The following is a 57,671-nucleotide window of genomic DNA, read 5'->3' as shown; positions in this document are numbered from 1 at the left end:
GACATCGGAACGAAAAAGGGAGAAAAGGTAGATTATGTGATCAAACACAATGACAAGCCTATTTTTATTATAGAATGTAAGCATTGGAAAGAAAATGCTGATGCACACAATTCTCAGCTGCACCGGTATTATCATGTTTCAAAAACACGTTTTGGCGTGCTGACCAATGGAATTGTATACAACTTTTATACAGATTTGGAGAAACCTAATATTATGGATGAGAAGCCTTTTTTCACTATCAATATTGAGGATTTAAAAGACAGTTCAATCAAAATCCTTGAAAGTTTTACCAAAAAAGACTACAATCTTGAAAGTATTTTAGATTCTGCTGAAGCTTTAAAATACATAAAAGCAATCAGAAAGGAGTTTGAAAAAGAAATTGAAAACCCTTCCGATGAACTAGTAAAATTATTAGTCAGCAGGTTTTTTGAGAAGCCAATGACGGCCAACAGAATGGTGTCTTTTAAGGAATATACAAAGAAAGCCTTGACTACTTCTATTAATGAATCCATCAGTTTCAGGCTTAAATCTGCATTAAGTATCAACGAGCAAATAGAAAAACAGGAAGAAGGCGTAAAACCACCCCAATCCATCGATGAAAACAGCGATTCTAAAATTGTAACAACCGAAGAAGAACTGGAAGGATTTCAAATCATAAAAGCTATTTTAAGAGAAAAAATACCTTCTGTAAGAATTGCCTATAGAGATACATTATCCTATTTCGGAATTTTATTGGACGATAATAACAGAAAGCCAATCTGCAGATTACATTTTAATACGGCCAACAAATATTTGGAAATCTTTCATAATGGTAAAGAAGCCGGAGAAAAAATACTGCTCAATAATCTGGATGAAATATATAATTTCAAACAGGAGCTCCATAAAACTTTAGAAAACTACTAACAAAAGCTAATATCCATGAAAACGTTCATTTCTCTACTCATTCTATGCATTGGTACATTTACGGCTGTTTCTTTCAGTCTTTCTGATTCCGAAAGCACACATCATGGCGGAAGATGTACCGGTTCTGCATCTTGCAGTGCCTGTTCCAATTGTACAGGCTGCGCTCATTGTTCTTCCGGGGGAAGCTGCGGCGTATGCAGTGGCGGTTCTTATGGAAAGAAATCATCCTCAAAGAAAAAAAAATCTAAAGCATCATCAGATTTACATTACGCTAGAAAAAGCAGGTCTTATAATGCTCCGAAAATCCGGATTGATGAAATCAACATCAATACCAACAATCGATATTTTGCAGGGGTTGCCGTTACCAAAATCTATGAAAAGCCATTCCTAAACTCTAAAGTAATGGAAGCTGTTCCAAAAAACACAGAATTAAAACAGTTATCCAAACAGGGTTCATGGTATAAGGTACAGGTGAAAAAAAGCGGAAAAGTTGGGTATGTATATTACAAAGATGTAAAATAAATTAAAAACGAAACATCATGAATTTAAAGAAATTTTTAAACGAAGAACAAGACCCAAAAGCCGTTGAAAAGCTTTTAGAGAGAATCAATGATCTTATAACATCTCAGGAGTTTGTAGAATATATTGCAGTTCAAAAAAAGCCTGCTATCAATTTTTCTCCGGACTGTATAGCGCTTACCAACAGAAGAATTATTTTCTGCAGACCTAAAAACTTTGGACTCTCCATGGATTTCCAGGACTACAATTGGGTAGATATTGCAGATTGTCATATTAAAGAAGGAATTTTAGGCGCCACTTTTACAATGAAGACCGTAAGCAATTACACCAATATGATGGATTATCTTCCAAAAGCCCAGGCCAGAAAGCTTTATCAGTTTGCCCAGGAAATTGAAGAACAAATGAGAGGGGTGAGGAGAGAAAAAGACCTTGAGGTCAGAAGAGCATCAGCAGGCGGAGTCACAGTAAATAATGCCACTCCAATAATAGCACAACCTTTTCAAACTCCACAGCCTGTTACACAGCTTATAGAAGCTGAAGATCCTTTTGCTGTTTTACAAAAACTGAAAGGATTAATGGATAGCGGAATCATTTCTGTTGAAGAATTTGAAAGTAAAAAGAACGAAATTTTATCAAGAGTTTAACCATATGAAATCAAAATTTACTGCCGCAATGCTCTCTTTCTTTTTAGGCGGACTGGGCATTCATAGATTTTATTTAGGCCAAAATAAATTGGGATTATTTTATTTGCTATTCTGTTGGACATTCATTCCCGCATTCATTGCATTGATTGATTTTTTCATTTTCATTTTTATGTCTGAAGATAATTTCAATTATAAATATAATCTCAAGACCGGATTTTAAAATTTTATCCCATGAAACCTTTTCTTACCCTATGTGCGATCTGCTGTTTCGTAGCTATTTTCAGACTTCCTATAGAATATTATACTATTTTGAGAATTCTTATTTCCATGGGAGCTTTACTTGTTTTGTATAATGCAGTCCGTTTTAAGCAATATTATTTCAGTCTGATCTTCCTCTTCATCCTTATCCTTTTCAACCCTGTCTTCCCAATTTATCTCTATAGAAAAAGTGTATGGATTCCTGTGGATATCATAACCGGAATCCTCTTTCTTCTCATTGCTTTTGTTGAAAAACCGGAAGAAAAAAAGGAAGAAATCATAGAAAATCCGGAAGAAGCTACAACGTATCCTACACAACCGAGGGCGCATGCCCGAGATATTATTATTAATCCTAAAAAACCAAAAGAAAACTAATCCAACCATGGAAAATATTCAAATTACTGAAAATCTTAAAGCACACTTTTTAAGACTGTACCAGATGGCCATCTGTGATAATGATTTCAGTGCCCTGGAACTGAAAATGCTTTATAAATGCGCTGAAGAAAGGGGCATTTCACCTAAAAATCTGGACGAGATCCTTTTAAATCCCATCAATTTTAAATCGCTCGTTCCCCAGACGATTGAAGAAAAAGTAGACTATCTCTATGATCTCACAGTAATGATCTGGGCAGATGGAGTAGTTTCTCCAAACGAATATTCTGCAATGGAAAAATATGCTCTGATGTTTGGATTTCTGGAAGAAAACGTAAAAGAGATTGTCGATTATCTGATAAACGCTGTAAAAACCGGAAAAAATAAAACAGATATTTTATACGAATTAAAAAACTAACTGATCATGACGACCAATATTAAAAATTTATTCAAATTAAAATCAATTCCCATTGAAGCTCCAAAAGAAGAATCTCCCGAACAGGAAATTGATCCCAATACAGAATCTCCCGAGGAAAGCAGAAAACGAACGTATCATGAGTCCGGCTATAGGGACAGCTCCAGAAATAACGGAAATCATACAGCGCTTTTCATTTGCCTGGATGCCGTCTACTCAAAGTTCCAGAACGAGGAAAAAGAAATGGTGGAAAAGCAGCAAAAACTTAAAGAAGCTTACGTCAATGAACAAAAAAACCGAGAGACAGAGATCAAAGCATTGACCGTTTCACTGGAAACCAAAGAAGAACAGTTAAAAAATAAGAATATTGAAATTGAGAATCATCAGAATAAAATTGAAACCTTAAAAACAGAAATCAGCGATTTACCCAGAAATCCGGAAAAATATAATGTAAAAGCTACAAAAGGAGCTTCCACTAAATTCTGGATCGGTGCTCTTCTGCTTATTCCCATCAGTTTGTACCTGCTTACATTTTATATATCGACTTCTTATTCGGCATTTTTTAAAAGTTTTGATGCAAAAAGTACGGTGATTCAAAGTGTGTTAGATGCGCAGGCGTTCAGCAAAGCCTGGAATGAAGGAGTAATAGAAGGCGCCTTTGTCACCCTGATCCCATCTGTCTTCTTAGGGCTGGGTTTTTTGATCCATATGTTTGGAGAAAACAAAACCAGGCTCAACTATCTCAAACTGGGGCTTTTATTCATTGTCACTTTCATCTTTGATGCTATTTTAGCATACGAAATTGAGTCTAAATTATACGAGCTGAACAAAACCTTTGAATCTCCCCCATTCGATCTTACCATCGCTTTCACTAAAAACCAGTTTTGGGGAATCATTTTCGCAGGATTCATTGTGTACATTATCTGGGGGCTGGTTTTCGATTTTGTAATGAAGGAACACAGAGAGAAAGATAAAATTAAAAACGAACAGGAAATCAGACAGAAAAATGTGCTTTTCCTGCTGGAAAAAATTAATGTCCTTAAAAAAGAAATTGAAGAAGTTCTCGCAAATATCGGAACGACTAAAGAGCTCATTATAAAAACACGCGGAAGGATTGAAGAGCTTCAAAACATCATTGACGGAGTAATTATTCCGACCAAAGATTACAAACTCTATGCTTCGGAATATGTTCAGGGCTGGATCACATATATTGGTGAAAAAATAGCTGTTTCAAAAACAGAAAAGCAAACCATGATCGACAGCTGTATCGATACCTACAGCACCAATCTGGATGATGTAGGAGCCAGCTCTGACAATCAAAATTTAGTCTAGTTATCTGCATTATAACCTATTTACTATGAAAAAAATATTGTATTTATTACTCATTATATCTTTGGTTTCCTGTTGTAAGAAAGCTGAAGATCCCCCAGGTGACAAAGTTGATTCCAACGATATCAACGTTAGCATTCTGATCGATTTATCCGACCGGATCGACCCCAAAACAAATCCCAACCCCACAATGGAGTATTTCCAGAGGGATATAGAATACATTAAAGCGATCGAAAAAGGATTTCTGAATCATATCAAAACAAAAAGAATCATTACATATAATGATCAGATGCAGGTCTTCTTTAATCCCGAACCCTCCAATCCCAAAATCAATGACTTTACAAAAGAGCTTAAGATTTCTTTCGACCAAAACACCAATAAAGCCTATTTCAATACCGTTGAAAAAAAATATGCCACATTGCCTTCTAACATCTATCAGTCTGCCATTAAAGACGGCAATTATGTAGGATCTGATATTTGGGAATTTTTTAAAAATAAGGTCAATGATTATTGTATAAAAGAAGATCACAGGAATATCTTATTTATCTTAACAGACGGATACATGTATCATGAAAATTCCAAGTTTTCAGAAAAAACAAAGACTTCTTATTTAACCTCAAAACTTGTTAAATCCAACAATTTAACAACATCAAATTTTAAAACAGCTTTTGAGAAAAACAATTTTGGTTTCGTGAAAGCCAATGATAACTTAAATAACCTGGAAGTCATCGTGCTCGGGGTTAACCCTGAAAAAGGGAACCCATTTGAAGAAGCCGTTATCAAAGAATACTGGGAAAATTGGTTTAAAGAAATGAAAATCAAGAAATATCAGATAAAATCAGCTGATTTACCATCTAATTTGGAACCTATTATTGTAAAAGCCATCACAGGCAAAAATTAAAAAACACTCATCATATATCAAAAAAGCGAAGATCTCTCTTCGCTTTTTTATTTTCTTATCATTTCCGTATGCGGAATATCGTCTTCCAGGTATTTTTTCCCGGTATCTATAAATCCGAATTCTGAGTAAAATCTTAGTAGATAATCCTGTGCTGAGATCTTGATCTCTGAAGTATGGAAACGGTTTTCTATGGTTTCTACAGCATACCTGATCAGCTGTCGACCCAGATTTTTCCCTCTAGCATGTTCCGTTGTAAGAACCCTGCCGAATGATGTTTCATCAAACTTGATTCCTTTATCAAATACACGGCAATAAGCAAGAATCTGCCCTTCTTCCTTAGCCCAAATATGAATTCCGTTTTGGTCATAATTATCCAAATCAGGATAAGGACAGTTCTGTTCAATCACAAAAACATCAATACGGGCTTTTAAGATCGCATACAGTTCAGGAACTGTAAATTCATCGAAGGTTTTAATTCTCCAAATTATATTACTCATCAAAACTTACATTATTATTTTTCAAAAATTCGTTTGTTTTCTGAATGAAATTCAGGATTTCGTCCCCTCCGGTTTTCTTTTCCGCGGAAGTCACATACAGCTCAGGCAGATCTTCCCATGTTTTATGCAGTTCATTCTTATAGTTTTCTACATTTTGTATGGCTACATTAGGTTTCAGCTTATCTACTTTTGTGAAGACAATCGAAAAAGGAACCCCGCTTTCCCCACACCACTGGATAAATTCCAGATCAATCTTTTGCGGAGTATGTCTTGAATCTACCAGAACAAAAAGATTCACCAGATTTCTTCTATTTAAGATATAGTTGGTGATCAGCTTCTCAAAATCCTTTCTTATAGATTTTGAAACTTTTGCATAGCCATAGCCTGGCAAATCCGTCAGATACCAATCTTCATTCACTAAAAAATGATTGATCAGCTGGGTTTTCCCTGGAGTTCCGGAAGTCTTTGCCAAATCCTTATGATTCATTATTGCATTGATTAATGAAGATTTTCCAACATTAGACCTTCCGATAAAAGCATACTCAGGCATCGTAGGTTCAGGGCATTCCTGCCATTTTCCGCTACTCTTTACAAAATTTGCTGTTTTAATAACCATTTTTTGAATATTTTTTAGAAAAATAAACCATTAAGAAAAGCTCTTAATGGTTTATTTTTATTTGTTTTAAACTTTGTCTTTTAACCAGCTGTAGAGAATTTCATTGAATTCGTCCGGCTTCTCCATCATCGCTGCATGTCCGCATTCCTCGATCCAGAACAGATCTGAATTTGGGATAAACTTATGCATATCTTCAGCCACTTCAGGAGGCGTTACATTATCCTGTCTTCCCCAGATCAGACATGTTGGAGTCAGAATCTTAGGAAGGTCGTTCAGCATATTGTGTTTGATAGCACTTCTAGCAAGCATTACCGTTTTAATTCCTTTCATTCTGTCATTTACTACAGAAAAAACCTCGTCTACAAGATCTTCTGTGGCAATAGCCGGGTCATAGAAAACCTCTTCCGTTTTTTTCCTTATATAGGAACGGTCGTTTTTTCTTGGGAAACTGTCCCCGAAAGTTCTTTCGTACAATCCGGAACTTCCTGTCAATACAAGATTCTTTACCAGATCCGGTCTTGCCAGGGTCATAATCAATCCTACATGCCCTCCCATTGAGTTTCCTACAATCGTAACAGGTTCGGAAATATGACTTTCTATAAACTTGATAATATATTTGGCAAGAGTAGTAAGATTAGTATTGAGTACCGGCAGATCGTAGATAGGTAACTGGGGAACATATACCTTGAATCCCTTTTCAGAAAAAAAATCTACCATCTTATCGAAATTACTCAAACCACCCATTAAACCGTGCAACAGCACCAATGGATGTCCCTCTCCCGCCTCTACAAAAGTATATTTCTTTTCTTTTTTTGTACTAAATATCATAAAATGCCTTAATAAAGCTCTGCAAAAATACAAATTAAACCTCAAAAAAATTTTGATTACCCTAATTTAAAGTAAAAATAATATAATATCCTCCTTTTTCTTTATTTTTTTCAGAACCCCTTTATTATGGCTCAAATAACAACTTTTACAACGAACGATATATCAACCACTTATCTCTTTCAAATTGAATCTTTAATAAAACTTATTAACATTAAGTCAAAAAGTGGGAAAAAGTGGGAAATTTTGGAAATTATTATATAAATTTGTCCCAAATGAAAAGTTTCATTGGAACATATGAGTGTAAAATTGACGACAAAGGCCGGTTAAAAGTTCCCTCCTCCCTGATCAAACAGATGGAAAACTTCGACGATAAGGCGTTTGTAGTCAAACGATCTGTGTTCCAGCCGTGCCTAGAAGTTTATCCCATGAATGCATGGGACAAGCTAATGGGCAAAATTAATAAGCTAAACAGATTCATTAAAAAGAATGCTGATTTCATTCGAATGTTTACGGCAGGGGTAAAAACGGTAGAGCTGGACAATGCAGGAAGACTTCAGATCTCAAAAGATCTGGTTCATTTTGCAAACCTTCAGAAAGATACAGTAATTACCAGCGCAGGAGAGCTTTTTGAAATTTGGGATAAAGAAGCCTATGAAAAGGTGATCTCTACCAATGAAGCCGATTTTGCGAGCCTGGCCGAAGATGTAATGGGCTCTTTCGATGAAGAATAAACCACACTTGTTATAAGAAGCAAGGGAAAAACACAATTAAGTATGTACCACAACCCCGTTTTATTGAAGCAGAGTGTTGATGATTTGGTGACGAATCCTGACGGAATATACGTGGACTGCACTTTTGGAGGAGGAGGCCACTCAAGAGAGATTTTGAACAGACTTTCAGAAAAGGGAAAACTCTTCAGCTTCGACCAGGATTTAGATGCTCTTAAAAATACAATTGATGATCCCAGATTTACGCTGGTGAATCAGAATTTCAGGTTTTTGGAAAACTCCATGCTGATGTATGGTGTTTCCCAGGTAGACGGAGTATTGGCAGACCTCGGTGTTTCATCCCATCAGTTTGATGAGGCGGAAAGAGGTTTTTCTACAAGAAACAATGCCCCTCTGGATATGAGAATGAACGTTATGCAGAATCTTGACGCCAAAAGGGTGATCAATGAATATGAGGAGACAGAACTTGCCGATATTTTTTATCACTACGGCGAATTGAGAGAAGCAAGAAAGCTGGCAAGAGATATTGTTCATCACAGAAAAACAAAAACCATTACAACGACCGAAGATCTGAAAAAGCTTTTCAGCTACCTCCCGCCCCATAAGGTGAATAAGTTCTATGCTCAGCTTTTCCAGGCAATAAGAATAGAAGTTAACCAGGAACTTGAGGCGCTAAAAGAAATGCTTGTTCAGTCTCTGAACATTTTAAAACCCGGAGGAAGACTTGTTGTGATTTCTTACCATTCATTAGAAGACCGTCTGGTAAAAAGATTCCTGAAAAATGGAATGTTTGAAGGAGAACAGCAGAGAGATATCTACGGAAACTATAAAAAGGTCTTTGAATTGCTAAAGAGTAAAGCGATCATTCCCGATGATAAGGAGATTGAGGAAAACTCAAGAGCAAGAAGCGCAAAAATGAGAACCGGAATTAAGGTGTAAGGTGAATGAGCGATTATGAATTTGAATTTCATAAAATTGACCATTGACAAACAAAGTGAATTCACTGCAAAGCAAATTGAGATAAAAAGATTTTGGCAAAAAGAACAACAAACCGCCCTCAGAAAAAACTCACTTTTATAGATATTATAAAAGGAAATTTTCTGAACCGTGATGAGATCAAAACTCATTACAAGTATTTTTTACTGTTGTTCGTTCTCATGATGGCGATGATTTATAGCAATCACCTCGTCAACAAGAAGATCAAAATCGTCAATGCATTAAAAGAAGAAACAGAAGAATATAAATCGAGAAACGCTTACGCTCAGAGTAAGCTGATCAAAGTAAAAATGGAATCCCAACTGGGGAAGGAAGTAGCAAAAGATTCATTGATGACTTTGGAAAACCATCCTCATAAACTGCTAATAAAACTGGACAGTACAGATGCAAAAACAAAATGAATACGATAACAAACGTAAAAAAACGTTAAGGTGGGGCTACCTCTTCGCTGTGGGAGTTCTGTGCGTATTTGTGATGTTTCTTGCAAGGATTGTAATCTTGCAAAACACTAATGTTCAGGAAATTAAAGACGATTACATTAATAAAAACTATCGCGAAGCCACTCTCAAGGCTGCCCGCGGAAACCTCTTTGCTTCGGACGGATCTATTCTGGCTACCACCGTGATGCGCTATGACATCTATCTTGATTTCAAAACCATGAAAGATACGATCTATAGCAACAATATTGGTGCGTTAACGGATTCTTTAAGCAAAATGTTCGGAAAGCCCAGAGGAGAATTCAGAAAGAAGTTTGACGAACAGAAAAAGAAGAAAAACCAGTACTATACACTAGTTAAGGGCCTTGATTTTGACCAATACGACAGGATCAGAAACTTTCCGATCTTTAAAAAAGGTAAAAATAAAGGAGGCTTTATCGTAGACAGAAATTATAAGCGTGAGCTTGCCACTTCAGAGATAGGGTCCGGAACTATTGGTATGGATAATGGAGAAGTGAAAGCCGGACTGGAAGGTGCTTTTTCAAAATACCTTACAGGAACCGACGGAAAAAGATTAGAGCAAAGAATCAATTCATCACAATGGAAGCCAATTGATTACTGGAAAGTAAAAGAACCCGTAGATGGTGAAGATGTTTACACCACCTTAGACCTTAGAATTCAGGACATTGCACACTCTGCTTTACAGAAGCAACTGATCACTTATGAAGCTAAACACGGAACAGTGATTGTTATGGAAACACAAACCGGAAAGGTACGTGCTCTCGTGAACCTGAGAAGAACAGAGTCTGGAGAATACGAAGATTCCTACAACTATGCCTTAAAAGATAATATCGAGCCTGGCTCTACTTTTAAGACCATTTCTCTGTTGGCAGCGATGGATGATGGTTTCATTGATGAAAATACAACAGTAGATGTTGGTAACGGAGTTTGGACCTACGCAAAGCAGAGAATTTCTGACGGCCACGGTGGAGGAACTTACGACATCAGTGATGTTTTAGCAAAATCAAGCAATGTGGGGACTGCAAAATTAATTACAAAATATTATGCAGAAAAACCACAAATCTTCCTTGATCACCTGAAAAGATGGAAATTGTTCGATAAAATGGACATTGAGCTTCCAGGAATCACAAAACCAAAGATTCTGACTCCTGAACACAAGAGATGGAATGCAGCAACACTGGCTTCTATTTCTTATGGATACTCATCAAATATCAACCTGTTACAGCTAACAACCTTCTATAACGGGGTTGCTAACGGCGGTAAAATGCTTAAGCCTCTATTCATCGATAAAATCATGAAAGAAGGAAAAGTAGTGTACAGCGCAAAACCTGAAGTAATGGTCAACAAAATGGCATCAGAAAAAGCGATCAAAATGATGACCAGTGCATTGACGAAAGCTGTAGAAAAGGGAACAGGACGAAGCATCTTCACCCCGAACCTGAAAATGGCAGGAAAAACAGGAACCGCAAGATTTGAATACTGGCTTCCTGGCCCCATGAAGTACAGAGCTTCTTTTGCCGGCTTTTATCCCGCTGATAATCCAAAATATACATGTTATGTGATGATCAGTGAGCCTAATACGGCAATAGGCTTTTACGGAGGTGCCGTTTCAGCACCAGTATTTAAAGAAATTGCAGGAAAAACATTCCTGAAGACACCTCAGAATATTGAAAAAGAAATGCTTGTAGACAGAAAGGTAAACCTGAATAAAATGGTTGAACCTAATGTAAAAATAGCCGTAAACAACAAACAAATGCCAAGCGTAGTTGGACTGATAGGCAAAAACATCATTCCACAACTGGAAAATTTAGGATACAGAGTGGATTATAAAGGAGTTGGACGAATTAAAGAACAGTTCCCGCTGGAAGGCACCATAATCAGCAAAAACCAGAGAATTTATTTGTCTCTGCAGAATTAAAATAACAGAACCAAGTCCTAAAAGGACAATAATAAAAGACAGGAAAAATTCCTGTCAGATATAAAATGATAATAACAGAATTATTAAAAAGGATCCCAGTTTCAGAAATTCACGGCGACGACGCAAGGGAGGTTTCAGAATTGGTTTTCGATAGCAGAAAGGTTACGGAAGGCTCACTCTATATTGCAGTGAGAGGCACCGTTGCAGACGGACATTCATACATTGCATCATCTGTTGAAAAAGGTGCAAAAGCAGTTGTATGTGAAAAATTTCCGGAAACAATGGATGAAGACGTAACCTACATTAAGGTGAAAGATTCATCTAAAGCACTGGGACATCTGGCTTCCAACTTTTATGGAAACCCATCACAGAAACTAAAGCTAATCGGAGTTACCGGAACCAATGGAAAAACATCTGTGTCCACTCTTCTTTTTGATGTATTCAAAAACTTAGGCTATGATTCTGCCCTGCTTTCTACCGTAGAGATCAGAATCGGGGAAAAAATTATCCCGGCAACACACACGACTCCGGATGTTATTACCATTAATAGAATATTAGCCCAGGCTGTTGAGGAAGGCTGTGAATTTGCCTTCATGGAGGTAAGCTCTCACGGAATTGCCCAAAACAGAATTGAAGGCTTACATTTTAAAGTGGCAGGCTTTACCAACCTTACCCATGACCATTTGGATTATCATAAAACATTCGACGAATATCTTAAAATAAAGAAAAGATTTTTTGACGAACTCGAAGATACGGCCGTAGCCATCACGAATGTAGATGACAAAAACGGCATGGTAATGCTTCAGAACACAAAGGCACAGAAAAAATCTTATGCCCTGAAAACCATGGCGGACTACCATGGGAAATCTTTAGAAATTGATTTCAACGGCATGTTGCTGAACTTCAACGGAAAAGAATTCTGGACCACACTGACGGGAAAATTCAATATTTATAATCTTCTGCTGGTTTTCGGAATTGCTTCCGAACTTGGTTTTGAACAGGATGAAATTTTGCAGGCGATCAGTAAGCTCAAAAGAGTGTCAGGGAGATTTGAAACGTTCAAATCAGATGGTGGGATTTTCTTCATCGTAGATTATGCACACACACCGGATGCTTTAGAAAACATTCTGGACAGCATCAACGATATCAGAACGAAAAATGAAAGGCTGATCACCGTATTCGGATGTGGAGGCGACAGGGATCACTCCAAAAGGCCTGAAATGGGAAATATTGCCACCAGAAAATCAACGCTGGCAATTATCACTTCAGACAATCCGAGAACAGAAGATCCTGCCCAGATCATCAAAGAAATTGAAGCCGGTGTTGAATCCCAAAACTTCAGCAAATACACTTCAATTCCGGACAGAAAAGAAGCCATAAAAATGGCAATAAGGTTTGCAGAACCGAAAGATATTGTTTTAGTAGCCGGAAAAGGCCACGAAAACTACCAGGAAATTAATGGTGTAAAACATCATTTTGACGACAAAGAAACGATCAGCGAACTTTGGAAGTTAATGAGTAAATAAGCTGAAATTAATTGAAAGTTTATCAATTTCTTAGAAGTGAAAATTTAGAAAGAGAATTTGAATTCAGTAACCAAATAAAAAGAGCCGGATTTTCAATATCCAACAATATTGCAGAAGGCTCAGAATATAATAATAACAGACAATTTATTAAATATTTAAAAATTGCAAAAGGCAGTTGTGCCGAAGTTAGAAGTATGATGATCGTAAGTAAAAGATTAAAATTAGGAGATGAAAATAAGGCTGAAGAAATCACTAATCTTTCACGAGAAGTTTCTTCTAATATTTCCAACTTTATTAAGTATTTAAGTGAGAATATGGAGAAACCCCATCTTTAAATCTTTAAATAAATTAAATTTTTAAATTAAAAAAGAACATGCTATACTATCTATACGAATATCTAACCAGTCAGGGAATCCACATACCGGGATTGGGAATGCTGAAATACATTTCTTTCCGTGCAGGTATCGCCGTACTGTTTTCTCTCATCATTGCCTTGGTCTACGGAAAGAGGATCATTAACTATCTGAGGTCAAAACAGATGGGCGAGTTGGTGCGTGATCTTGGACTGGACGGACAAAAGCAGAAAGAAGGAACTCCTACCATGGGAGGACTGATCATTATTATTGCAACGATTATTCCTGTGCTGCTCTTTACCAGGATCACCAATGTCTATATAGTTCTGCTGCTTGTTTCTATGTTATGGATGGGAGCCATAGGTTTCGTAGATGATTATTTAAAAAAGATCAAGAAAAATAAAGACGGTCTGAGCGGAAAATTCAAAATTGTGGGCCAGGTTGGATTAGGGCTAATTGTCGGAATTACAATGTATTTCCATCCGGATATCACCGTTAAAAGAAAGTATGCAGATGCAAAGGTCGTGAACCGAAACAATGTAGAGCAGAACTTTATGCCTACAGAAAAGATCACTGTTTCTACTGTTCCGTTTGCTAAGAACAATGAATTTGATTACAGTGGAATTTTGTTTTGGATGAATGATAAAGATGCCCATGAGTGGGCATGGATTGTCTTTATCCCAATTGTTATTTTTATCGTGACTGCCGTGTCAAACGGAGCCAATATTACGGATGGAATTGACGGGCTTGCAGCAGGAACCAGTGCCATCATACTGCTTACCCTGGCGCTGTTCGCCTATCTTTCCGGGAATATTATTTTTGCAGACTATCTCAATATCATGTTCCTCCCCAATATGGGTGAAACCACGATTTTCGCGGTAGCCATGGTGGGTGCGGTAATTGGTTTCTTCTGGTACAACACCTATCCTGCCCAAGTATTCATGGGTGACACCGGCAGTTTGATGCTTGGTGGGGTGATTGCTGTTTTAGCGATCATTTTAAGAAAAGAACTCCTGATTCCGGTTTTATGCGGGATCTTCCTGATTGAAAACGTATCTGTCATGCTGCAGGTCATTGTTTTCAAATACAGAAAAAGAAAATACGGGTTGGAATACGCCCAAAACAATAGATTTTTTAGAATGTCACCATTGCACCACCATTATCAGAAAGGAGGTTTCCATGAGAGTAAGATCGTAAACAGAATGATCATCATCGGTGTAGTGCTGGCTATTGTATGCCTGATCACATTAAAAATGAGATAAATTTTAAAGTAAGAGTATTAAAAATAAAACCAAATTACATTAATACATTTTACATTTTACAAAAGAATAAATATGAAAATAGTTGTTTTAGGAGGTGGAGAGAGCGGATGCGGAGCTGCTTATTTAGCGAAAAAACAGGGTCTGGAGGTTTTTCTTTCAGACAAAGGCGCTATTAAGGATAACTATAAGCAGTTTTTAGCCGACAATGAAATTGAATTTGAAGAAGGAAACCACAACGAAGAAAGGATTTTAAATGCAGACTGGATCGTAAAAAGCCCGGGAATTCCCAAAAAGGCAGAGATCGTTCATAAAATTCATGAGAAAGGAATAAGACTTTCCTCTGAAATTGAATTTGCCTCAGAATTTACTGATGCAAAGATCATTGCTATTACAGGAAGCAACGGAAAAACAACAACAACTTCACTGATCTATTATATCCTGAAAAATGACGGACTGAATGTAGGACTGGGAGGAAACATAGGATACAGCTTTGCAAAACAGGTGGCCGATGAAGATCATGAATATTATGTTCTGGAAGTAAGCTCTTTCCAGCTGGATGACATTCAGAACTTCAGGCCGTATATCTCCTTATTGCTGAACCTTTCTCAGGATCATCTGGATCAATACAACTACAATTATGAAGAATATGCTTTAGCTAAATTCAGAATTGCAGAAAACCAGGAAAATGACAATTTCTTCATCTATAACAAGGATGATGAAATGAGTAAAAACATCCTTGAGAAGCTGGAAATAAAAGCGAAAATGATCCCTTTCTCTATAAAAGAAAAACTGTCTGAGGGTGGTTTCATTGAGGACGACCAGATCGTGGTAAAAATGGAGGACGAGTTTTCCATGAATATCGATAAGCTCTCTCTTCTTGGAAATCATAATGTAGCCAATAGCCTGGCTGCCTCTATTGCTGGTAAAATATTGAAAATCAACAATGAGAGCATCAGAAATTCATTAATGACCTTCCAGGCGGTAGAGCACAGGCTTGAATTCGTGACAGAAACCAACGGAGTAAAATACATCAATGACAGTAAGGCAACGAATGTAAACGCTACCTATTATGCTTTAGAAAGCATGAAAACCCCAACAGTCTGGATCGTGGGAGGATTAGATAAAGGAAATGACTACTCAGAAATTGAAGATCTCGTTAAAAGAAAAGTAAAAGCAATTGTCTGCTTAGGAATAGACAATACGAAGATTATAGAATTCTTTAAAGACAAAAAAGAATTCATCTATGATACTTCAAGCATGGAAGAAGCAGTGAAAATATCAAAATCCCTGGCAAAGAGCGGAGATACCGTTCTGCTTTCCCCGTGCTGCGCAAGTTTTGACCTGTTCAAAAGCTATGAAGACAGAGGAAAACAGTTTAAAGAGCAGGTATTAAAGTAAATGTAAAAAGTAGGAATGTATTTACGTATTAATGATCAAAGCTTACTGCAAAATCATGAATACATTTTACATCAATACATGAATACAAAAAATATGGACGAACAGAACACAGAAAGCAGAATTGAATTTCTAAAGGGCGATAAAGTACTTTGGATGGTCATCCTTGTGATCTCTATTTTCTCTATTTTCCCGGTATACTCTGCAAGTTCAAATCTGGAATATATCGTTAATAATGGGACTACTACAGGTCACGTTATCAAGCATATGTTCTTTGTGGTCTTAGGTCTTGTGATTATGAGAGTCGTGGGAATGGTAAAATATGAGTATATCGGGAAGCTCAGCAGTATTCTGCTCGGTTTAATGATTGTACTGCTCGTTATCACCATGTTTACAGGTCAAACCATTGACGGAGCCAGTGCTTCAAGATGGCTGAAAATCCCGGGAACACCCATCTCATTCCAGCCATCCTCATTTGCATTTTTAATGCTCGTTATATATCTCTGCAGATATCTGACCAAAAAAATAACACGGGAAAGACTTCCTATAGAGAACATTATGTACATCTTCGGGCCAATCCTGCTGGTATTTGTGCTGGTAGCAAAAGACAACGGTTCTACGGCATTGATGATCCTGATGGTTTCTGTAATCGTTCTAATCATAGGGCAGCTTCACTGGAAATATATTGCAGGTTTCATCTCTTCCTCATTTGTAGCTATTGTCCTGTTTCTGATTATTGCATTAAATACCAACCTCATCGGTGGAAACCGTGTGCATACATGGATGAGCCGTATCGAAACATTTACATCCAGCAAAGCAAAAACGGCCGATGTAGATGATGAAAGCGTAAAAGCTAAAAACTACCAGGTAATGCAGGCTAAAGCTGCTATTGTCCATGGTGGAATTACCGGAATGGGACCCGGAAAAAGCGCATTGAAACAAATGCTACCCCAGTCTGCTTCCGATTTTATTTTTGCTGTGATCGTAGAAGAATACGGACTGATCGGCGCCGCCTTCCTGATATGTCTTTATCTTATTATGATGATCAGGATTGTGATGATTGCCAGCAAAATGCCCGCGTTTTTTGGGTCACTGCTCGTGCTCAGTCTCGGGGTGATGATCTTCATACAGCTTTCTGTAAATATTGCTGTGGCGGTTAACCTGATCCCGGTAACAGGGCAGCCGTTGCCACTGATAAGTTATGGAGGAACCTCCATGCTGGTAACCTATCTCCAGCTTGGAATTATTTTAAATATAAGCTCAAGAATCCAGATCTATGATGAAGAAGGAATGGGCAAAAAACAGAGTGTAGCAGAAATTAATGATATCGCTTAACTCAAAACAAACGGTATCAATAAAAAAATAAAAATGAACAAGAAACTAAAAGTAGTATTATCCGGCGGCGGAACAGGAGGACATATCTTCCCGGCTATCGCGATTGCAGATGAGATCAAAAAAAGATTTCCTGATACAGAATTTTTGTTCATAGGTGCCAACGGAAAAATGGAAATGGAAAAAGTTCCGCAGGCAGGTTATAAAATTGAGGGAATTGATATCGCCGGAATCGACAGAGGAAATATATTATCAAATTTAGGTCTGCCTTTCAAAATTTTGAAAAGCTTGTCCAAATCAAAAAAGATTATTAAAAACTTTGCCCCGGATTTTGCAGTGGGAACAGGTGGTTTTGCAAGCGGGCCAGCTTTATACGAAGCCAGTAAACTGGGAATCCCAATCTTCATCCAGGAGCAGAATGCCCATGCCGGTGTCACCAATAAAATCTTAAGCAAGAAAGCTAAAGCTGTCTTTACGGCTTATCCTAAAGTGGAAGGCTTCCCTGCTGAAAAAATAAAATTCCTGGGCAACCCTATTCGTGAGAATATTATTTCAGGAATGCAGAAAACCGATAAGGCAAAAGAAAAAATGGGACTGAGTAAAGATAAACTTACCATACTTTCGGTAGGGGGCTCTTTAGGCTCCAGAACATTAAACAATGCATGGAAATCTCATTTAAATGAACTGGAAAAAAAAGATTATCAGCTGATCTGGCAGACAGGAAAGCTTGATTATAAAGATATTTTAGAAGAAACAAAAGATAGCGACAGCAGAAACATTCAGATCCTTGAATTCATCAAAGATATGGAGCTGGCCTATTCTGCAGCGGATATTATTGTTTCGAGAGCCGGGGCTATTGCCATTTCGGAACTGGCAGTAGCAAAGAAACCTGTTCTCTTAGTGCCTTTCCCTTTTGCAGCGGAAGACCATCAAACCAAAAATGCCATGAATCTGGTTGAAAAAAATGCAGCCAGAATGGTAAAAGATTCCGAAGTGCAGGAAAAATTCTGGAGTACCCTGGAAGAGATCTGCAGCAGCGAAAGTCTAAGAGATGAAATGTCTCAGAATATGGAATATTTTGCCAAGCCCAATGCCGCAAAAGAGATTGTAGATGAGATATTTAAAACGGTAAAGAGTACAATGTAAAAATACATTAATACAAAAAAGAATGAACATATTAGAAACATATCAAAACTATTACTTCGTAGGAATCGGAGGTATCGGAATGAGTGCTTTGGCCCGCTATTTCAATGCCTCAGGCAAAAATGTGATGGGCTATGACAAAACCAATACCAAGCTTACCACACAGCTGATGAACGAAGGAATTGATATTGTTTTTGAAGATCATACCGGTGAGAAAATAACCTCACTTCAAAAAGAAAATACCTTGGTGATCTATACTCCCGCCATCAAAACGCTGGGAATCTTAGATTATTTTAACCAGAATCAGTTTGAAGTCTTAAAGCGTGCGAAAGTTTTAGGTCTGATCACAGAAAATACAGATTGTATTGCCGTTGCCGGAACACATGGAAAAACAACAACCTCTACATTGGTTTCACACCTTTGTAAAGAGGCTGCTCTTCCGTTTTCATGCTTTTTAGGCGGTATTTCTGAGAATTTCAGATCCAACTTTCTATATAACGGTACACAATATTCCGTAGTGGAGGCAGATGAATATGACAGAAGCTTTCTGTCCCTTTCTCCGGACTGGGCAGTAGTAACTTCTACCGATGCAGACCATCTGGATATTTACGGCGATAAAAATATGATTGAAGAAGGTTTCAAACAGTTTGCGGCCCTCGTTCCGGATGACAAACAGCTATTCGTAAGAAAAGGACTGGATATTGGCCGGGATCACAGGACCTATGCCGTCAACGAACAAGCAGATTACTATTCGGACAACCTGCGTATGGATCATGATAAAATCTACTTTGATTTTCATACCCCTTCTGAAACAGTAAAAGATTTTGTATGGGAGATTCCGGGGATCCATAATGTGGAAAATGCAACAGCTGCCCTGGCTATTCTTCACAATTTAGGCGTAGATTTTGAAACCCTGAAAAAGGCTATTGCCAATTTTAAAGGAATTAAAAGAAGATATACCAAGCATATTTATCCTAACGGTAAGATTTACATTGATGATTATGCCCACCACCCGACAGAAATCAATGCGGTAATGGGTTCAGTCAGGACATTTTATCCGGATAAAAAACTATTGGTAGTCTTTCAGCCCCATCTGTTCAGTAGAACAAGAGATTTCGCTGATGGATTTGCAGAAAGCTTAAGCAAAGCGGACGAACTCATTCTTCTCGACATTTACCCTGCAAGAGAGCTTCAGGAGAACTTTGAAGGAATAACGTCTGACTGGCTGCTGGAAAAAGTGAATTTAGATAAAAAAGAAAAATCGGATCTATCCGGTGCTTTTCAAAAAATAAAGGAAAAAGATTTTGACATCCTCCTTACCGTAGGCGCAGGAAACATTGACACCCTGTATGACCCTATTGCAGAATGGATTTCAAAAATGTAAAAAGTAGTAATGTATTTACGTATTCATGATCAAGCTTGGCAAAATCATCAATACATTTTACATAATACATGAATACAATAAAATATGAAAAATAAATACAGAATATTAAAAATTGCTGTCACAGTGATCATCCTTGGATTACTGCTGAGTTTCTCATTGAAGAGATTCAGCGGCCAGAAGATTACGGACAATAAGATTTCTGTAAAAATGAATGAAAAAACACCCGTATACTTCATCGATGAAAAAGATATCCGGGAAATTGTAAAAAAAGAAAACCCTTCCGGAAAAGTAGGAGATTTAAATATTCCAGTACTTGAAAAGAAGATCAATTCACTTCCCGCCGTAGATAGTGCCAATGTCTATTTAAACCTGAACGGAAAACTGTACCTCGATATCAAACAGAGGGTTCCCGTATTCAGATTGAATAAAGACGGAAGAGACTTTTATGTCGATGAAAAAGGGACCGAATTCCCTATTTCCAAAACCTACTCGCATCCCTGCATGCTGGTAACAGGAAATGTGAAGCCAGATGAATATCAGAAGCTCGCCGAGCTGGTTGAGAAAATTGATAAAGATGATTTCAGTAAAAAATTCTTTATCGGAATTTCAAAAGACAAAGACGATTATAATCTTCTAACCAGCGACGGAAATTATAAAGTGGAAATAGGAGATCTTGATAATATTGAATTTAAAGTAAAAGGCTTAAAAACTTTTGTGGAAAAATATCTTGTATTCCAGGATCCCCAAAAGTACAGCATGGTTTCTGTAAAATACCAGAACCAGATTGTAACCACTTTAAATCCTTATTTCAAAGAAAACGACAGTATCCTTGAAGCAGGAAATAAAGAACTGGCAAAAGCTCCGGTTCTCGCAGCCGTAAAAAAACCGGATGCACTGCTCAGAACTGCTAAAACAAAAACGTCCCCAGCAAAGTCGAAGGAAAAAATAAAGCAAAAGACGACAACCAAGCCAAAGGAAACCAAAAAAACAGAGAAAAAGCCAGCGGCCAAAAAGCCTAAGGCAAAAGTAAAAATAGAATAAAAGTCCGAATGGGCAATTAGTATAAAACAGGAATAAAATCCAGTTTGAAAACAAGGAAAAAGTAGAAAAAAATCAAATCGACATAAAATGGAAAATCAAGAGTATTCAGTAGGTCTGGACATCGGGACAACGAAGATTGTCGCGATTGTCGGAAGGAGGAATGCACACGGGAAGATAGAAGTTCTCGGGGTTGGAAAGGCCAAAAGTCTTGGAGTTCATAAAGGTATTGTGAATAATATTTCACAGACCATTAATTCAATCAAGGCTGCCGTTTCTGAAGCACAATCCAGCGCAGGAGTCCCTATCCGAAAAGTGACAGTAGGCATTGCAGGAAAACACATCCGTTCCCTGCAGCATTCCGACTATATCATGCGTGAGCATCCGGATAAATTTATTACAGACGACGACATCGAAGCACTGAAAGATCAGGTAAAAAAGCTTGTTATGCTTCCTGGAGAAGAAATTATCCATGTTCTTCCACAGGAATATAAAGTGGATTCCGAAGGTGAAATCCAAGAGCCGGTAGGAATGCACGGAAAGCGTTTAGAAGCTAATTTCCATGTGGTAGTAGGACAGATGGGCAGCATCAGGAACATCGCAAGATGTGTAAGAGAGGCCGGTCTTGAAATGGAAGCCCTTACCCTGGAACCTCTGGCATCTTCAGAAGCTGTATTAACTAAAGAAGAAAAAGAAGCCGGTGTTGCTATTGTAGACATCGGAGGTGGTACCACAGATATTGCAATCTTCAAGGACAATATCATCCGTCATACCTGCGTAATTCCTTACGGGGGAGGAATCATTACGGAAGATATCAAAGAAGGCTGCTCCATTATAGAAAAACATGCAGAACAGCTGAAAGTAAAATTTGGTTCTGCTGTTCCGGAATTAGAAAAAGACAGTACATTTGTTACTATTCCAGGGCTTCATGGAAGACCGGATAAGGAAATTTCCCTTAAAACCCTGGCACAGATCATCAACGCCAGAGTAGAAGAAATCCTGGAAATGGTCAATACAGAATTAAAAGCTTACGGAGCATTTGAGCAAAAGAAAAAGCTGATCGCGGGGATTGTCCTTACGGGAGGTGGATCGAACTTAAAGCATCTTCGTCAGCTTGCCAATTATACAACAGGTTTTGATAGCAGAATCGGTTTTGCCAACGAATATATTGCCAACGATAAAAATCAGTACCTGAAAGGCCCGGAATTTGCTACATCAATCGGCTTACTGATGGAGAGTTTGAAGATTCGCGACAAAAAACAGGGTGCTGAAACAGAAGAACTCGTTGAAGAAGAAATGGCTAAAGCAGAAACAGCTGCAGCACAGACAGAAGCAGTTCAGCAGGCTCAGCCTACAGCGATAGTTCAGGAACAAGCCACTGTTAATGAGCAGCAGGAAAACAGAAGAGCGAAACTTACCTTCGGGCAGTCGCTTATGGAAAAAGTTAAAAAATTCTTTGAAGAAGTAGAGTAAAATATAAATGATAGAAGATCATTGATAATTGATAAATAAAAAAGCACACAGCTTATTGCCGGCGTCATTTATCATTCATCAATTGTCATTCGTCAATCATCAATTATAAAAAGCATAGTTATGGAAAATATAGGTACACAAGGATTTTCATTTGATTTGCCAAAAGGAAATTCATCCATCATAAAAGTAATCGGTGTAGGAGGAGGCGGAAACAACGCTCTGAAACACATGTACGAGAAAGGTATTTACGGAGTAGATTTCGTAGTCTGTAATACCGATGCCCAGACTTTAGACAATAACCCTGTTGCCAATAAAGTACAGCTGGGTACTACCATCACAGAAGGTCTTGGTGCCGGAGCAGATCCTGAAGTTGGAGAAAAATCTGCTATTGAAAGCATCGAAGAGATCAAAGCATCTATGGGACAGAATACCAAAATGGTGTTCATTACAGCCGGGATGGGCGGTGGTACAGGTACCGGAGCCGCTCCGGTTATTGCCAAGGTAGCCAAAGATATGGGAATTCTTACGGTAGGTATCGTTACTGTTCCTTTCAGCTTTGAAGGTAAAAGAAGACTTGAACAGGCTGAAATAGGTCTGGAAAAGCTAAGAAATAATGTTGACTCACTTATTGTGATCAATAATGATAAACTGAGACAGCAGTTCGGAAACCTTGGTTTCAAGCAGGGATTCTCAAAAGCCGATGAAGTTTTAACCAATGCCGCGAAAGGAATGGCAGAAGTTATTACCGGTTATTTCGATGTAAACATTGACTTTAGAGATGCTAAATCTGTCCTTCAGAACTCCGGCACAGCATTGATGTCTACCGGAATTGCTTCGGGAGAAAACAAAGCAGAAGAAGCTGTTAAAAAAGCGCTTGACTCTCCGTTGTTGAATGACAACAAGATCACAGGTGCTAAAAACGTTCTTCTATTGATCAGAAGCGGTGCGGAAGAAGTTACCATGGATGAGATCGGGGTAATTATGGACCACATCCAGAAAGAAGCCGGAAATACCGCTGATATTATCTTCGGGGTAGGTGCTGATGAGGAATTGGGAGATTCTGTAAGTGTTCTGGTCATTGCTACAGGTTTTTCAAATGACAGCAAAAGATTTGCAGGACCTACTGAGAAGATCAGAATCAGCCTTAACGACAGTTTAGAGGCTCCGAAAGCTTCTCCTTTTAAGACAAGGGAAGAAAGAGATGCTACTTCTGAAACAACACGCGATTTCGGAGGAAAACACACGTTCAGACTGGATGACGAAGACAATGATACTCCGCAGTTCGGTATGACTTCTTCTGAAAAAAAAATGATTATTAAAGAAGAAGAAATCAAGACAGATATAAAATTCTTTGATAAAGAGGAAGATACCCAGAATAGCTGGAGAAATGAGCAAGAGGCAGAAGAAGAGTCTTACAGCCTGTTCTCTCATGATGACGAAGAAGGAGAAGATCCAAATGATCTGGAAATCGAGTCTTTTAAATTTGATTTTGATGCCAGAAAGGATGAAACTCCATCTACTCCGGCAACCCGTGCTTTTTCAGATGAAAAGCCTATTGAATTCAGTTTCTTTGTAAACAATCAGCCTTCATCGAATGAGCCTAAAACAGACTTCGGACAGCCAAAAGCAGAGTTTACAGCTCCTGCCAGCGCAGTTGAAATTCCGGTTCAGACAGTTGAAACCATCTTCCAGGCAAGACAGGAAGAGCCAAAAGCTGAAACAAAACCGGCTGTTGAAGAAAAAATTGAAATTGAAACTCCAAAACCTGCAGAATCAGAATTCACTTTTGTGAATAAAGCGGTTGATCAGGAAAGGATTTCGGAGAGAAGAAACAAATTAAAAGAATTCAATTCCCGCTATCAAAGCTTTGACAGCACAAGCGAATTCGAATCTGTACCGGCTTTCAAAAGAAAGAATATCGCTATCGACGGAACCAATGCATCAGATCAGAATATCAACACATACCTTTCTGAAAACAACGGATCCATACAGGTGAGAGAAAACAGATTTTTAAATAAAGACGTTGACTAAATAATGTGACAATGTATCAATTTAACAGTGTAACAATTGCTTGTTCAAATTGGTACATTGATGCACTTTTACATTGATAAATTATATACCATGAGTTTAGAAAATACTATAAGTGAGGCTATTAAAACAGCTATGAGAGAAAAAGACAGAGTTGCTCTGGACTCTCTGAGAGCTGTAAAAGCTCAGATTTTACTTCTAAAAACAGAAGCCAGAGGCGCTGAAGTTTCTGAAGAACAGGAAATTGCTATTCTTCAGAGAATGATCAAACAGCGTAAAGATTCTTTTGAGCAGTTCGCAGCACAGGGAAGAAATGACCTTGCAGAAGTAGAAGATGCTCAGATGAAAGTCATTGAGAAGTTTCTGCCTAAGCAGCTTAGTCCGGAAGAATTGGAAGCAGAAATTAAAAATATTATTGCCCAAACCGGAGCTGAGTCTGCCAAAGACCTGGGAAAAGTGATGGGAGCTGCTTCAAAAGCATTAGCAGGAAAGTCTGACGGAAAAAGTATTTCCGAAATGGCCAAGAAGCTTCTTTCGTAAAACGGGATACGTTTCATGTTATTTGGGGCCATATTAACCCTGAACATGAAGCACGAACCCAAAAACAGGATATCCAACCTTTGCATATCGATTTGATTAAAGAATCCCGGAACGCTAGCGTTCCGGGATTCATTTTTATTCATAGTATTTAATTCAGTCTATTATCATTCAAAACCGAATAAGCCTTTACTTAACTACTGTAATTCAGGTGGTGTTAAATAATTTGAGTGCTCGAGGGAAAGCAGTAAATGTTTTTTTCATGGTCAGTTGTTTTAGAATCATTTCAAATTTAACAAATAATTACCGTTATTCATACTTTTATTTCATCTTTTTTTGAATATTATTATAATATTAATAGTGTATTAATTTTTTATGACTAAGGCATTGATAGTTTTTATGTATTGAACAAACGCAAAGAATTGTTTAACTTTGTACTGATAAAAAACAAAATATATGTATCCAACAGATTTGGTAATGCCTATGAAGGCAGAACTTACAGATAAAGGTTTCGAAGATTTAACATCTCCAGCGCAGGTAGAAGAGGCTTTAAAACAGCCAGGAACTACTCTATTGGTAATTAATTCAGTATGTGGGTGTGCAGCTGGTGCGGCAAGACCGGGAGTTGTATATTCTTTGACAGGAGATAAAAAGCCTGATCATTTAACAACTGTTTTTGCAGGATTTGATACAGAAGCTGTAGCAGAAGCAAGAAAGCACCTGGCTCCATTCCCTCCAAGCTCACCATGTGTAGCTCTTTTCAAAGATGGTGAATTGGTTCACATGCTGGAAAGACATCACATTGAAGGGAATCCTGCAGGGGCTATCGCAGCCAATCTTCAGGCAGCTTTTGATGAATATTGCTAAGAAATAATAATCTAAAATACCGAACCGTTACATAATTTGTAGCGGTTTTTTTATTTAACATCATAAAAATTCTCTAAAAATCCAAATATTATTATATTTGTTGGAATGGCAACAAAGGCACTTTTCAATACTGTCGTCAACTGGTTTATCCGCCAAAGGATAGATCAGATTCAGAATTTCATGGATCATCCCATTGAAACTCAGAAAGGTATACTCTTTTCGCAGCTCTTTCATGCAGAAGACACTGAATACGGAAAGACATATGGCTTTAATTCGATTTCAAGCTATCAGGACTTTAAAAACAAGGTTCCTATCGTTACTTATGAAGATTTTGAACCTTATATTGAGAAAGCAAGACAGGGACATAAGGATGTAAGCTGGCCGGGCTATATCAAACATTTTGCAAAATCATCAGGAACTACAAATGCAAAAAGTAAGTTTATCCCTATTTCCGCAGAAAGCCTTGAATACTGCCACATGAAAGCAGGAAAAGACATGGTTTCCATCTATGCCAATAATCATCCGGACAACCAGCTATTCACCAATAAGAACCTTCGTTTGGGCGGAAGTTCTGAGCTTCATGCAGATTTCAATACCAAATTCGGAGATCTTTCTGCTATTTTAATTGACAATCTTCCTTTTTGGGTGGAAATCACCACAACCCCAAGTAAAAAAGTTTCCCTGATGGCTGAATGGGAAAGTAAGCTTAAAGCCATTACCTCGGAAGTAAAAAACGAAGATGTGGGAAGTATCCTTGGAGTACCCAGCTGGATGATGGTGCTTCTTCAGAGGGTTTTAAAAGAGACGGGCAGCGGAAGCATTTCTGAGCTCTGGCCTAATTTAGAGGTCTTTTTCCACGGTGGAATCAGTTTTAAACCATATAGAGACCAGTACAGGCAGATCATCGGAAAAAAGATCAATTACTACGAAATTTACAATGCTTCCGAAGGTTTCTTCGGGATACAGGATAGATCTGACAGTGATGAAATGCTGCTGATGCTGGATTATGGTATTTTTTATGAGTTCATTCCGATGGACCAGTTTCATTTTTCAAATCCGAAAGTCGTAAGCCTGGAAGACGTTGAACTGGGAAAAAACTATGCTATGGTGATTACCACAAACGGGGGACTGTGGAGATATCTGATCGGGGATACCGTTGTATTTACCTCAATCAATCCTTTCAGAATAAAAATTACAGGAAGAACCAAGCATTATATCAACGCCTTCGGAGAAGAACTTATGATCACCAATGTGGAGTCTGCCCTTACCAAGGCCTGTGAAGCTACCGGCGCAAGCATTACCGATTTTACGGGAGCTCCTGTTTTCATGAAAGAAAATGAAAGTGGTGCCCATGAGTGGATTTTTGAATTCAGCCAGTATCCGGATGACCTGGAACGTTTTACCGATGCTTTTGATCATCATCTAAAAACAGTCAATTCGGATTATGAAGCCAAAAGATACAACAATCTGACCCTGAAAAGGCCAATTGTCCATATTGCAAAACCTCATCTCTTCTACCGCTGGCTGGAGTCTAAAGGAAAACTCGGTGGCCAGAATAAAGTTCCGAGACTGAGCAATGACAGGGAATATATAGATCCTTTACTGGAACTCAATAATAAGTAGGCTTTGCCGAAAGACAGGATATTGATCTCCAAATCAGTTTACTATTCTTTATCAAAACAAAGCATATCTCATAAACAAAAAACGCAGTCAAAATTTCGACTGCGTTTTCTGTATTTTAGTATTAATATCTTACTATTTCTTTAAATCCTCCTTCAGCTTTTTTGCTCCTTCTTCTACTTTGGCCGCTCCATCTGCTGCTGCATCTTTTACGTCCTGCCCAACTTCTTTAGCTCCTGCTTTGATATCTTTTCCTGCCTTATTAAGGTCTTCTTTAGCTTTTTGAGCAGCATCGTCTATTTTATTCCCAGCTGCATCAACTTTGGTCTTTACATCTTCTTTAGCCTTATCTATTTTAGCGGTATCTATAACAGAAGGCGCTTCTGAAACCGTAGTTGTAGTCGTTGTTACTGATCCGTCCGCGTTTTCAACCTGTTCTGTTTTAGTCGTTGATTTTGTGCATGATACAGCAAATACTGCCACTGCAGCTGCTGCTAAAATTTGTTTTTTCATATTGTATATTTTTTTAATGTATTTTATTGTGGCTTTGTTCCGCTGGTTGGCGGATTGTCAGTTGTTTTCTGCTTCTTATCTGCTTCCGTCTTTTTATTGTCGTCTTCCAGCTTTTTTTTGTTTTCTTTCTCAAGCTCTTCTTTCAGCTTCTGCTCTTCTTTCTGAAGTTTTTCAGCCTGTTTTATAGAGTCCTGATATTTCTGTGAAGACATTCTGATCTGGCGGACAATATCTATTGACGTCGCTCCTGCTGAAAATGAATCCACTGCTGCTGTATCATAGTGAATTTTCACGTCCTGCTCAGCAGCGAAACCCGGAGTTTCCTTCTTTGAACAGGCCATTAACAACAGTAATACCATAAAAACTGCAGACAGTAAATTTTTCATGGAACTAATTTAGCAGAAATTCTGCAATTACAGGATAGTGATCCGATAATTTTACAGCATGATCCACTTTATAGCTTAAAGGAATGATAGATTTTGAAGTGAATATATAATCGATCCTAAGCGGAACTTTATAATCATCAAAGCTGGTAGAAGCCCCATTTCCTACAGTCACAAAGGCATCCTGAAGATCTTTTCCCAAGTTATAGTATTCGTAGGAATTAGGCACCGAATTAAAATCACCAGCAAGGATTACCGGATAAGGAGAAAAATCAATTACTTTTCTGATCTTTTTGATCTGGTCTTCATGGGCCTTAAAGGTTGGTGTCATATGAGAAATAAAATTGGTAACTTTCCCTTTTACCGTTGCAAAACCATCAAATTTGAACATTGATTTGTGAAGCCTGAAAGGTTCCAGGTAAACAGTAACCACTCGTACTATTTTTCCGTTAATATCTACATCGGCATAGAAAGAGCTTCCTCTTGCTTTATCTTCAATCAGCTGTTCCTGTCTTAAGATTTTATGCTTCGTTTTCAGAATAACCGATGGATATTTTATCATATCACGTTGTATCGCTCTGTTGGTGTCTTTTTCCTGAATAAGAATGATATCAGCATTCTGATCTATAATGTACTTTTTGACCTTGTCCCAGCCGAAATCTCCGTATTTCACATTAAATGTAAGAACTTTAATATCTCTGATCGATTTTAAATTTTCTGTTTTTGGAGAGAAATTCACCCATCTTCTCACCGGATTATAAAAAAGAAGGGCACCCAATACAAAAGCAATAGCTATTTTCTTTCTTTTAAGAATCCAGACAAGGGTCAGCAGTATATAGATCAAAATCAGATACGGAAACCCTAAGGATAGAAAGTTAAGGCTACCTAAAAAGTTAGGCGGTATCCATGCATTACCTAATGTGCACAGGAGCAACACGGCAACAGCAATATGTATAAACAGTAGTAATTGACTCAGCTTCATGAAGTAACGGTATAGTAGGGTTTTTTCATCAAAAACCTTACCAAGGCTGTCACTTTAACTAATTTTATGATTATTAGTTGTTTATTAAAAATGTTCCCACTACCGGATAATGATCTGAAAGCTTTATAGTCCGGTCCACTTTATAGGTAACAGGCTGTAAGGTTTTCGAGGTAAAAATATAATCTATTCTTATTGGAAATTTATAGTCATGAAAGCTTGTTGCGCTTCCTTTTCCCGCTTTCAGGAAAGCATCTTCCAGTCCTTCGGATAAATGATAATATTCGTAAGAATTGGGAACGGAATTGAGATCTCCCATAACAATCACAGGATAGGGTGAATTTTCAATTCCTTCTTTGATCGAGCCTATCTGATCCTGATGTTTTTTAAAAACAGGAATAAGCCTTTTAACAATATTTTTTAGCTTTCTTTCATCTTCTTCTTTAACACCATCGATTTTAATCATCTTTTTTTCAAATTTAAATGGTTCTAAATAAATATTGATAAAACGGTATATTTTTCCTCTAATTTCTATATCTGCCTGGGAAGCATAAGCATTATTAGTTTCGTAATCACTCTTGATAAGTTCTTTGGAATCTATTATTTTATGTTTTGAAAAGATTTTAAGAATCCCATTTTTATTAATCACTTCCATATCTTTAACAGAAACTTTTTTACCGGCCTCCTGGAGCATAACGACATCTGCATTGGCATTATTCAGGTACTGTTCAATTTCAGAAGCTCCCATTAAGCCTGCTTTCACATTAAATGTAATGACTTTCAGATTTGCCGTTTCTTTTTTATCAGAAGAAAAATTCACCCATCTCTGTATGGGATACATAAAGATGAGCCCCGCCAGCAGAAATACAAAGGCTCTCTTTTTCCAGCTGAAAAGCCAGAAAATCGTAAATACTGCGTATATGGCAATAAGGATGGGAAAACCTAAGGAAAGCAGGTTGAACCACGGAAATATTTTAGGCGGAACATAGGCATTCAGAAAGGTACAAAGCAGCAGGAACAAAACGCCTACGTGCAGGATCAGTATAATAAGGCGGAAGACTTTCACAGATATTTCTAATTGAATCTATACAAATGTTTCTTCCAGATCCTTGCAAGAATCCAGCCAACTAGTGCTCCTCCAACGTGAGCAAGATGGGCAATACCACCTCCGTTTCCTGAAACTCCCAGATATATAGAAACCACAATCACGATAGGCATCAGATATTTTACCTTTATAGGAATAGGAATGAACATCATCATGATTTTTGAATCAGGATACAATGTAGCAAAAGCAGCCACCACTCCGAAAATAGCTCCGGAAGCACCCATCATTTTTGTTGTTAGACCAAGATATAAACTCAGCAATTTCTCATTATATATGTATGCTACAGGATTATAGTCAAATACTGAAAGATTGGCTTTTGTATAAACTTCCGAAACATTGACATTTATCCTCTCAAGTTCTGAAACAATTTGTTGAATTTCTACAAAATTCCAAATATTAAATAAGGCAAAAGCACCTAATCCACTAACAAAGTAAAGTATTAGATATTTCTTTTCTCCTAAAGCCTGCTCTAAGATAGGCCCGAAACTATAGAGTGTAAGCATATTGAAAATAATATGTATATATCCTCCATGCATAAACATATGGGTGATAATCTGCCATGACTTAAAGTTAGGAGAGAAAGGATAATATGCCGAAAGACTGATGTACAATTGAGGCATAACGAAAAATGTCAAAATAAATACAACAATATTGATAATGATAATATTCCTTGTGATGGGTGGTATATTGTTAAACATTTTTTAAAATTTGTTTTTAAAATCATTAAACGGAACTTCATAAAAGCATCTTTTGCCATCCGGTAAAAATTCCGGGAAGCCTAAGGCTGTAAAATCTTTGATCACCTGTTCCGCATCTTTTTTATAAATAAAATCAAACCTTGATTTCGAATGCATTTTATTCCACTGATTAAGATAGAACTGCATAAATTCTTCTTCAGTCTTATATTCCAGAATTTCAAAAAGGTTCTCCAGGAACTTCATGGCCTGGGTTTCTTTCAGACCTTCAGGAAGAGCATCTATCCTCAGCACGCTTTCATGTGCAATTTTCATGTCAAACCCAAGTTCAGGAAGAAATTTTTTGAAAGAATTGTATTTATTCTTTTCTATTTCGTTCATATGATACTCCAGAGAAAACAGAAGCGTATGGCTGTTTGGGTTTAGATTAGGCTTCTTCGCGCTTTTATTATTTTCAGAAACGATCAGCCGGTGCATTCTTCCAAGGTCCAGCATCAGGGTTACATCGCCTTTATTGAACAGCCAGTAGCCGTTCGGCAGCCTCATCAGGTCCTCGTCAAAATCTTCGTCTTCAAATAAATTGATCTTTGAGGGTTCCGCCGTAATATTCTGGTGATACATTTCCGTAAGGTTCTGGATTTCTTCGGGACGCACATTTCTTTCTTCAATAAAAGGATTGTAGTCTTTATCTACTATAATTTCCGGCATTTTGATCACTCCTCCGCTGCCATTTCCTTTGCTTGGAAAAGGCCTATTCATCATCGCGTCCATTTCCGGATCTTTATCAAAATCAAGGCTCGGAGAAACGTTATAAATTCCCAGGGATCTTTTAATGGTGGAACGGAGAAGGGCAAAAATCAGGTGTTCATCTTCAAATTTCACCTCGGTTTTCTGAGGGTGAATATTCACATCTATTTTTTCCGGATCCATTTCAAGATACAGGAAAAATGTAGGTACATAGCCCGGCAGAAGCAGTCCTTCGAAGGCTTCCTGAACCGCTTTATTAAAATATGGGCTTCTGAAATATCTTCCGTTCACGAAAAGAAACTGCTCACCTCTGGATTTTTTGGCACCTTCCGGTTTAGCAACGAATCCGTGAAGCTTACACCATATGATGTCTTCTTTAATAGGAATCAGCTGCGGCTGCAGTTTACGTCCGAAAACATCCACAATACGCTGCATCTGGCTTCCTTTTCTTAATCTGAATACCGCCTCATCATCATGAAACAGGGAAAATTCCAGGTTTTCATGGGCTAAGGCAACCCGCTGGAATTCATCAATAACATGTCTGAATTCAACATTATTATTTTTAAGGAACTTTCTTCTGGCCGGAACATTGTAAAACAGGTTCTTAACCAGGAAATTAGACCCGTCGGCAGTCTGTATCGGGTCCTGAAACTGAAAAACGCCGCCTTCAATGTAGATATTCGTACCGATTTTAGCGTCATTCTGCTTTGTTCTCAGTTCAACCTGGGAAACTGCAGCGATAGAAGCCAGCGCCTCGCCCCGAAATCCTTTTGTAACGATCTTGAAAATATCTTCTGTTCCTTTGATCTTTGACGTAGCATGTCTTTCAAATGCCATTCTTGCATCGGTCTCAGACATTCCTTTACCATCATCCACCACCTGGATCAGGTTTTTTCCGGCATCCCTGATAATCAATTCTATCTTGGATGCTCCTGCGTCAATAGCATTCTCCAAAAGTTCCTTCACAATGGACGCAGGTCTCTGCACCACTTCTCCTGCCGCAATTTGGTTAGCTACATGATCCGGTAAAAGCTGAATAATATCTGACATAAAACGTATAATCAACTTACAAAAATAGTCAATGGAAATGGGAATTAAAACATTAAAACGGTGAATTAAAATTTAATTATCAACATTTTAATCACATTTTGGGTCCTCTTTGGCTTTTAATCCCCAACAGAGAAAAAGAATCCTCTAAGGCTTGTATTTTTTAACGCAAAGTTTAAAGATGATTGTTTTAGCTTTAAAGAGACACAAAGAGGTCTGGCTACGTCACTGACTAAGCACAGGAATAAATATACGCTTAGTTGAATCAATTAAAGATTGATGCCTGCTTTCCTTGCTTATAACTAATGAAAACACCCTTTTCCGAGGGTAGAAAAGGGCGATTCACAGCTAGTTTACAAAAATTTGATATGTGTTTTATTTATTGTTCATTCGTCAAAGGCAAGCGTTCTTTTTTCTTTCTTTTTGGGAGTCCCGTGGACTTTGTCGTATAGATAAGCCAGTACAGTTGGCTTTTTATAAATTCTGCTGTACCGGTATTTGGTATTAAAGTGCCTTATATGAATCTTATAGGCATCATAGCCAATCACAACTAAAAGACAGATACTGATGACATAAAATACCCTGAATTCAAGATAATAATAGGTAAGCCCTGAGAATACAGCTCCCAAAACATAGGCTGCCATGATACTCATAAGTAGTTTTGCCCTTCCGATCAGCTCACCGTTTTTTCTGTATTTTTTCTGGGTAAACATGGAAAGCAGGATTCCAAGATCGGTGGTAGTACCTGTAAGATGGGTCGTTTTCACCGAGAAATTGGATATACTTGCTGTAAGCCCGTTCTGAAGCCCCGTGGCAAAAAGCATCAGCGCTACCAGATATTCAGTTTCTTCCAGAGTTTTCTGATAGTAAAACTGTCCATATATTCCTACAAACAGTAAACATATGATTTCCAGAACAATGGGCATGGAATGGGCAAAATATTTACTCTTTTTATTGAAGTTGATCACGATGAAGTTGGACAGAAAGCTTCCGAAGAAGAACAGGAAAATCCACGCTCCTACCACAGCCACCTGCGTCCAGTTTCCTTTACTTATCTCTGCCGCCAAGACGGCATAATGTCCTGTTACGTTCGATGTAAAAGAGAGAAATATTAACAGAGAGGCGATATTTATAGTCCCTGCAGTGAATGCAGTCAGCGTTCCCAATCTGATATTGTCTCCCAACGTTCGGCTGTTGCTATAATTTCTTAACATTTTTTGTTCTTTTATATTGTATCGTGTTTCTTTTTTCTTAGACCTCCACAAAGATCTCAGCCAGTCTTCCTCTTTCCGGAAGCCATTCAGCGATTTCCACCTTAATTTCCCGGACCTGAAGCGTTCTGCATTTTTTGATGTAAGACGTTATATCAAACTTCCCCCTGCCTTTACTCTTAATAGCTGGCGAATAGTAAGCTTCCTCAATATTTTCTGCTTTCACATAATTATTGAATGTTCTCTGAAAGCTTCCTGTGAAAATATCGCAGGTGATCTTATTAACTAAATGCGGATATTTATTTCTGATAATTCCATAGGCATCACAGAATTCCTGCGGCCTGATCTTATTAAAAATGGTGCTTTTTGTGTTGAACAGAAGGTCTCTGATAGAATCTCCGCCATCATATCCTGAAACCAAAAGAATATTATACTGATTCTGGTCTTCCGATGCTTCTTTCTCTTTCAGCACTTTTTTTAATATGTTCAGTGACTCAAGAGAGTAATCCGTTGCGATTAAGATTGTTTTGGTCATATCTTTTAATTTAGTTTGTTGTCATATTTTGATGATACAAAACTAAAGCGGCAAGATTAGAAGCTCTTTGGAACGGAATTAAAATGTGATTAAAGAGATTAAAATGAGATTAGAATATTGTTAACAGGCGTTAACATGGGAAAATTTGAGATTGAAGTGCTTAGTTTTTGAAGTAATGAAAATAAAAGGGATAGGTTTCTCAAGTAGATTTGAGAAATTGAGCAGATTTTGTTCTGTTTGTCTTTGTGGGGTTACTCCTTGGCCATTAAGCTCCTTCCAACCTCGTACTGTAGAAATTAGGAAAGCGCATCTGCACGGTCGTTCCCTGGTTTTCGTGAGAGCTTACGATCAGCTCGCCGTTGTGCATCCTTACAATATTTCTTGCAAGCGGAAGCCCTATTCCGTACCCTTCATAATTTTTGGTATTGGAAGCCCTGAAGAATGGGTCATAAATTTTATTCATCTCTACCTCCGGAATCCCGATTCCGAAATCTTTTACAATGATATAAACATCCGTATCCGTTGCGCCCAACGAGACTTTTACCTGCTGAAAATTAGAATATTTACAGCCATTATTGATAATATTGGCTACTGCAAGGTGGAGCAGCTGTTCGTTGCCCTGTACCTTTAGTTTTTTAGGATTATCAGGAAGCATACTGATATCCAGATAGATATTATTCCTTGAATCAATTTTCCTTAGTGTTTCAATGACATCCCAAAGCAGCTGATCGATTCTTACCTTATCAATTTTCTGGATTTTCCCGTCGAAACCGGTCTGAGCGATCATCAATAAGGCTTTGATCTTTTTATCAAGCTTTTCTGCTTCATCAAGGATAATCTCCAGGGTTTCTTTGTATTCCTCAGCTGTTCTGCCAATAGAAAGAGCAACATCCGCTTCTCCCATGATCGAGGTAAGGGGTGTTCTCAGTTCGTGGGAGACATTCCCGATCAGGTGGTTTTGGGTTTCAAATGAGGTTTCTATACGGTTCAACATTCCGTTGAAAGTATCTACCAGCTCATTAAGTTCCTTGTTGTCAGGTTGTGGTTCCAGCCTCAGATGAAGGTTTTCAGAGCTGATCTCTTTTACCTTACCCGTAATTTTTAAGATGGGTCTGAATAAAGTTTTAGACAGATAAAAAGAAAAGATCATACTGAAAAACAGGGACAGCACAATACAGGTGATCAGTGTTCTCTTTAAAAACCCAAGATAATAAATTACATAGTGATTCTTTGCAGAAGCAATCGCTATATAGTCTTTATCATCATATTTAAAGGTCTGCCCGATATAATAAAATTCTTTATCATTATAATTGGCCTCGCCTTTTCTAACAATACTTTTGAAAAAATAATCCGGAATATGGACTTCCTGTGAGATCTTTCTGAAATTGGAATCCGCTGGAACCGCAAAAACATAGTCTCTTTCCATGGGAAGCTCCTCATCATTGAGGCCGTTGAGAATATAGTTTTCTGGAAGATCAAGATGGTCCTTGCTTTTTTCGATCTGAACAATGGTCGTTGTACGGATCTTCAGCAGTTCATAAAACCTCTGGTGTGAAAAGTTGACAATCGAAAAATAAACCAACCCACTGAACAGCAGAATGATAGCAGTAAATACCAGCATTAAGAGCACCATTGTTTTGGTCTGATTTGTGACAACTTTATTAAACATCCATTAAGGCTTTTTCAGTACATACCCCATTCCTATCACGGTATGGATCAGCTTATTATCATCCTGACTATCCAGTTTTTTTCTTAAATAATTCACATAAACATCTACCACATTGGTTCCCAGCTCATAATTGACGCCCCATACCGCATCCAGAATTTCAGCTCTGGAAATTACTTTTTCGGGGTTATTCAGAAAATACAGCAGGAGTTTATATTCTGTAGAGGTCAACGAAATTTCCTCCCCGGCACGGGTCACTTTCTTTGTATAATCATTAACGATCAAATCTGAAAATTGAAACACATGCGCATTGTCAGGCTCCAGCTCGGCAGTTTCCTGAGGACTTATTCCATTGCTCCTTCTCAGCAGTGATTTTACCCGGGCTACCAGCTCAATAAATTTAAAGGGTTTTACAAGATAATCATCACCGCCACTTTCCAAACCCAAAACAATATTTTCTGAGGTTCCTAATGCCGTCAAAAACAGGATTGGAACCTGCTGGTTGGTTTTCCTGATCTCTTTACAGACATCCAGACCATTCATTTCCGGCAGCATAATGTCCAAAATTACCAGATCAAAATCGTTGCCCTGTACCAGCTGCACACCTGTACGCCCGTCAAAAGCCACGGAAACTTCGTATCCGTTTTCCTGAAGCCCTTTCTTTATAAAAGACACTACGCTGGTTTCGTCTTCGATGAGGATAATCTTTTTCATTGAAATAAGGAATTTCACAAAAATAGGGAAAAAGAGTGAATAGACAGAAAGACAAAGAGAGAAAGCGAAACCTTATAATAGAAGACGATTTTAGAGAACAAACGGCAAAGCTTTCATATTAATTTAGCCTGTTTGAACATTCAGCTCCAGCAACATCTGTGTATTACAGCGGTTATAAGCTGAATCAGAGACCGGCATATGTTTAAAACCAAGTTTTTCATACAATTTTATTGCAGGCACCAACATAGAGTTTGTTTCCAGGAAAATACTTTCTGCATTTAATTCTCTGGCTTTATCTATTAAAGCCTGTCCTACCCGATATCCTATTTTCTTTCCCTGGGCTTTAGGGCTTACAGCCATTTTTGAAAGCTCAAATCTAAGGGGCTCATCGGATATTTTCACCAAAGCACAGGTTCCTACAGCTTCATTATCCAACAGGGAAAAAACAATATATCCTCCTTTATTTATGATATGCTCTTCGGGATTATCCAGTAGTTTATAATCCCCTGCCTCCATCGTGAAAAATTTTTTAATCCATTCTTCATTTAACGCCTTGAAAGCTTCTTTATATTGAGGATCATAGTTTATAATTTTCACCTCACCGCTCATATTATTCATTATTATAGTGTTTAATTAAATTCTTTTTTTTACCATTTTTGCCAGCTTTTCAAGGTCACTTTCTACCCTGTCCGTCCACTCCAGGGCATAATTAAGACGCATGCAGTTCTGATACTGGTTATACTGAGAAAACATTCTTCCGGGTGCAAAGCTTATTTTCTGGCTCATCGCTTCGTCATATAGATCTTCAGTACATATCTTTTTATCCAGTTCCAGCCACAACATAAAACCTCCTTTGGGTTCTGAAATTTTGGTATTGTCAGGAAAATATTGGATCACTGATTTCTGAATCTGAAGATAATTCGCATAAAGCTTATTTCTGAACATTCTCAGATGGTGGTCATAGCGGCCATGCTCAAGAAAATCTGCAATCACATCCGGATACAGGGACGGACTGCATACGGTCTGTACCAACTTCTGCCGGATTACCTTTTCTTTAAACTTTCCCGGAGCAACCCATCCTACGCGGTAACCCGGAGCGAGCGTCTTAGAAACCGATCCTATCCACATGACAAGGCCTGCTTCATCATAAAATTTACATGGTTTTGGTCTTTCTGATCCAAAATACAGGTTTCCGTATATATCATCTTCGATCAGAGGAACATTATATTCCGTGATCATCCTTACCAGTTCCTTTTTATTTTCATCGGGCATCTGAAACCCTAGCGGATTATTAAAATTTGTCACAAAACAGCAAGCAGAAAGCGTAGGCAGCACTTTCTTCAAAGCATCCAGATCCACTCCACAAATAGGATGTGTAGGGATTTCCACTACCTTCAGCCCCAGCTGCTGGATCGCCTGAAGTACTCCAAAATAAACCGGGCTTTCCACTGCTACGGAATCTCCGGGCTTCGTCACTGCCATCAGACAGGTATATACTGCATTCATGGCTCCGGAAGTGATGACAAGATCATCCTCTGATATTTTTCCCTCCAGCACCAAAGCCCATTTGGCCGCTTCACGACGTAGATATTCGTTTCCCTGTACCGGTTCATAATCTGTTCCGCTGTCATTTTTTCTTTTGATCACATTGATCATGCATTTCTTAAGCTTCGCCAAAGGCAGAAAACTTTTCCCGGGAATCCCTAAAGCAAACTGGGTAACATCTGTACCATCAATGGTTCCGAATACTTTATCAATAAGATCTTCCGGTGTATTTTTCTTTTCTGCTATTTTCATCGGAGCCACCGAGGGCAGAGCCAGTTTTCTTTGGGAAGTCTGGCTCACAAAATAACCATATTTAGGACGGGACTCAACCAAAGAGCGACTTTCAAGCTCCATATAAGCCTGTTTTACAGTATTCAGGCTGACGTTATAGAGTTTTTGAGCGCTTCTTAGTGAAGGCAGCCTGTCCCCCAATTGCAATGTATCACTTTTGATCTGCTCGGTGACAGATTTTGCTATTTTAAGATAGAGAACGTCTTTTGACATAAAGCCTCGGTTTTAAGTAAATGTACAACTTTATTGAAGTTTTAACCTATATTCAGCCAGCTGACCATTCTATTGATACTGCTTTTCAGCTGTTCTGCATTCCGGAAATTTGCTGAATTGTTTTTATTAAAATAACGTTCAGCCTGAAGATTAAAATTCTTTTCTTCAGAGTCTGTAAGGTCGCCTTTCCCATAAATCTTAAATGTGGCCTCTCCTTTTCCGTTAATGATCAGGCTTGCAAAACCCAGAATCTCATTTCTTTTTTTAGCCAAAAGAAAGGGTACACCAAAGTCATGATTTAATCTGGACAAATTTTGTAACTGCAGAAAAATATATTTCAGAGACTGCATATCTGAAATATAGACGTCGGCATATTGAAGCTGCTGCTGGTTTCGAATGATCGTTTCCATAATACTCTGTTTTAGTATAACAAAATTATGGAGTATTCAGTTAAGGACACAGATACAGAAGTTACTATTATCTTGGATACAGATTGGATAAAATCTATTTAAAAATAGAGATGGAGACAAGGGCTAAATTTAAGCAACAGGACAATCAATAATTTTTAATCTAAGAGCGTATGCCTGATTCCTGCGAACCATCAGAAGTTATAAAACAAAAACTCCCTGTAAGCAATACAGGGAGTTTTTCGCATAGTGCGGATGAAGGGACTCGAACCCCCACGCCTCACGGCACCAGATCCTAAGTCTGGCGTGGCTACCAATTACACCACATCCGCCGGTTGTTTTTTTATTCTTTTATATAAAGAACTTGTTCCTTTTATAGCTACAAATATAAAACATTTTGCTTTAAATAAGAACGAAAGAAACATTAAAACACACAAACAATGAATAAATAAACTGATTTTGACAAACCTTTTAAAAATAAAAAAACTCTCCGTTGAGATCAACAGAGAGTTTAGTACCCCGGGCGGGACTTGAACCCGCACGTTCTTACGAACACAGGATTTTAAGTCCTGCGTGTCTACCAGTTCCACCACCAGGGCAGGTGTGGAGCGAAAAACGGGATTCGAACCCGCGACCCCAACCTTGGCAAGGTTGTGCTCTACCAGCTGAGCTATTTTCGCATAGTGCGGATGAAGGGACTCGAACCCCCACGCCTCACGGCACCAGATCCTAAGTCTGGCGTGGCTACCAATTACACCACATCCGCTGGTTTGTTTTGTTTATTTTAAAGAGCTTGCTTCGTTTTTGTGAGTGCAAATATAGGACTTTTTCCATTGTCTCCAAACTTTTCAGAAAAAAAAATTAAAATTCTCATATTTTTTTTCCGCCCCCCTGATTATTACATTTCATTTTCTTACTTTTACAACGTTAATAATTACAATATGGAATTACAAGGAACGGTAAAGAAACTTTTTGATGCTCAGACATTTGCAAGCGGTTTTCAAAAGAGAGAAATGGTTATTTTAACCCAAGAACAGTATCCACAGCCGATAAACATAGAATTTTTGTCTGACAAGATCAGTTTATTAGACAACCTTAAGGAGGGCGAAAATGTAAAAGTAGGAATCAACATCAGAGGGAGAGAATGGGTTTCTCCTCAAGGTGAAACTAAATATTTCAATTCTATCACAGGATGGAAAATTGAAAAAGTGATGGACAACGGATCTGAGCCTACTCAGGCCTCTCCTTCCCAATCTGCATCTCCGGTTTCCAATGAAAATCCTTTCGCTGGTGACGATGACGATGATTTACCTTTTTAATTTAAAAAAAAGATCAAAGATAAATCCTGCTTGCTCAAGTGGGATTTTTTTTCCAAAAAAATGGTCCGACTAGACGAAAACGAGATTTCATTTCCAGACCCTGAACTTTATGACGGACATGAAGGCCTGATTGCTTTCGGTGGTGATCTGTCTATAGAGCGTATTTGGTTCGCCTACCAGCTGGGAATCTTTCCGTGGTATAACCCCGGAGAAGAAATACTGTGGTGGAGCCCGGATCCAAGGTTTGTTCTGTATCCGGATGAGCTGAAAGTATCCAAATCGATGAGAAAGATCCTGAACAGGAATGTTTTTACATTTTCAGAGAACAAAAACTTCAGGGAAGTGATCCTAAATTGCCAGCAAGCCAGCAGAAAGGGACAGACGGGAACCTGGCTTTCGGATGAGCTGATGGAATCTTTCATCAAGCTTCACGACTATGGTCTGGCAAAAAGTATTGAAGTGTGGCAGAACGGGGAACTTGTCGGCGGGTTTTATGGCCTTCTTATCGGGAGTGTCTTCTGTGGAGAAAGCATGTTTGCCAAAGTAAGCAATGCCTCTAAGGCAGGCTTTATACACTTTGTAGAAAGTAATAAGGAAACCCTTGATCTTATTGACTGTCAGTCCCATACCGAGCACCTGGAAAGCTTAGGCGCCAAAATGATTCCTAAAAAAGAGTTTTTAAAAATCTTACACCAAAACAATGAACGCAGATAAAGAAAAATGGGTCCTTCTGATTGTATTAACAGTTATCTGGGGATCGTCTTTTATTCTGATCAAAAAATCGCTTGAGCATTTCAACCCTTATCAGGTTGGTGCACTGAGGGTTCTGATTGCAGGAATTATTTTAATGCCGATTGCTATCTCAAAATATAAACTGTTTCCAAAAAAACATCTGAAATGGCTTATTCTTGCTGCATTTACAGGAAATTTCATTCCTATGTTCCTCTTTCCGATCGCGGAAACGGAAGTGAGCAGCAGCATTGCAGGAATTATCAATTCTATGATGCCTATTTTCGTGATTATTGTGGGCGCACTGGTCTGGAAATTCGAAACAACCAAAAGGCAGATTGTGGGAACAATGATCAGCTTTGCCGGGGTCTGTTTGCTGGCTTTCGGAGGGGATGGAGAAGGCGGAAGTTTTAAACTCATTCCGATATTATTATTGTTATTGGCCACACTGTGCTATGCTTTAAGCACGACAACGGTGAAGTCCAAGCTTATGGATGTTTCTTCCACTATTTTATCGGCGTTTGTTTTCTCATTTGTTTTATTTTTCCCTTCTCTTATTGCTTTAACATTCACGGGGTTCTTTTCAACATTCAGTTTTAATGAAGACAATATGCTTGGACTTATGTTTGTAGGGTTATTATCCATCTTTGGAACCGGGCTGGCCATGACTTTAAACTACCGGCTACTGAAAGTATCTACACCATTATTTGCTTCAACAGTGACGCTGCTAATGCCGATCGTTGCTATTATCTGGGGCTTTTTAGATGGGGAAAAGCTAAGCTTTCTGCAGTTTGTGGGAGCAGGAATCATTATAGGCGGATTGATCTTTTTAAGATCTAAAACAGCTGTTATTAAAAAATAAATATTTCATTAATTGATATCAACTAAAAATCCTGCATTGTTGCAGGATTTTTTATTTATGATTGCTCATTTAAACCATTAAAATTTTAAGCTGTCAGGAGAATTAAGCAAGTCTTTGACCTTAAGCTTCTCTCTTCCAACTTCCTAAGAATTCTTCTTTTTCACCTTGGCTTTAACCTTCTTAACCTCATCTTTAATAAAAGGATATTTCTTCTGCATATCTGTGGCCAGAGACGAATCTATGCTTAAAGCTTTCTGAAGGGATTCTGCTCCTTTTTCCGGATTTCTCAGGTTGAAATAACAGTTGCTGAGCTGGTAATAAAGCTCTGCTCTGTCATGTACTTTAATCGCTTTGTCCAGAATAGTTACTGCTTCTTCATATTCACCAAGAAGCATCAAGACTTCTGAATAGGCATACCAGTTATAAAACCTTGAAGGTTCTGCATCTACCAATTTTTTAAGGCAGGCCAGACTTTCTTCAAATTTTCCTGAATCAATGAACAGAAATGCCAGTCTTTTCTGATAGTCAAGATTACTGTCGTTCAGTTGGGTTGCTTCTTTTGCAAAATGCAATGCTTCTTTCATACCTCCCATTTCTTCATACAGATAAGACTGCTCCATCATCGCAAGATAAAATTGTGGATCTTCTCGCAATGATTTCTGGAATGCATTGAGTGCCATTATGGACTGTTTCTGTGCTTTATAGCACAATCCTATCTTATAAAATGTAAATGCTTTGGTATATTCAAGTTCAAGCATTTCCTCATATACCTCTACTGCCTTCTGGTACTGTCCCAGGGCTTCGTAGCAGGCTGCTTTATTAGCATATACTCCTACAGAACTTGAATTGATGGCCAACAGATAATCATATCCTTTTATAGCTTCTTCATAATTCTTCCTGTTGAAGTAAAACTGCCCGTATTCGAACCATGCAGTTTCGGAATAGGCAAATTCATCTAGATATTCATTAAGAAAGGCAATAGCCTCCTCGCTCTTATTCAGGTCGCTGAAGCAGATCATACAGTTTTCGAGAGAGTACTCATCCGTAGGGTCTTCTTTCAGTGCTTTTCTGTAGTGTTTAAGAGCGTTAAAGGGATCTCCCAAGTTTACATATTCGTCCGCAATAAAGTTGTGAAGGAAGTTCTCTTCTTCCTGCAGTTCTAGGGCTTTTTTGCAGATGTCAATGGCTTTTCTGGGGTTTCCCAGGTTCGAATAATACTTCGCATAGCAGACCATAAAATCTGTGTTCTCCATGGAGGAACCTTTCAGTTCGTCAATGAGCTCTTTTGCGGTATTATAATCTTCCCATTCCAAAAGAATCTCAAGTCTTTTGATCTTGATATCCAATGAATTGGGATGAAGCTTAAGGCCATAATTAACAGCATTGTCTGCGTAGTTAAAATCTCCCAGCTCCAAATAATAAACAATAATGTCTTCTAGCTCTTCGGTATCGAAGTAGAATTCATCATTATTTTCCATCATTTCCTCGAACTTTTTTACAAGTTCATTTCCAAAATACTCTTCCAATAGTGTCGTCTTTGTCAGCCCGATGTCTGAATATACTTACAAACCTCGGCAAACTTTTTAATTAATAATAACCTCTGAAACTGAAATTCAAATGTTTATGCAAAGTTGCAACTTTTTTTTGAATTATTTTTTCATAAATTTCTATATTAAAGATAGTAAAAAAAGAAAACAGATAAAAGGATTGTGGATAAAAAACGGAAATTGTGGTTAAATAGTTATGATGATCCATTTTCAGACCTAATCTCAATATTCAAGACTGAATTTATTTCTGCTTTCGTTCCTTTCTTCGGAATATTTTTAAAAGAAATCCGACAAAACAAGAACGGAGCATTTCTGCTCCGTTCTTGTTTTTTATTTTAAATTAAGCTTTTAATTTTTGCGATGATATCATCTCCAAGCTTATCGGCTTCTTCCTGTGAGTGGGCCTCTGTATAAATTCTGATGATGGGTTCCGTATTAGACTTTCTCAGATGCACCCAGTTCTTTTCAAAATCAATCTTAACACCATCTACAGTGGAAACCTCTTCATTCTGATATTCCTTTTCCATTTTGGTTAAAATATCATCTACGTTGATTTCCGGAGTCAGCTCTATCTTCTTTTTGCCCATGAAATATTCCGGATATCCGACCCTTAACTGGGAAACTGTTTTGTCTTCTTTGGCGAGATGAGTTAAAAATAAGGCAGCACCCACTAGAGAGTCTCTTCCGTAATGAAGATCAGGATAGATAATTCCTCCGTTTCCCTCTCCGCCAATCACGGCATTTTTCTCTTTCATCAGGTTTACTACGTTCACTTCTCCTACAGCACTTGCAAAGTATTCTGAATCGTGGCTTCTGGCAACATCTCTCAAAGCGCGGCTTGAAGAAAGATTTGATATGGCAACTCCTTTTTTATGTTTCAATAGATAATCTGCTACGGCAACCAGGGTGTATTCTTCCCCAAACATTTCTCCTTTTTCGTCAATTAAAGCTAATCTGTCTACATCCGGATCTACAACGATTCCTAAATCTGCCTTTTCTTTTTTTACAAGCTCACAGATATCTCCCAGATGTTCTTTCAAGGGTTCAGGATTATGTGGAAACTGCCCGTTCGGTTCGCAATATAATTTAATTGTCTCACAGCCTAATTTGTCTAATAGCATTGGAATTGCAATTCCTCCTGTAGAATTTACAGCATCGAGAACGATTTTGAATTTTTTAGCTTTAATAGCCTCAACGTCCACCATCGGTAAATCTAAAATCTGCTGGATATGAATATCAAATGCATCGTCTCGTGTTTCGTATTTTCCCAGATCATCAACTTCTGCATAGTTGAAATCTTCACTTTCAGCGAGAGCAAGTACTTTTGCACCATCGTCTCCGCTGATGAATTCTCCTTTGCCGTTCAATAGCTTAAGAGCGTTCCATTGTTTTGGGTTGTGAGAAGCGGTAAGGATAATTCCTCCGTCTGCATTCAATTCAGGAACCATTATTTCCACCGTCGGTGTTGTAGAAAGTCCCAGATCTACTACATTAATTCCCAACCCCTGTAGGGTAGCCGTTACCAGTGAGGAAACCATTTCCCCGGAAATTCTGGCATCTCTTCCTATGACAAGTGTTAAATTTTTTTTATTTTGTGTATTCTGAAGCCATGTTCCAAATGCTGATGCAAATTTCACGACATCCAGAGGGGTTAAGTTATCATTTACTTTTCCGCCGATCGTTCCTCTGATCCCGGAAATAGATTTTATTAACGACATTCTTTTTTATTTTTTTAATTGGTTTCAGTAGCAAATATACTTAAAAGACCCAATAAGGCTATAGGATGGGAATCTTTTTCTGAACCTTATCATAATTCCTTTTGATAACCTTCGGTGGCGAAAAACGATAACCTATATAAAGCAGCCCGTATAAATTGTTATTTTGCACATTCTGGTTATTTTTTTCACTGTAGGCATAGGCATTGACATTAAATTTCCCTCCAAAAAGGAATCTGTCCGTATTATATCCTATATGAAGTCCCGTAGCAAATCTGAGTGTCAGATACTGTGTATTTTGCTTGTTTGATTTTGTCCCGTCATTTTGGATATCCCAGCTGCTGGAAAACATTCCGCCTAATCCCAGCGAGATATGGGGAGCAATATTCACTCTTTTTTTCGCACCCAGCACCCAATTGTAAAAGTAACCCATACTGCCACCAAAGCTGTATTGGGTTTCTTTACTTTTCTGTCCGTTTAAAATATCTCTGAATATGGAAAGATCATAATCTACAATGGGCACCCAGCTCCCACGGCTTTCTTTCTGCCATTCACCTTGAGTGTAAATACTTTTCAGGGAGAAATGATCCTTCAGCACATACGCTGTAGACCCTCCAAAACTTTGAACTCTCAGATCTGGAAACTGGATGTATGAATCTCTTCCTTCTTTCCAATCCGGGAAGAAGTCGCTCATATTTTCCATGTAAAATCCTTTAACATTTTTGTAATAAACGGTCTGAATAAACTTTTTTGGGAAAAACCTGAATCTCAAGTCTGCATAAGAGCTGCTTCCTTTGAGCTCATCATCATTATTACCTGGAAGGAAATTTGGTGTAAATGAAACCGTTGCACTTATAATCCTATAATCGATAGAAAAAGAGGCTCTTGTTTTGTTGTTAATTGAGAAGATGGTTTCTATAGGGTTATCCTCTGGGCCCGCTGTAAAAACATATTTTTCAATATTGGTGTCAAAATTTATGCGGACCATTACCTGATCTGCATAGGACTTGATTTTAGTGGTATCGAACTGGGCGTTTGCCCAAACGGTTACAAGAGAGAATAAAAAGACAGCTGCTGATTTCGGGCTCAAATTGAAAAGGTTTTAGTTTCAAAGAATGAAATTACTACAATTTTTTCAATTATAAGTTTAAAAACAGGGATTAGGAGCAACCGCAGTCTTTGTCGCAGTTGGTTCTTTTGGAACTGAATTTTTTCGGCGCAAAATTCTTTCTGAGTACTTTAAATAAAGAGTAACAGGCGAATGCAACGATCAGTATGATGATTACGTACTGAAAAATTAATGAAGTATCCATTATTTTAAAATCTGATAGGCTATCAACGACACAAAATATGCCAAACCGGTCATCATCACAACCTGAAAGCCGGTCCATTTCCAGCTTTTGGTTTCTCTGTAGACTACTGCAAGCGTAGAAACACACTGCATTGCGAATGCATAAAATAAAAGTACGGAAATTCCTGTTGCGAAGCTGAACACTTTTTCTCCGTTAGGTTTTACGTCTCTTCTCATTTTATCTATTACCTTCACTTCAGGAGCATCATCATCCAGGCTGTAGAGCGTAGACATTGTTCCTACAAAGACTTCTCTGGCCACAAAACTTGTTAAAATTCCTACACCCATTTTCCAGTCGTAGCCAAGGGGTTCGATAAGAGGTTCAATTCCTTTACCCATTTTGGCCAGATAGGAATGGTCCAGTTCTACATTGGTAGCCACAAATTGATTGGGATTCTGCTTAGGCCCGAAGTAGCTTAAAAACCAGACAATGATGCTCACAATAAAAATAATTTTTCCTGCTCCTGTAATGAAATCCCAAACCTTACCCAGAACCATTTTAAGATCGTATCCGAAAAGTGGTTTTTTATAGGTAGGAAGGTCCATTACAAGATAAGTTTTGTCTTTATTCTTGATAAATCTTTTCAAAACTGCCGCTGAAAACAAGGCTACAAGGAAGCCTAAAAGGTACATCCCCATCAATACCAGTGCTTTATATTTAATTCCAAGGACTGATCCTTCAGAAATAATCAGTCCGATAATGATGCTGTATACCGGAAGTCTTGCAGAGCAGGTCATGAAAGGTGTAACCAGTATGGTAAGCAGCCTTTCTTTTACGTTCTCAATATTTCTTGTAGAGATCACAGCAGGAATGGCGCAGGCGGTTCCCGATACCAGAGGAACGATACTTTTCCCATTCAGTCCGAAAGGACGCAGCAGCCTGTCCATGAGGAATACCACTCTCGCCATATATCCCGAATCTTCCAGTAAGTATAGAAAGTACAATAAAATACCAATCTGTGGGGCAAATACTACAATTCCTCCAATTCCTGGAATAATTCCACTCGAAATCAGTGAATTGACAGGTCCTTCCGGCAGGTGTTCTCCCGTAAAAGCAGCAAGCCATGAGAAGGAATCCTCGATCCAGTTCATGGGATATTCTGCAAGGAAGAAAACGCTTTGGAAAATAACCAACAGGATAAAAAGAAAAACAACATAGCCCCAGAATTTATGGACCAAGACTCTATCTAGTTTTTCTGTTAAAAGCTCTTTGAACTGAGCTTTTTTAGAGATTACATCTGCTAATATTTTATCTACACTTTGATATCTTCTTACGGTCTCCTGAACCTGAAGCCGTTTTGGAACCAGGCTTTTGGAATCGGGCTGGTTAAGAAGATCCTTTATAGATTCTATTCTTCCGAGATCAGCGCCTAATGAAAGGCTCATCCAGGCTTTATATTCATTGTCGAGACCTTTGTGGGCCGCTATCTTTTGAATAAAATCTTTATGTTCGTTTGGCGTTTCAAAGGAGATTTTATCTGCTTTTTTAAATCCATCTTTCAGGACAGCTTCTTTGATCTCTTCTATTCCAATCTGCTCTTTGGCGTTGGTCTGGATTATTTTAATGCCCAAAGCATCTGAAAACTTTTGAATATCGATGGTAATTCCTCTTCTTTTTGCCTGATCGATCTGGTTGACTACCAATATCATAGGTATACCAAGATCCTGTATCTGCTGGAAGAGAAGCAATCCTCTTTTTAAGCTCAATGCTTCAAGGATATAGATTACACCTTCATAGTTTTTCTGTTCATCAATAAGAAATTTGGAAAAAATAGCTTCATCTTCAGAGCTTGGATAGACACTGTATGAACCCGGAAGGTCGATCACCTCAACCTCTTCATTTTTATACGTGTAATTTCCTGAATGACTCGCAACGGTAACTCCTGCATAATTACCGGTCTTCTGTTTTTTGTTGCACAGGGCATTGAAAACCGTAGACTTTCCTACATTAGGATTCCCGACCAAAAGGACCTGTTTTTTCTTATTTTCCTGCATTAATTCAATTCTTCAACAATAATATAATCTCCCTCTTCTTCACGAAGAGCAATTCGGCTTTTTTCTTCTCCAAATTCTACATACATGGGACCATTGAACGGTGCCTGATACAATACCCTGAAAATAGTTTCCGGCAGAAGGCCCATTTCTATGATCTTGTTGGGCATTCTCAGATGATCATTATCATAACCCAAAATCTTCCCCATTTTATTTTTAGGGAATCCACTTAATTTATGTAAGTCAATCTCTTTCAAAGCCTGATTTTTTGTAAGGGCAAATATACGCTATTTAAATTTAATCTAAATAACGAAAGGGCATGAAAGAAATCAACCCAAATACATTACTGTATCTGGGTTGATTCAAAATATAATTTAGTTGATATGAATGCTTATTTTTTCTTTTTATCCTCCTGTGCTGCTGATATTTCTATCGGATTGTCATTGGCATTATAAAAGTCTTTGTACTGCTTCTCCTGTTTTTTTACCATATCGCCCACCGTACCATCCATTCCCGGAACTGTTTTAGACAGCATTTCCTGCGTCATCATTGGTCTTATAGATGCAAAAGGATCTTTTTTGAAATCGCTGAATGTTTTTTCAAATTTTTCTCTTGTTAATTCATTTACTTTTCCTCCTTTGGCCTGCATTAGATTCTCAATATAAGAGTATTCCGTATAGTCTTTCACTTTTTTGTTTCCTTGTAAAACCCAAGAATAATTTTTCTGATCATCTTCAATTTTAACGATTAAACCTGGCAGTCCAAAGAATTTGTAAGGCCCATCCTGAAACGGCAGATCTGTGCTGAACCAAGCTGTCCATTTTCTTCCTCCGAATTCAGTGGTTGCCTTTTGAGTGTTGTATTCTCCTATTTTCTGTTTATCATTAAGGATATTCCAGTTGAACTTTAAGTCTTCGCTATAGCCTATGTTGCTGGGTGTAAATCCATTTGCTATCTTGTCTACATACTGCACTTTCATACCTGGATATGATTTGTATATCCTGGCTGAAATTTTAGGGGTTTTAATGGTTTTTGACAAATCTTTCATGATTCCTGCTTTCTGCATGGCTTCTATTTCAACTTTCATGATAGAATCCTGAGCAATCACTGTATAATCCTGATAAATGGATCTGTTTTTGTCTGTAATATCCAAGATTGTAATTACTTTATCCATCTTGGCAGAGTCCTTCTTCGGCTTAAAAGTCAGTTCATAGAAGAAACGGTTTGCTGTCTCTTTTGATTCTTTCGAATCCTGTGCCGATGCCAGGGCAAAAAGAGCGATAAAGAATACAGAAAATAGATTTTTCATTGTAATAACATTTACTAATTAGTTATCAATTGCTGTAATATGTTACAGTTTTTTTCAAATTTTTATTTAGACAAGCGTACCTCTCCGATGACTAGCAACATACCGTACATACGGTTCATAACAATATTGTTAGAGTATCAGGGCCAAAAATTATGATTTCCTTAAAACACTTTCTCCCCCAAAAGCCTTACCTTTAAGTACTTAAAAACAAAATATTATGGATACTTTATCACAATTTAAAGATGAGCTGGAAACAGAGTACCAGACAACCCGGAAATTTTTCGAAGTTTATCCTGAAGGAAAAAACGATTATGCTCCTCATGAGAAAAGCATGAAAATGATGCCTCTTGCCACTCATATTTCTGAAATTTTCGGGTGGCCGGACGCAATGCTGAAAACTTCAGACTTGGATTTTGCAAAAGGAGATTTTCAGCCTAAGCATCTTTCTACCAAAGAAGATCTTCTGCAAACCCTGGATGAGAATTTCAAATCTGCGCAGGCTGCTCTTGATAATGCTAAAGAAGAAAACCTTAATGATACATGGGCACTAAAAAACAACGGCCACGAAGTAGCAAAATGGACTAAATATGGTTCCATCCGCCATTCTTTAAACCAAATCACACATCACAGGGCTCAATTGGGAGTGTATTACAGACTGAACGACATCCCTCTTCCTGGAAGCTACGGCCCTTCTGCGGATCATCAGAGCTTCTAGCAATCTGAACAAATATATCTTAAAACAAAAAAACCAATCTCGATGAAATTGGTTTTTTTATTTTTATTTGAAATTAAATTTTACGGTAAACATAACCTGGCTTGGACGGAGCTGATATCTTGTAAAAGTAATGTTTGTGGTATTGATATCATATGTTTCGAATACTTTTTTGTTGGCTATATTCATCCATTTAAGCTCAAAATCAATTTTCTTTTTTGCCCAGGTAAATTGATATGAAACGTCGTAGAATCCATTATGGTATTTTTGATCGGCCGCATTTGTATTTACCTGATCCCAGTTGAATCCAAGGGTATGGTTTTCTACCGGATAGAAGAACGCGCCAAGATTATGTGTGAAACCGGTTCTGGTAGCACTGGAATTTATCTTTCCTGTACTGGTTTGTTTTGTTCTGGAAATGCTTGCGTTATAATCTATGCTCATCCAGCTGAAATAAGTATTATTGAATTTAATTCCGTACGACTGGCTGTTGTTGTTGTTTGTAAAAGAATTATTATTCAGGAATGCATCAGATTTTGCCGTATTGTTGCTGTAGCTAAGGGAGGCATTTGTTTTAAACTTTGGAAAATATTTTCCTACTTCCACGCTGTAACCATTATTTAATACATGATTATCCTGTTCTATATATTGCATTACGGTATAACCTGCTCCGTTAATCAACGGGTTTGAAATCAGGTTTCTTTTAGCATCTGAAAATCTGTAATTGATATTGAAGAATAAATTATTTAATGGATTTCTATACTCCAGTCTTGTTCCTGCAGATTTATTATTATTCTGAGGTATCGGATTATTGATATCCATTGCATTAATTCCGCTTGGAGAGGTCATTAAGAATCCTGAATAAGCCGTATTTATTTCTCCAAAATTATTATTAATATTAGCATTTACCGAAGCTTTCCAAAAAGAGGCAAAAGTATACTGTGCAAAAACACTAGGTTCAAAAGTCACTTTGTTTACTTCTTTAGCGACATTTCTTAACGGATCTTCCGCTTTAATGTTATTAGAGTTTACAGGAAAATTGGCATACAACATCCATGAATCATTTTTATAATTTACTCCCAAGCTTCCGTAAGGCGTTGCTGTAGTATATGTAAGATCATTACTATAGGCTGCCGGAAGCGCTCCTGATGTTATAACATTTGATAAATCTGAAACTAAATCTGTTGTTTTAAAGTTAAATCCAACTTCCGGAGTAAACGTCCATCCTTTTTTAGAAAAACCAATATTGGCAGAATGATTTGCTTCAATCGTTTTAAGTCTCAGGTTTTGTTTCGCAAAATTCTTAGGTTCAGGAGTGAGTCCGGGAATGTCCAGATAAGAGGCAGGGGAAACTTTCAGTGTCTGGTTATCGGTCTGATAGCTTACAAAAGATAAAAGATTCACCATTTTTTCTTTCCATGGAATAATGGTACTCAGGGAGTTCTGAAAAGATGTTGTTGGAGACTCTATTGCTTCATCGCCATGTCTTTTCACTCCGTTTGCTACATCCGTTCTGTCAACAATTCCTCTGTCTGCATTCCAGTACTGAGAAAAACTTGTAGTATTTTTAAAGAATCCTTTTTTGGCATTTTTTGTAAATATTAATTCTCCTTTTGCTTTATCTGTGTAAAAATTATTAAGAATATTTACAATATTCGAGCTTCCCTCAAAGTAATCTGTCTGGCTATACGACTCTCTTTCAACCGCGTTATTGGTATAGTTGGCATTGGCTTTAAGCTCCCACTCTTTCTTTTTGTCTATATTAGTCAGATAATTTGCCGACAGGTAATGCACATTGTTCATCAAATATCTTTTTACCGGAAGGTTGGGTGTGCTTGCATTTTCTACATTCAGCCAGTCATTTTGAGAAGCATTAATTCTTCTTCCTTCGAACCTGTTTCCAAAAGCTAAGATATTCCCTTCATTTTCCACCTGCTCACCCATATTATTAGTTTTATAATTCACCACCCACTGGCTTTTCTGCCCAAAAAACATCGGGGTCAGTTTAACGTTCCACAACCACGGATCTCCAAAACCTGTCCCCACTTCTCCTCTTCCGGTCATGGTAACAGAGTTTTTTAACTTGATATTGATCGCAGCCTGATCAGAAGGAACCTTATCCTGTAGTATTTTTACCGGTTGGTGGTTTTCCAGGACTTCCACTTTCTGAACCGCATCCTTGGGAAGTGAGTTGTTGATCGTTCCATATCCTCCTTCCATCAGATCTTTTCCGTTAACATAAAATTTATTGATGGCATTTCCCTGATAAAGAATGCTTCCGTCTTTATTGACTTCGATTCCCGGAATCTTTCTCATTACATCAGCTAGTGTTCTGTCACTTTTACTGTCAAAAGCTTTTAGATCATAAGCGATGGTATCTCCTCTCGCAGTAATCATCTTGGTTTTTAGCTGGACTTCTTTTATTTCTGTAGCTTCAGACTGCATTTTGAAAGTCAGGGTCTGATCGCTGTTACTGATCTGTTTGGTCAGAGGCTTTTGGTTGAATGCTTTCACTTTCAGATCTACATTGGATTCCGCAGAGGTAAACGTTACTTTGTATTCTCCCTTGGAATTGGTGATCCCATATGCCAAAATAGCATCTTTACCCGGTTCTTCTATAGTAACGCTGGCACTGGGAATAGCGGATCCGTCTTCATCGGTAATTTTCCCTGACACTGTTTTCTGCGCAAATGTGAGCACGGTGAAAAAAAGCATCAGAAATAAAGAAATCTTTCCTTTCATAATTTATTATTTGCCTAATTAGTTTGTAGCCTGTGTTTTTTGTTACACTTTTATAAAGATGTATTTTAATGCTAAAGGTTAAATGTCTTAACACTATAAAATTAGTGATATTTTTTAAAACTCTATCTTTTCGTAAAATATTTGGCAATATGTAAATTCTGTTTCAAAAATCTGTTTGGTATGTAAAATATTCAAAATCTGTCTATAAGCTAAAATTTAAATCCTTGTTTATTTAAGAAAAATCTAATACTTTTCAATAAAAAAAATGTCTGAGAATAGGAAACTCCCGATAGAATCTATAAAAAAATTGTTTCTCAACCTTTTTTATTTAGTCTAAATAGTCAAAAATGATTTGAATCATAGATTAAAAAAAATTTAAACACTGATTCATATATATTTATTTAATAATTTTGTAACATAAAATTTATAGAATGGGAATTATTTTAAAGCCTATAGATGTTGTAGATGATATTACTCAGGAAGAGTTTACAGAAAAATATCTAAAGCCCAGAAGGCCCGTTGTCATTAAAAATATGGCAAGAAAATGGCCTGCTTATCAAAAGTGGACCATGGAATATGTGAAGGAAGCAGTAGGTGATGTGGAAGTTCCTCTTTATGATTCTAAAAAGGCCGATCCTGCCGCTCCCATCAATACACCCACTACAAAAATGAAGTTTGCAGATTATATAGACCTCATCCAAAAAGAGCCTACTGATCTGAGAATTTTCTTTTTTGATCCTATAAAGCATGCCAAAAAATTACTGGAAGATTATATTTCTCCGAAAGAACTAATGGGTGGTTTCCTTGATAAATATCCGTCTATGTTTTTTGGAGGAAAGGGTTCTGTAACGTTTCTTCATTTCGACATTGATATGGCGCATATTTTCCATACTCATTTCAACGGAAGAAAGCATGTGAAACTGTTTGAGTATAAATGGAAAGAAAGATTGTATCAGCTTCCTTATGCAACCTATGCGCTGGAAGACTATGATATAGACAATCCTGACTTTGAAAAATACCCTGCGCTGGACGGTGTAGAGGGAATTGAATGTTTCCTGGAACATGGTGATACCCTTTTTATGCCTACTGGATGGTGGCACTGGATGAAGTACCTGGACGGAAGTTTCTCTATCTCTTTGAGAGCATGGGATAAATCCTGGGCAGTAAAGGCTCATTCTTTATGGAACCTTACTGTACAACGTAAATTTGACGATATTATGAAGTCCAATTTCAAAAAGAAGTACATGGACTGGAAAGAAAAAGTAGCCGTTAAACGGGCAGAAATTGCTTTAAAAAGAGGCTTACCAAAATAAACGAAAAGACGCTTCAAATTGAAGCGTCTTTTTTATTGTTAAGTATTTACAAGAAGTTCTTCCATATTTCTTGTCACCTCATTACAGGAAAAACAGGCTTCTTTTCCATCTTGGGAAAACCATCTGCATTGTGACCTGATCGGGCAAAAAACAAGTTCTTTTTCTTTATGGAAATCCAAATTCTGAACTTTCGTGGATAGGGAGCATTTAGATCCTTCTTTGTCCCATTGTGCACAACCTTTTTCGACACATTTCCCGGTAAAACGGAATCTCTGTTCAAGACTGTTTTTATCTTCATTCTGTTTCAGAAAATCTTCTGTGACGGTGAGCGGGGTGATAAACTGTACCTTCCCGTCTTTGCTGACCACTCCGAAAAGCTGTGCCCCAACTTTTCCAACATAACTGGGACACATCTTTCTTGAAGTATTGGAATCAGCCTCCATAGCTTTTTATTTGGGACTGGATGTCTTTTACCTGGCTCTGGATATCAATTCCCGGCTTGAAAATAATGATTCCCCAAGGAAACCAGTCTTTTATTTTCATAGGTCTCAGCAGTCCTCTGAAATCTCTGTGAGCTCCGAAAGCCTGTGTATTATCAATCTTTGAAAGTTCAGAAAGAACGACATTCTGAATTCCTCTGTCAATGTTTTTCAACTGTTCATCCGAAAGATCTACCCCTTCCAGTGAAACGAAAAAATGCTTTTTAGTGGCCATAACTATAGTTTTTATTGGTTTTATAAAGCAAATTTCGACCGAATATGTACTAAAGTCATCAGGAAAAACACCCTTTATGCTAGCGTGAAAAACCTGTAAATTAAATACTGATTATCAATATTTTAAATCAAAATATAAAAATCTATAAGATTCTATAAATGGGATATTGTCTGAATGTTTTTTCTTCGAAGTAAGGAGAATTTTTGTAGATCCAGTCCAATTGAGCTGTTCCGTCTTCTGCAAATTTTTTATCAGATGATTTTTTAGCCTCAAAAGCATCTTTCAGCTTTTTATCTGTCTTTAATAGTTCTGAAGCGGTATCTTCAAAAATGTAGGCGGAATAATATTCTTTCTGCGCCAGGATTCCATCAAAAAAATTCCAGTTAAAAAATGAGTCTAAAGCCTCAGGCTCAAGTGTTTCAATGATATACTTTACTCCAGGCTGATCTGTTGAAATTAAAAAGTCTCCCGCCGAAAAAGCCAAGGTTCTTTTTACGGTTTCCACACTGGTGTCAAAATGAAGATAATGTCCTTCGTAAGGGTTTTTCACCGTTTTAAAGTCTTTGATTTTATAAGCTTCAACCATCGTAGTGCTGTCTTTTTTAAGAGCAGTCATAAGGATCTTATTTCTTTTCAGCTCTTCGATCACACGGTATTGAGATTGCGGAACTATATAATATTTCGGGATCCTGATATACCCGGTAGGAACTGCTGTAGTAAAGAGCTTTATCTTCTTTGTAAAAGGCTTGTTTCTGTCATAATACAACCTTGGCTTTCCGGAAATATCACTCGCCCTGTACTTTCCGTCATATCCTTTAAAATCCATTGTAGAAAATTTTGTGGAATCAATCTTCCAGCGGATTCCGTACTGCATTCCTGCTTTGTATTGCTTTAAATTTTCAATTCGAAGCTGTTTTATTTTTTTGTAATCTTTATCTAAATTCTGGAGATTCACCAGCATATATTTGTACGTCGCATCCACTCTTTTATCATAAGGCTTCAGCATATGCGTTTCAGGAACGGTCCCCAGCGAGTTAAATAGGGATGTGTAGCCCGTAGAATACCTCGGAGAGTCTTCGAAGGCCGCAAATCCTTCATCCGGAATATCCCCGTGAATATTGACATATGGTGTGCTTTCATAGCCTAGCTTTTTCATATCCTCAAGGTTTTTAGCCTGATAATCATTGTAAAAGTAATTGCCTAATGTATTTCCAAGACGTTCCTTGAAGGTAGAGATATAAGTGAAAGTATACTGATAATCAGCACCGTTGCTTACATGATTATCAATAAAAACATCAGGCTGCAGCCACTGGTATATTTCCTGAAAGCTTCTGGCGTTTTTTGAATCTGCTTTAATGAAATCCCGGTTCAGGTCATAGTTCCTGGCATTTCCCCTGAAACCATACTGCTCCGGACCGTTCTGATTGGCTCTGGAATAAGAACCCCTGTTCAGCATTCCACTGACATTATAAGCAGAAATAGCTGCAATGATAAAGTTCTGTGGTGCTTTTATTCTCCCGGTCGCAAGATCACGCATAAGCATCATCGTAGCATCTATTCCGTCCGGCTCGCCCGGATGGATTCCGTTGTTCACAAAAAGAATGGCTTTGTCTTTTCTCAGTTTTTCCACATTTTTTTCAGAAAAGGGATTGTAAATCACTACATAAATAGGTTTTCCATTATCATCCTCTCCTTTTTTAAGATATTGAATGGTATTGAAACGTTTAGCCAGGTTCTGATAGTAGCCGTTCATTTCGTCATAAGTAACGGTTTGGTTTTTATTTCCTTTTTCAAAAGGAGTCTGAAATGAATTTTGGGCAAAAAGCAAAGATGTGCTTAGGAAAATCAGGAGATATTTCAGTTTCATTGAAGCAGTTTTTGAACTTCAAAATTACTTAATATGATTTGCGTGGGAAAGGGAAATTGTGGATTTATTGGGGCTGTTTCGTGAGGTTGAATTATCACAAAGACTCTA

At 37.9% G+C, this 57,671-nt stretch carries 56 protein-coding genes and 4 tRNA genes (1 of these 60 only partly in view); 30 read left to right on the top strand and 30 right to left on the bottom strand.

The window, feature by feature from the left end; genetic code table 11:
• The 8 genes in view from J2T03_RS13920 to J2T03_RS13885 are tightly spaced (at most 25 nt apart) and all read left to right on the top strand, a layout consistent with a single transcriptional unit that may run on beyond the window.
• On the top strand, positions 1-903 hold the 3' portion of the coding sequence (locus tag J2T03_RS13920) for a type I restriction endonuclease (RefSeq protein WP_306841220.1). It extends 165 nt beyond the left edge of the window; only the last 903 of its 1,068 coding nucleotides appear in the window; its start codon lies beyond the left edge, outside the window; it ends in the stop codon at positions 901-903.
• Between the two features lie 15 nt (positions 904-918).
• Positions 919-1,425, top strand: a complete 507-nt coding sequence (locus J2T03_RS13915; RefSeq protein WP_307211918.1) for an SH3 domain-containing protein — start codon at positions 919-921, stop codon at positions 1,423-1,425.
• Positions 1,426-1,442: 17 nt separating this feature from the next.
• Positions 1,443-2,066, top strand: coding sequence for a PH domain-containing protein (locus J2T03_RS13910; RefSeq protein WP_306841217.1), 624 nt, complete (start codon positions 1,443-1,445; stop codon positions 2,064-2,066).
• Between the two features lie 4 nt (positions 2,067-2,070).
• Positions 2,071-2,286, top strand: coding sequence for a TM2 domain-containing protein (locus tag J2T03_RS13905; protein WP_306841216.1), 216 nt, complete (start codon positions 2,071-2,073; stop codon positions 2,284-2,286).
• Positions 2,287-2,297: 11 nt separating this feature from the next.
• Positions 2,298-2,699 carry a DUF6804 family protein gene (locus J2T03_RS13900; protein ID WP_306841214.1) on the top strand — a complete coding sequence of 134 codons (402 nt, stop codon included), beginning with the start codon at positions 2,298-2,300 and terminating at the stop codon, positions 2,697-2,699.
• A 7-nt stretch (positions 2,700-2,706) separates the two neighbouring features.
• Entirely contained in the window at positions 2,707-3,114 is a 408-nt protein-coding gene (locus J2T03_RS13895; protein WP_307211915.1) for a hypothetical protein, read from the top strand.
• A 6-nt stretch (positions 3,115-3,120) separates the two neighbouring features.
• Positions 3,121-4,443, top strand: coding sequence for a coiled-coil domain-containing protein (locus tag J2T03_RS13890; protein ID WP_307211912.1), 1,323 nt, complete (start codon positions 3,121-3,123; stop codon positions 4,441-4,443).
• A gap of 25 nt (positions 4,444-4,468) precedes the next feature.
• Positions 4,469-5,341, top strand: a complete 873-nt coding sequence (locus J2T03_RS13885) for a hypothetical protein (RefSeq protein ID WP_307211909.1) — start codon at positions 4,469-4,471, stop codon at positions 5,339-5,341.
• Positions 5,342-5,388: 47 nt separating this feature from the next.
• Here the strand turns inward: J2T03_RS13885 and J2T03_RS13880 are convergent, their stop codons facing one another.
• From J2T03_RS13880 to J2T03_RS13870, 3 genes are all read right to left on the bottom strand, one after another.
• Complete coding sequence (locus tag J2T03_RS13880; RefSeq protein ID WP_307211904.1) at positions 5,389-5,838, bottom strand: GNAT family N-acetyltransferase; 450 nt, start codon at positions 5,836-5,838, stop codon at positions 5,389-5,391.
• Positions 5,831-6,454: a ribosome biogenesis GTP-binding protein YihA/YsxC gene (gene yihA / locus J2T03_RS13875; RefSeq protein WP_306841206.1), complete on the bottom strand. Its 624-nt coding sequence runs from the start codon at positions 6,452-6,454 to the stop codon at positions 5,831-5,833. Before yihA ends, J2T03_RS13880 begins: the two co-directional genes overlap by 8 nt.
• Before the next feature lie 66 nt (positions 6,455-6,520).
• On the bottom strand, positions 6,521-7,282 hold the full coding sequence (locus J2T03_RS13870; protein WP_306841205.1) for an alpha/beta fold hydrolase: 762 nt from the start codon (positions 7,280-7,282) through the stop codon (positions 6,521-6,523).
• A gap of 272 nt (positions 7,283-7,554) precedes the next feature.
• Here J2T03_RS13870 and mraZ point away from each other — a divergent pair, with 272 nt between their 5' ends.
• The 17 genes from mraZ to J2T03_RS13785 all read left to right on the top strand — a co-directional run bounded on the left by mraZ (position 7,555) and on the right by J2T03_RS13785 (position 27,343).
• Complete coding sequence (gene mraZ / locus J2T03_RS13865; RefSeq protein WP_048501622.1) at positions 7,555-8,013, top strand: division/cell wall cluster transcriptional repressor MraZ; 459 nt, start codon at positions 7,555-7,557, stop codon at positions 8,011-8,013.
• 42 nt (positions 8,014-8,055) lie between these two features.
• The gene (gene rsmH, locus J2T03_RS13860) at positions 8,056-8,949 is read left to right on the top strand and encodes a 16S rRNA (cytosine(1402)-N(4))-methyltransferase RsmH (RefSeq protein ID WP_306841202.1); all 894 of its coding nucleotides are present in this window, start codon (positions 8,056-8,058) and stop codon (positions 8,947-8,949) included.
• Positions 8,950-9,041: 92 nt separating this feature from the next.
• Positions 9,042-9,407: an FtsL-like putative cell division protein gene (locus tag J2T03_RS13855; RefSeq protein WP_040992842.1), complete on the top strand. Its 366-nt coding sequence runs from the start codon at positions 9,042-9,044 to the stop codon at positions 9,405-9,407.
• Entirely contained in the window at positions 9,391-11,382 is a 1,992-nt protein-coding gene (locus J2T03_RS13850; RefSeq protein WP_306841198.1) for a penicillin-binding transpeptidase domain-containing protein, read from the top strand. Before J2T03_RS13855 ends, J2T03_RS13850 begins: the two co-directional genes overlap by 17 nt.
• Before the next feature lie 65 nt (positions 11,383-11,447).
• Positions 11,448-12,908: a UDP-N-acetylmuramoyl-L-alanyl-D-glutamate--2,6-diaminopimelate ligase gene (locus tag J2T03_RS13845; RefSeq protein ID WP_307211901.1), complete on the top strand. Its 1,461-nt coding sequence runs from the start codon at positions 11,448-11,450 to the stop codon at positions 12,906-12,908.
• A gap of 11 nt (positions 12,909-12,919) precedes the next feature.
• Entirely contained in the window at positions 12,920-13,243 is a 324-nt protein-coding gene (locus tag J2T03_RS13840) for a four helix bundle protein (RefSeq protein WP_307211898.1), read from the top strand.
• Positions 13,244-13,281: 38 nt separating this feature from the next.
• Entirely contained in the window at positions 13,282-14,523 is a 1,242-nt protein-coding gene (gene mraY, locus J2T03_RS13835; protein WP_306841195.1) for a phospho-N-acetylmuramoyl-pentapeptide-transferase, read from the top strand.
• Positions 14,524-14,595: 72 nt separating this feature from the next.
• On the top strand, positions 14,596-15,921 hold the full coding sequence (murD, locus tag J2T03_RS13830) for a UDP-N-acetylmuramoyl-L-alanine--D-glutamate ligase (RefSeq protein ID WP_307211895.1): 1,326 nt from the start codon (positions 14,596-14,598) through the stop codon (positions 15,919-15,921).
• Between the two features lie 93 nt (positions 15,922-16,014).
• Positions 16,015-17,253 (top strand): FtsW/RodA/SpoVE family cell cycle protein, encoded by a 1,239-nt coding sequence (locus tag J2T03_RS13825; RefSeq protein ID WP_306841191.1) that lies wholly within the window; start codon positions 16,015-16,017, stop codon positions 17,251-17,253.
• A gap of 33 nt (positions 17,254-17,286) precedes the next feature.
• Complete coding sequence (gene murG, locus J2T03_RS13820) at positions 17,287-18,396, top strand: undecaprenyldiphospho-muramoylpentapeptide beta-N-acetylglucosaminyltransferase (RefSeq protein WP_307211892.1); 1,110 nt, start codon at positions 17,287-17,289, stop codon at positions 18,394-18,396.
• A gap of 22 nt (positions 18,397-18,418) precedes the next feature.
• Complete coding sequence (gene murC, locus J2T03_RS13815; RefSeq protein WP_307211887.1) at positions 18,419-19,777, top strand: UDP-N-acetylmuramate--L-alanine ligase; 1,359 nt, start codon at positions 18,419-18,421, stop codon at positions 19,775-19,777.
• An 84-nt stretch (positions 19,778-19,861) separates the two neighbouring features.
• A complete protein-coding gene (locus J2T03_RS13810; RefSeq protein ID WP_307211883.1) occupies positions 19,862-20,818 on the top strand; it encodes a cell division protein FtsQ/DivIB in 957 nt (318 codons plus the stop codon).
• Positions 20,819-20,905: 87 nt separating this feature from the next.
• Positions 20,906-22,288 carry a cell division protein FtsA gene (gene ftsA, locus J2T03_RS13805; RefSeq protein WP_306841185.1) on the top strand — a complete coding sequence of 461 codons (1,383 nt, stop codon included), beginning with the start codon at positions 20,906-20,908 and terminating at the stop codon, positions 22,286-22,288.
• Between the two features lie 120 nt (positions 22,289-22,408).
• A complete protein-coding gene (gene ftsZ, locus J2T03_RS13800; RefSeq protein ID WP_307211881.1) occupies positions 22,409-24,319 on the top strand; it encodes a cell division protein FtsZ in 1,911 nt (636 codons plus the stop codon).
• A 90-nt stretch (positions 24,320-24,409) separates the two neighbouring features.
• Positions 24,410-24,856 carry a GatB/YqeY domain-containing protein gene (locus tag J2T03_RS13795; protein WP_306841181.1) on the top strand — a complete coding sequence of 149 codons (447 nt, stop codon included), beginning with the start codon at positions 24,410-24,412 and terminating at the stop codon, positions 24,854-24,856.
• Positions 24,857-25,309: 453 nt separating this feature from the next.
• On the top strand, positions 25,310-25,720 hold the full coding sequence (locus J2T03_RS13790) for a BrxA/BrxB family bacilliredoxin (RefSeq protein WP_034701172.1): 411 nt from the start codon (positions 25,310-25,312) through the stop codon (positions 25,718-25,720).
• A 105-nt stretch (positions 25,721-25,825) separates the two neighbouring features.
• Positions 25,826-27,343: a GH3 auxin-responsive promoter family protein gene (locus tag J2T03_RS13785; protein ID WP_307211880.1), complete on the top strand. Its 1,518-nt coding sequence runs from the start codon at positions 25,826-25,828 to the stop codon at positions 27,341-27,343.
• Positions 27,344-27,475: 132 nt separating this feature from the next.
• Here the strand turns inward: J2T03_RS13785 and J2T03_RS13780 are convergent, their stop codons facing one another.
• The 17 genes from J2T03_RS13780 to J2T03_RS13700 form a co-directional block, all read right to left on the bottom strand.
• On the bottom strand, positions 27,476-27,853 hold the full coding sequence (locus J2T03_RS13780) for a hypothetical protein (protein WP_307211877.1): 378 nt from the start codon (positions 27,851-27,853) through the stop codon (positions 27,476-27,478).
• A 23-nt stretch (positions 27,854-27,876) separates the two neighbouring features.
• Positions 27,877-28,239, bottom strand: a complete 363-nt coding sequence (locus J2T03_RS13775; RefSeq protein WP_307211874.1) for a hypothetical protein — start codon at positions 28,237-28,239, stop codon at positions 27,877-27,879.
• A 4-nt stretch (positions 28,240-28,243) separates the two neighbouring features.
• A complete protein-coding gene (locus tag J2T03_RS13770; RefSeq protein ID WP_306841176.1) occupies positions 28,244-29,218 on the bottom strand; it encodes an endonuclease/exonuclease/phosphatase family protein in 975 nt (324 codons plus the stop codon).
• 73 nt (positions 29,219-29,291) lie between these two features.
• Positions 29,292-30,281 (bottom strand): endonuclease/exonuclease/phosphatase family protein, encoded by a 990-nt coding sequence (locus tag J2T03_RS13765; protein ID WP_307211872.1) that lies wholly within the window; start codon positions 30,279-30,281, stop codon positions 29,292-29,294.
• A gap of 8 nt (positions 30,282-30,289) precedes the next feature.
• Positions 30,290-31,018 (bottom strand): rhomboid family intramembrane serine protease, encoded by a 729-nt coding sequence (locus J2T03_RS13760; protein ID WP_307211870.1) that lies wholly within the window; start codon positions 31,016-31,018, stop codon positions 30,290-30,292.
• Between the two features lie 3 nt (positions 31,019-31,021).
• Positions 31,022-32,812: a DNA mismatch repair endonuclease MutL gene (mutL, locus tag J2T03_RS13755; protein ID WP_307211866.1), complete on the bottom strand. Its 1,791-nt coding sequence runs from the start codon at positions 32,810-32,812 to the stop codon at positions 31,022-31,024.
• Between the two features lie 383 nt (positions 32,813-33,195).
• Positions 33,196-34,023, bottom strand: a complete 828-nt coding sequence (locus tag J2T03_RS13750) for a YoaK family protein (protein ID WP_307211863.1) — start codon at positions 34,021-34,023, stop codon at positions 33,196-33,198.
• A 37-nt stretch (positions 34,024-34,060) separates the two neighbouring features.
• Positions 34,061-34,555, bottom strand: a complete 495-nt coding sequence (locus J2T03_RS13745; RefSeq protein WP_306841171.1) for a hypothetical protein — start codon at positions 34,553-34,555, stop codon at positions 34,061-34,063.
• A 265-nt stretch (positions 34,556-34,820) separates the two neighbouring features.
• Entirely contained in the window at positions 34,821-36,224 is a 1,404-nt protein-coding gene (locus J2T03_RS13740) for a HAMP domain-containing sensor histidine kinase (RefSeq protein ID WP_307211860.1), read from the bottom strand.
• Between the two features lie 3 nt (positions 36,225-36,227).
• Positions 36,228-36,935 (bottom strand): response regulator transcription factor, encoded by a 708-nt coding sequence (locus tag J2T03_RS13735; RefSeq protein ID WP_306841169.1) that lies wholly within the window; start codon positions 36,933-36,935, stop codon positions 36,228-36,230.
• A gap of 123 nt (positions 36,936-37,058) precedes the next feature.
• Positions 37,059-37,553: a GNAT family N-acetyltransferase gene (locus J2T03_RS13730; protein WP_306841168.1), complete on the bottom strand. Its 495-nt coding sequence runs from the start codon at positions 37,551-37,553 to the stop codon at positions 37,059-37,061.
• Between the two features lie 15 nt (positions 37,554-37,568).
• Entirely contained in the window at positions 37,569-38,984 is a 1,416-nt protein-coding gene (locus J2T03_RS13725) for an aminotransferase-like domain-containing protein (protein WP_307211857.1), read from the bottom strand.
• Between the two features lie 41 nt (positions 38,985-39,025).
• Entirely contained in the window at positions 39,026-39,394 is a 369-nt protein-coding gene (locus J2T03_RS13720) for a hypothetical protein (protein ID WP_307211856.1), read from the bottom strand.
• 247 nt (positions 39,395-39,641) lie between these two features.
• Positions 39,642-39,723 (bottom strand) — tRNA-Leu (locus J2T03_RS13715).
• Positions 39,724-39,906: 183 nt separating this feature from the next.
• Positions 39,907-39,990: transfer RNA gene (locus tag J2T03_RS13710), tRNA-Leu, on the bottom strand.
• Positions 39,991-39,995: 5 nt separating this feature from the next.
• Positions 39,996-40,071 (bottom strand) — tRNA-Gly (locus J2T03_RS13705).
• A 4-nt stretch (positions 40,072-40,075) separates the two neighbouring features.
• Positions 40,076-40,157 (bottom strand) — tRNA-Leu (locus J2T03_RS13700).
• Between the two features lie 175 nt (positions 40,158-40,332).
• Between J2T03_RS13700 and J2T03_RS13695 the strand changes: the two genes are divergently transcribed.
• From J2T03_RS13695 to J2T03_RS13685, 3 genes are read left to right on the top strand one after another with little or no spacing between them, the layout of a single operon-like run.
• Positions 40,333-40,710: a DUF3127 domain-containing protein gene (locus J2T03_RS13695; RefSeq protein WP_034739828.1), complete on the top strand. Its 378-nt coding sequence runs from the start codon at positions 40,333-40,335 to the stop codon at positions 40,708-40,710.
• A gap of 60 nt (positions 40,711-40,770) precedes the next feature.
• Positions 40,771-41,424: a leucyl/phenylalanyl-tRNA--protein transferase gene (gene aat / locus J2T03_RS13690; RefSeq protein WP_307211854.1), complete on the top strand. Its 654-nt coding sequence runs from the start codon at positions 40,771-40,773 to the stop codon at positions 41,422-41,424.
• Positions 41,411-42,301, top strand: a complete 891-nt coding sequence (locus J2T03_RS13685; protein WP_306841164.1) for a DMT family transporter — start codon at positions 41,411-41,413, stop codon at positions 42,299-42,301. The genes aat and J2T03_RS13685 overlap by 14 nt, the downstream gene beginning before the upstream one ends.
• A 143-nt stretch (positions 42,302-42,444) precedes the next feature.
• On the opposite strand, the gene J2T03_RS13680 is transcribed toward J2T03_RS13685, so the two are convergent.
• From J2T03_RS13680 to J2T03_RS13655, 6 genes are all read right to left on the bottom strand, one after another.
• Complete coding sequence (locus J2T03_RS13680; protein WP_306841163.1) at positions 42,445-43,827, bottom strand: tetratricopeptide repeat protein; 1,383 nt, start codon at positions 43,825-43,827, stop codon at positions 42,445-42,447.
• Between the two features lie 356 nt (positions 43,828-44,183).
• Positions 44,184-45,566, bottom strand: a complete 1,383-nt coding sequence (gene glmM / locus J2T03_RS13675) for a phosphoglucosamine mutase (protein ID WP_307211851.1) — start codon at positions 45,564-45,566, stop codon at positions 44,184-44,186.
• A gap of 58 nt (positions 45,567-45,624) precedes the next feature.
• Positions 45,625-46,653: a DUF4421 family protein gene (locus J2T03_RS13670; protein WP_307211849.1), complete on the bottom strand. Its 1,029-nt coding sequence runs from the start codon at positions 46,651-46,653 to the stop codon at positions 45,625-45,627.
• Between the two features lie 222 nt (positions 46,654-46,875).
• Complete coding sequence (gene feoB / locus J2T03_RS13665) at positions 46,876-48,909, bottom strand: ferrous iron transport protein B (RefSeq protein ID WP_307211846.1); 2,034 nt, start codon at positions 48,907-48,909, stop codon at positions 46,876-46,878.
• Positions 48,909-49,163, bottom strand: coding sequence for a FeoA family protein (locus J2T03_RS13660; RefSeq protein WP_306841157.1), 255 nt, complete (start codon positions 49,161-49,163; stop codon positions 48,909-48,911). Before J2T03_RS13660 ends, feoB begins: the two co-directional genes overlap by 1 nt.
• Before the next feature lie 134 nt (positions 49,164-49,297).
• Positions 49,298-50,215 (bottom strand): GLPGLI family protein, encoded by a 918-nt coding sequence (locus tag J2T03_RS13655; protein WP_306841155.1) that lies wholly within the window; start codon positions 50,213-50,215, stop codon positions 49,298-49,300.
• Positions 50,216-50,432: 217 nt separating this feature from the next.
• On the opposite strand from J2T03_RS13655, the gene J2T03_RS13650 reads away from it, so the two are divergent.
• A complete protein-coding gene (locus J2T03_RS13650; RefSeq protein ID WP_307211843.1) occupies positions 50,433-50,930 on the top strand; it encodes a DinB family protein in 498 nt (165 codons plus the stop codon).
• A 63-nt stretch (positions 50,931-50,993) separates the two neighbouring features.
• Here the strand turns inward: J2T03_RS13650 and J2T03_RS13645 are convergent, their stop codons facing one another.
• On the bottom strand, positions 50,994-53,669 hold the full coding sequence (locus J2T03_RS13645; protein ID WP_307211840.1) for a carboxypeptidase-like regulatory domain-containing protein: 2,676 nt from the start codon (positions 53,667-53,669) through the stop codon (positions 50,994-50,996).
• Positions 53,670-54,100: 431 nt separating this feature from the next.
• Here J2T03_RS13645 and J2T03_RS13640 point away from each other — a divergent pair, with 431 nt between their 5' ends.
• Positions 54,101-54,982 (top strand): cupin-like domain-containing protein, encoded by an 882-nt coding sequence (locus J2T03_RS13640; RefSeq protein WP_306841149.1) that lies wholly within the window; start codon positions 54,101-54,103, stop codon positions 54,980-54,982.
• Positions 54,983-55,020: 38 nt separating this feature from the next.
• Here the strand turns inward: J2T03_RS13640 and J2T03_RS13635 are convergent, their stop codons facing one another.
• The 3 genes from J2T03_RS13635 to J2T03_RS13625 form a co-directional block, all read right to left on the bottom strand.
• The gene (locus J2T03_RS13635) at positions 55,021-55,425 is read right to left on the bottom strand and encodes a hypothetical protein (RefSeq protein WP_307211836.1); all 405 of its coding nucleotides are present in this window, start codon (positions 55,423-55,425) and stop codon (positions 55,021-55,023) included.
• On the bottom strand, positions 55,415-55,696 hold the full coding sequence (locus J2T03_RS13630; protein WP_307211833.1) for a hypothetical protein: 282 nt from the start codon (positions 55,694-55,696) through the stop codon (positions 55,415-55,417). The genes J2T03_RS13635 and J2T03_RS13630 overlap by 11 nt, the downstream gene beginning before the upstream one ends.
• Positions 55,697-55,838: 142 nt before the next feature.
• Positions 55,839-57,563 (bottom strand): hypothetical protein, encoded by a 1,725-nt coding sequence (locus J2T03_RS13625; RefSeq protein WP_307211830.1) that lies wholly within the window; start codon positions 57,561-57,563, stop codon positions 55,839-55,841.
• Between the last annotated feature and the right edge of the window lie 108 nt (positions 57,564-57,671).

Origin of the sequence: Chryseobacterium lathyri (assembly GCF_030812195.1) — a bacterium.
Classification (GTDB): domain Bacteria; phylum Bacteroidota; class Bacteroidia; order Flavobacteriales; family Weeksellaceae; genus Chryseobacterium; species Chryseobacterium lathyri_A.
Note: the sequence above shows the minus strand (reverse complement) of the source record. Positions and strands in the feature narration are given on the sequence as shown.

Bases quoted from the DNA above. Each gene is read 5' to 3' on its own strand.
- J2T03_RS13915 (WP_307211918.1), top strand. From the start codon at position 919: ATGAAAACGTTCATTTCTCTACTCATTCTATGCATTGGTACATTTACG.
- J2T03_RS13910 (WP_306841217.1), top strand. From the start codon at position 1,443: ATGAATTTAAAGAAATTTTTAAACGAAGAACAAGACCCAAAAGCCGTT.
- J2T03_RS13905 (WP_306841216.1), top strand. From the start codon at position 2,071: ATGAAATCAAAATTTACTGCCGCAATGCTCTCTTTCTTTTTAGGCGGA.
- J2T03_RS13900 (WP_306841214.1), top strand. From the start codon at position 2,298: ATGAAACCTTTTCTTACCCTATGTGCGATCTGCTGTTTCGTAGCTATT.
- J2T03_RS13895 (WP_307211915.1), top strand. From the start codon at position 2,707: ATGGAAAATATTCAAATTACTGAAAATCTTAAAGCACACTTTTTAAGA.
- J2T03_RS13890 (WP_307211912.1), top strand. From the start codon at position 3,121: ATGACGACCAATATTAAAAATTTATTCAAATTAAAATCAATTCCCATT.
- J2T03_RS13885 (WP_307211909.1), top strand. From the start codon at position 4,469: ATGAAAAAAATATTGTATTTATTACTCATTATATCTTTGGTTTCCTGT.
- J2T03_RS13880 (WP_307211904.1), bottom strand. From the start codon at position 5,838: ATGAGTAATATAATTTGGAGAATTAAAACCTTCGATGAATTTACAGTT.
- yihA (WP_306841206.1), bottom strand. From the start codon at position 6,454: ATGGTTATTAAAACAGCAAATTTTGTAAAGAGTAGCGGAAAATGGCAG.
- J2T03_RS13870 (WP_306841205.1), bottom strand. From the start codon at position 7,282: ATGATATTTAGTACAAAAAAAGAAAAGAAATATACTTTTGTAGAGGCG.
- mraZ (WP_048501622.1), top strand. From the start codon at position 7,555: ATGAAAAGTTTCATTGGAACATATGAGTGTAAAATTGACGACAAAGGC.
- rsmH (WP_306841202.1), top strand. From the start codon at position 8,056: ATGTACCACAACCCCGTTTTATTGAAGCAGAGTGTTGATGATTTGGTG.
- J2T03_RS13850 (WP_306841198.1), top strand. From the start codon at position 9,391: ATGCAAAAACAAAATGAATACGATAACAAACGTAAAAAAACGTTAAGG.
- J2T03_RS13845 (WP_307211901.1), top strand. From the start codon at position 11,448: ATGATAATAACAGAATTATTAAAAAGGATCCCAGTTTCAGAAATTCAC.
- mraY (WP_306841195.1), top strand. From the start codon at position 13,282: ATGCTATACTATCTATACGAATATCTAACCAGTCAGGGAATCCACATA.
- murD (WP_307211895.1), top strand. From the start codon at position 14,596: ATGAAAATAGTTGTTTTAGGAGGTGGAGAGAGCGGATGCGGAGCTGCT.
- J2T03_RS13825 (WP_306841191.1), top strand. From the start codon at position 16,015: ATGGACGAACAGAACACAGAAAGCAGAATTGAATTTCTAAAGGGCGAT.
- murG (WP_307211892.1), top strand. From the start codon at position 17,287: ATGAACAAGAAACTAAAAGTAGTATTATCCGGCGGCGGAACAGGAGGA.
- murC (WP_307211887.1), top strand. From the start codon at position 18,419: ATGAACATATTAGAAACATATCAAAACTATTACTTCGTAGGAATCGGA.
- J2T03_RS13810 (WP_307211883.1), top strand. From the start codon at position 19,862: ATGAAAAATAAATACAGAATATTAAAAATTGCTGTCACAGTGATCATC.
- ftsA (WP_306841185.1), top strand. From the start codon at position 20,906: ATGGAAAATCAAGAGTATTCAGTAGGTCTGGACATCGGGACAACGAAG.
- ftsZ (WP_307211881.1), top strand. From the start codon at position 22,409: ATGGAAAATATAGGTACACAAGGATTTTCATTTGATTTGCCAAAAGGA.
- J2T03_RS13795 (WP_306841181.1), top strand. From the start codon at position 24,410: ATGAGTTTAGAAAATACTATAAGTGAGGCTATTAAAACAGCTATGAGA.
- J2T03_RS13790 (WP_034701172.1), top strand. From the start codon at position 25,310: ATGTATCCAACAGATTTGGTAATGCCTATGAAGGCAGAACTTACAGAT.
- J2T03_RS13785 (WP_307211880.1), top strand. From the start codon at position 25,826: ATGGCAACAAAGGCACTTTTCAATACTGTCGTCAACTGGTTTATCCGC.
- J2T03_RS13780 (WP_307211877.1), bottom strand. From the start codon at position 27,853: ATGAAAAAACAAATTTTAGCAGCAGCTGCAGTGGCAGTATTTGCTGTA.
- J2T03_RS13775 (WP_307211874.1), bottom strand. From the start codon at position 28,239: ATGAAAAATTTACTGTCTGCAGTTTTTATGGTATTACTGTTGTTAATG.
- J2T03_RS13770 (WP_306841176.1), bottom strand. From the start codon at position 29,218: ATGAAGCTGAGTCAATTACTACTGTTTATACATATTGCTGTTGCCGTG.
- J2T03_RS13760 (WP_307211870.1), bottom strand. From the start codon at position 31,018: ATGTTTAACAATATACCACCCATCACAAGGAATATTATCATTATCAAT.
- mutL (WP_307211866.1), bottom strand. From the start codon at position 32,812: ATGTCAGATATTATTCAGCTTTTACCGGATCATGTAGCTAACCAAATT.
- J2T03_RS13750 (WP_307211863.1), bottom strand. From the start codon at position 34,023: ATGTTAAGAAATTATAGCAACAGCCGAACGTTGGGAGACAATATCAGA.
- J2T03_RS13745 (WP_306841171.1), bottom strand. From the start codon at position 34,555: ATGACCAAAACAATCTTAATCGCAACGGATTACTCTCTTGAGTCACTG.
- J2T03_RS13740 (WP_307211860.1), bottom strand. From the start codon at position 36,224: ATGTTTAATAAAGTTGTCACAAATCAGACCAAAACAATGGTGCTCTTA.
- J2T03_RS13735 (WP_306841169.1), bottom strand. From the start codon at position 36,935: ATGAAAAAGATTATCCTCATCGAAGACGAAACCAGCGTAGTGTCTTTT.
- J2T03_RS13730 (WP_306841168.1), bottom strand. From the start codon at position 37,553: ATGAATAATATGAGCGGTGAGGTGAAAATTATAAACTATGATCCTCAA.
- J2T03_RS13725 (WP_307211857.1), bottom strand. From the start codon at position 38,984: ATGTCAAAAGACGTTCTCTATCTTAAAATAGCAAAATCTGTCACCGAG.
- J2T03_RS13720 (WP_307211856.1), bottom strand. From the start codon at position 39,394: ATGGAAACGATCATTCGAAACCAGCAGCAGCTTCAATATGCCGACGTC.
- J2T03_RS13695 (WP_034739828.1), top strand. From the start codon at position 40,333: ATGGAATTACAAGGAACGGTAAAGAAACTTTTTGATGCTCAGACATTT.
- aat (WP_307211854.1), top strand. From the start codon at position 40,771: ATGGTCCGACTAGACGAAAACGAGATTTCATTTCCAGACCCTGAACTT.
- J2T03_RS13685 (WP_306841164.1), top strand. From the start codon at position 41,411: ATGAACGCAGATAAAGAAAAATGGGTCCTTCTGATTGTATTAACAGTT.
- glmM (WP_307211851.1), bottom strand. From the start codon at position 45,566: ATGTCGTTAATAAAATCTATTTCCGGGATCAGAGGAACGATCGGCGGA.
- feoB (WP_307211846.1), bottom strand. From the start codon at position 48,909: ATGCAGGAAAATAAGAAAAAACAGGTCCTTTTGGTCGGGAATCCTAAT.
- J2T03_RS13655 (WP_306841155.1), bottom strand. From the start codon at position 50,215: ATGAAAAATCTATTTTCTGTATTCTTTATCGCTCTTTTTGCCCTGGCA.
- J2T03_RS13650 (WP_307211843.1), top strand. From the start codon at position 50,433: ATGGATACTTTATCACAATTTAAAGATGAGCTGGAAACAGAGTACCAG.
- J2T03_RS13645 (WP_307211840.1), bottom strand. From the start codon at position 53,669: ATGAAAGGAAAGATTTCTTTATTTCTGATGCTTTTTTTCACCGTGCTC.
- J2T03_RS13640 (WP_306841149.1), top strand. From the start codon at position 54,101: ATGGGAATTATTTTAAAGCCTATAGATGTTGTAGATGATATTACTCAG.
- J2T03_RS13635 (WP_307211836.1), bottom strand. From the start codon at position 55,425: ATGGAGGCTGATTCCAATACTTCAAGAAAGATGTGTCCCAGTTATGTT.
- J2T03_RS13630 (WP_307211833.1), bottom strand. From the start codon at position 55,696: ATGGCCACTAAAAAGCATTTTTTCGTTTCACTGGAAGGGGTAGATCTT.
- J2T03_RS13625 (WP_307211830.1), bottom strand. From the start codon at position 57,563: ATGAAACTGAAATATCTCCTGATTTTCCTAAGCACATCTTTGCTTTTT.